Annotated in this window: 46 protein-coding genes and 1 pseudogene (1 of these 47 running past the window's edge); 12 read left to right on the top strand and 35 right to left on the bottom strand. The window is 38.3% G+C overall.

What is annotated here, in order from left to right:
• Together ADH31_RS07880 and ADH31_RS07875 are read left to right on the top strand one after the other, a co-directional pair.
• Positions 1 to 559, top strand: partial view of a DUF4097 family beta strand repeat-containing protein gene (locus ADH31_RS07880; RefSeq protein WP_049509998.1) — the 3' portion only. Its footprint begins 350 nt before the window's first position; only the last 559 of its 909 coding nucleotides appear in the window; its start codon lies off the left edge, out of view; its stop codon occupies positions 557 to 559.
• Between the two features lie 88 nt (positions 560 to 647).
• Positions 648 to 1,604 (top strand): DUF6574 domain-containing protein, encoded by a 957-nt coding sequence (locus ADH31_RS07875; protein ID WP_049509997.1) that lies wholly within the window; start codon positions 648 to 650, stop codon positions 1,602 to 1,604.
• 157 nt (positions 1,605 to 1,761) lie between these two features.
• Here ADH31_RS07875 and ADH31_RS07870 read toward each other — a convergent pair whose 3' ends face one another.
• The 10 genes and pseudogenes from ADH31_RS07870 to ADH31_RS07825 form a co-directional block, all read right to left on the bottom strand.
• Positions 1,762 to 2,619, bottom strand: coding sequence for a DUF4299 family protein (locus ADH31_RS07870; protein WP_049509995.1), 858 nt, complete (start codon positions 2,617 to 2,619; stop codon positions 1,762 to 1,764).
• Between the two features lie 123 nt (positions 2,620 to 2,742).
• Positions 2,743 to 3,729, bottom strand: a complete 987-nt coding sequence (locus ADH31_RS07865; RefSeq protein WP_049510078.1) for a rhodanese-related sulfurtransferase — start codon at positions 3,727 to 3,729, stop codon at positions 2,743 to 2,745.
• Positions 3,730 to 3,862: 133 nt separating this feature from the next.
• A pseudogene (locus ADH31_RS07860) lies at positions 3,863 to 4,552 on the bottom strand (CPBP family intramembrane glutamic endopeptidase).
• 163 nt (positions 4,553 to 4,715) lie between these two features.
• Positions 4,716 to 6,197: an ABC transporter substrate-binding protein gene (locus ADH31_RS07855; RefSeq protein WP_049509993.1), complete on the bottom strand. Its 1,482-nt coding sequence runs from the start codon at positions 6,195 to 6,197 to the stop codon at positions 4,716 to 4,718.
• Positions 6,198 to 6,306: 109 nt separating this feature from the next.
• A complete protein-coding gene (locus ADH31_RS07850) occupies positions 6,307 to 7,227 on the bottom strand; it encodes a carbohydrate ABC transporter permease (RefSeq protein WP_006149055.1) in 921 nt (306 codons plus the stop codon).
• 13 nt (positions 7,228 to 7,240) lie between these two features.
• Complete coding sequence (locus ADH31_RS07845) at positions 7,241 to 8,170, bottom strand: ABC transporter permease (RefSeq protein WP_001032156.1); 930 nt, start codon at positions 8,168 to 8,170, stop codon at positions 7,241 to 7,243.
• Positions 8,171 to 8,377: 207 nt separating this feature from the next.
• Entirely contained in the window at positions 8,378 to 10,258 is a 1,881-nt protein-coding gene (locus tag ADH31_RS07840) for a beta-N-acetylhexosaminidase (protein WP_049509992.1), read from the bottom strand.
• On the bottom strand, positions 10,252 to 11,121 hold the full coding sequence (locus ADH31_RS07835) for an ROK family protein (RefSeq protein ID WP_049509991.1): 870 nt from the start codon (positions 11,119 to 11,121) through the stop codon (positions 10,252 to 10,254). Before ADH31_RS07835 ends, ADH31_RS07840 begins: the two co-directional genes overlap by 7 nt.
• Before the next feature lie 84 nt (positions 11,122 to 11,205).
• Positions 11,206 to 13,851: an alpha-mannosidase gene (locus tag ADH31_RS07830; RefSeq protein ID WP_049509988.1), complete on the bottom strand. Its 2,646-nt coding sequence runs from the start codon at positions 13,849 to 13,851 to the stop codon at positions 11,206 to 11,208.
• Positions 13,852 to 13,927: 76 nt separating this feature from the next.
• Positions 13,928 to 15,208: a glycoside hydrolase family 125 protein gene (locus ADH31_RS07825; protein ID WP_049509986.1), complete on the bottom strand. Its 1,281-nt coding sequence runs from the start codon at positions 15,206 to 15,208 to the stop codon at positions 13,928 to 13,930.
• A gap of 171 nt (positions 15,209 to 15,379) precedes the next feature.
• On the opposite strand from ADH31_RS07825, the gene ADH31_RS07820 reads away from it, so the two are divergent.
• Both ADH31_RS07820 and ADH31_RS07815 read left to right on the top strand, forming a co-directional pair.
• On the top strand, positions 15,380 to 17,464 hold the full coding sequence (locus tag ADH31_RS07820; protein ID WP_049510077.1) for a GH92 family glycosyl hydrolase: 2,085 nt from the start codon (positions 15,380 to 15,382) through the stop codon (positions 17,462 to 17,464).
• 425 nt (positions 17,465 to 17,889) lie between these two features.
• Positions 17,890 to 19,338 carry an APC family permease gene (locus tag ADH31_RS07815; RefSeq protein WP_049509984.1) on the top strand — a complete coding sequence of 483 codons (1,449 nt, stop codon included), beginning with the start codon at positions 17,890 to 17,892 and terminating at the stop codon, positions 19,336 to 19,338.
• 105 nt (positions 19,339 to 19,443) lie between these two features.
• Here ADH31_RS07815 and polA read toward each other — a convergent pair whose 3' ends face one another.
• The 9 genes from polA to ADH31_RS07770 all read right to left on the bottom strand — a co-directional run bounded on the left by polA (position 19,444) and on the right by ADH31_RS07770 (position 30,191).
• Positions 19,444 to 22,077 carry a DNA polymerase I gene (gene polA, locus ADH31_RS07810; RefSeq protein WP_049509982.1) on the bottom strand — a complete coding sequence of 878 codons (2,634 nt, stop codon included), beginning with the start codon at positions 22,075 to 22,077 and terminating at the stop codon, positions 19,444 to 19,446.
• Between the two features lie 64 nt (positions 22,078 to 22,141).
• Positions 22,142 to 23,275, bottom strand: a complete 1,134-nt coding sequence (locus ADH31_RS07805; protein ID WP_049509979.1) for an N-acetylmuramoyl-L-alanine amidase family protein — start codon at positions 23,273 to 23,275, stop codon at positions 22,142 to 22,144.
• Positions 23,276 to 23,376: 101 nt separating this feature from the next.
• Positions 23,377 to 23,643: a Veg family protein gene (locus ADH31_RS07800; protein ID WP_000128621.1), complete on the bottom strand. Its 267-nt coding sequence runs from the start codon at positions 23,641 to 23,643 to the stop codon at positions 23,377 to 23,379.
• Positions 23,640 to 24,998 carry a replicative DNA helicase gene (gene dnaB, locus ADH31_RS07795; RefSeq protein ID WP_000852500.1) on the bottom strand — a complete coding sequence of 453 codons (1,359 nt, stop codon included), beginning with the start codon at positions 24,996 to 24,998 and terminating at the stop codon, positions 23,640 to 23,642. Before dnaB ends, ADH31_RS07800 begins: the two co-directional genes overlap by 4 nt.
• A 42-nt stretch (positions 24,999 to 25,040) precedes the next feature.
• A complete protein-coding gene (gene rplI, locus ADH31_RS07790; RefSeq protein ID WP_000864204.1) occupies positions 25,041 to 25,493 on the bottom strand; it encodes a 50S ribosomal protein L9 in 453 nt (150 codons plus the stop codon).
• Entirely contained in the window at positions 25,490 to 27,463 is a 1,974-nt protein-coding gene (locus ADH31_RS07785) for a DHH family phosphoesterase (protein WP_000739181.1), read from the bottom strand. The genes rplI and ADH31_RS07785 overlap by 4 nt, the downstream gene beginning before the upstream one ends.
• 148 nt (positions 27,464 to 27,611) lie before the next feature.
• Positions 27,612 to 28,154: a ribosome hibernation-promoting factor, HPF/YfiA family gene (gene hpf / locus ADH31_RS07780; protein WP_049509978.1), complete on the bottom strand. Its 543-nt coding sequence runs from the start codon at positions 28,152 to 28,154 to the stop codon at positions 27,612 to 27,614.
• Between the two features lie 79 nt (positions 28,155 to 28,233).
• Positions 28,234 to 28,896, bottom strand: coding sequence for a ComF family protein (locus ADH31_RS07775; RefSeq protein WP_000649950.1), 663 nt, complete (start codon positions 28,894 to 28,896; stop codon positions 28,234 to 28,236).
• Positions 28,893 to 30,191 carry a DEAD/DEAH box helicase gene (locus ADH31_RS07770; RefSeq protein ID WP_000867727.1) on the bottom strand — a complete coding sequence of 433 codons (1,299 nt, stop codon included), beginning with the start codon at positions 30,189 to 30,191 and terminating at the stop codon, positions 28,893 to 28,895. The genes ADH31_RS07775 and ADH31_RS07770 overlap by 4 nt, the downstream gene beginning before the upstream one ends.
• A gap of 55 nt (positions 30,192 to 30,246) precedes the next feature.
• Between ADH31_RS07770 and ADH31_RS07765 the strand changes: the two genes are divergently transcribed.
• From ADH31_RS07765 to cysK, 3 genes are all read left to right on the top strand, one after another.
• Complete coding sequence (locus ADH31_RS07765; RefSeq protein WP_000456747.1) at positions 30,247 to 30,882, top strand: YigZ family protein; 636 nt, start codon at positions 30,247 to 30,249, stop codon at positions 30,880 to 30,882.
• Positions 30,883 to 30,898: 16 nt separating this feature from the next.
• Positions 30,899 to 31,342 carry a PH domain-containing protein gene (locus ADH31_RS07760; RefSeq protein ID WP_049509977.1) on the top strand — a complete coding sequence of 148 codons (444 nt, stop codon included), beginning with the start codon at positions 30,899 to 30,901 and terminating at the stop codon, positions 31,340 to 31,342.
• A 96-nt stretch (positions 31,343 to 31,438) separates the two neighbouring features.
• Positions 31,439 to 32,365 carry a cysteine synthase A gene (cysK, locus tag ADH31_RS07755; RefSeq protein ID WP_049509975.1) on the top strand — a complete coding sequence of 309 codons (927 nt, stop codon included), beginning with the start codon at positions 31,439 to 31,441 and terminating at the stop codon, positions 32,363 to 32,365.
• Positions 32,366 to 32,486: 121 nt separating this feature from the next.
• On the opposite strand, the gene tsf is transcribed toward cysK, so the two are convergent.
• The 13 genes from tsf to yfmF form a co-directional block, all read right to left on the bottom strand.
• Entirely contained in the window at positions 32,487 to 33,527 is a 1,041-nt protein-coding gene (tsf, locus tag ADH31_RS07750) for a translation elongation factor Ts (protein ID WP_000808094.1), read from the bottom strand.
• A gap of 78 nt (positions 33,528 to 33,605) precedes the next feature.
• Positions 33,606 to 34,388 carry a 30S ribosomal protein S2 gene (rpsB, locus tag ADH31_RS07745; RefSeq protein ID WP_000268462.1) on the bottom strand — a complete coding sequence of 261 codons (783 nt, stop codon included), beginning with the start codon at positions 34,386 to 34,388 and terminating at the stop codon, positions 33,606 to 33,608.
• A gap of 435 nt (positions 34,389 to 34,823) precedes the next feature.
• On the bottom strand, positions 34,824 to 36,038 hold the full coding sequence (locus ADH31_RS07740; protein ID WP_049509974.1) for an aminoacyltransferase: 1,215 nt from the start codon (positions 36,036 to 36,038) through the stop codon (positions 34,824 to 34,826).
• Between the two features lie 198 nt (positions 36,039 to 36,236).
• The gene (gene pcsB / locus ADH31_RS07735) at positions 36,237 to 37,454 is read right to left on the bottom strand and encodes a peptidoglycan hydrolase PcsB (protein WP_049509971.1); all 1,218 of its coding nucleotides are present in this window, start codon (positions 37,452 to 37,454) and stop codon (positions 36,237 to 36,239) included.
• A 91-nt stretch (positions 37,455 to 37,545) separates the two neighbouring features.
• On the bottom strand, positions 37,546 to 38,040 hold the full coding sequence (gene mreD / locus ADH31_RS07730) for a rod shape-determining protein MreD (RefSeq protein WP_049509969.1): 495 nt from the start codon (positions 38,038 to 38,040) through the stop codon (positions 37,546 to 37,548).
• Positions 38,037 to 38,858 (bottom strand): rod shape-determining protein MreC, encoded by an 822-nt coding sequence (mreC, locus tag ADH31_RS07725; RefSeq protein WP_049509967.1) that lies wholly within the window; start codon positions 38,856 to 38,858, stop codon positions 38,037 to 38,039. The genes mreD and mreC overlap by 4 nt, the downstream gene beginning before the upstream one ends.
• Positions 38,859 to 38,879: 21 nt before the next feature.
• Complete coding sequence (locus ADH31_RS07720; protein WP_000369587.1) at positions 38,880 to 39,674, bottom strand: energy-coupling factor transporter transmembrane component T family protein; 795 nt, start codon at positions 39,672 to 39,674, stop codon at positions 38,880 to 38,882.
• Positions 39,667 to 40,506: an energy-coupling factor transporter ATPase gene (locus ADH31_RS07715; protein WP_049509965.1), complete on the bottom strand. Its 840-nt coding sequence runs from the start codon at positions 40,504 to 40,506 to the stop codon at positions 39,667 to 39,669. The genes ADH31_RS07720 and ADH31_RS07715 overlap by 8 nt, the downstream gene beginning before the upstream one ends.
• Positions 40,491 to 41,318, bottom strand: coding sequence for an energy-coupling factor ABC transporter ATP-binding protein (locus tag ADH31_RS07710; protein ID WP_049509963.1), 828 nt, complete (start codon positions 41,316 to 41,318; stop codon positions 40,491 to 40,493). The genes ADH31_RS07715 and ADH31_RS07710 overlap by 16 nt, the downstream gene beginning before the upstream one ends.
• Before the next feature lie 2 nt (positions 41,319 to 41,320).
• Positions 41,321 to 41,860 (bottom strand): CDP-diacylglycerol--glycerol-3-phosphate 3-phosphatidyltransferase, encoded by a 540-nt coding sequence (gene pgsA / locus ADH31_RS07705; RefSeq protein WP_049509960.1) that lies wholly within the window; start codon positions 41,858 to 41,860, stop codon positions 41,321 to 41,323.
• 12 nt (positions 41,861 to 41,872) lie between these two features.
• Positions 41,873 to 42,697 (bottom strand): cytoskeleton protein RodZ, encoded by an 825-nt coding sequence (rodZ, locus tag ADH31_RS07700; protein WP_075226780.1) that lies wholly within the window; start codon positions 42,695 to 42,697, stop codon positions 41,873 to 41,875.
• Positions 42,698 to 42,734: 37 nt separating this feature from the next.
• Positions 42,735 to 44,018: an EF-P 5-aminopentanol modification-associated protein YfmH gene (gene yfmH, locus ADH31_RS07695; protein ID WP_049509956.1), complete on the bottom strand. Its 1,284-nt coding sequence runs from the start codon at positions 44,016 to 44,018 to the stop codon at positions 42,735 to 42,737.
• Entirely contained in the window at positions 44,015 to 45,265 is a 1,251-nt protein-coding gene (yfmF, locus tag ADH31_RS07690) for an EF-P 5-aminopentanol modification-associated protein YfmF (RefSeq protein WP_049509954.1), read from the bottom strand. The genes yfmH and yfmF overlap by 4 nt, the downstream gene beginning before the upstream one ends.
• Positions 45,266 to 45,426: 161 nt before the next feature.
• Between yfmF and yaaA the strand changes: the two genes are divergently transcribed.
• Together yaaA and recF are read left to right on the top strand one after the other, a co-directional pair.
• Positions 45,427 to 45,795, top strand: a complete 369-nt coding sequence (gene yaaA, locus ADH31_RS07685; RefSeq protein ID WP_049509952.1) for a S4 domain-containing protein YaaA — start codon at positions 45,427 to 45,429, stop codon at positions 45,793 to 45,795.
• Between the two features lie 2 nt (positions 45,796 to 45,797).
• Positions 45,798 to 46,889: a DNA replication/repair protein RecF gene (gene recF, locus ADH31_RS07680; RefSeq protein ID WP_049509950.1), complete on the top strand. Its 1,092-nt coding sequence runs from the start codon at positions 45,798 to 45,800 to the stop codon at positions 46,887 to 46,889.
• Positions 46,890 to 46,943: 54 nt separating this feature from the next.
• On the opposite strand, the gene guaB is transcribed toward recF, so the two are convergent.
• Together guaB and trpS are read right to left on the bottom strand one after the other, a co-directional pair.
• Positions 46,944 to 48,422, bottom strand: a complete 1,479-nt coding sequence (gene guaB / locus ADH31_RS07675) for an IMP dehydrogenase (protein ID WP_049509948.1) — start codon at positions 48,420 to 48,422, stop codon at positions 46,944 to 46,946.
• 162 nt (positions 48,423 to 48,584) lie between these two features.
• The gene (gene trpS, locus ADH31_RS07670) at positions 48,585 to 49,610 is read right to left on the bottom strand and encodes a tryptophan--tRNA ligase (protein WP_049509946.1); all 1,026 of its coding nucleotides are present in this window, start codon (positions 49,608 to 49,610) and stop codon (positions 48,585 to 48,587) included.
• A gap of 206 nt (positions 49,611 to 49,816) precedes the next feature.
• Between trpS and ADH31_RS07665 the strand changes: the two genes are divergently transcribed.
• Both ADH31_RS07665 and ADH31_RS07660 read left to right on the top strand, forming a co-directional pair.
• Positions 49,817 to 51,439 carry an ATP-binding cassette domain-containing protein gene (locus ADH31_RS07665; protein ID WP_000958799.1) on the top strand — a complete coding sequence of 541 codons (1,623 nt, stop codon included), beginning with the start codon at positions 49,817 to 49,819 and terminating at the stop codon, positions 51,437 to 51,439.
• Between the two features lie 61 nt (positions 51,440 to 51,500).
• Positions 51,501 to 54,050: a YfhO family protein gene (locus tag ADH31_RS07660; protein ID WP_049509944.1), complete on the top strand. Its 2,550-nt coding sequence runs from the start codon at positions 51,501 to 51,503 to the stop codon at positions 54,048 to 54,050.
• A 31-nt stretch (positions 54,051 to 54,081) separates the two neighbouring features.
• Here ADH31_RS07660 and ADH31_RS07655 read toward each other — a convergent pair whose 3' ends face one another.
• Complete coding sequence (locus tag ADH31_RS07655; RefSeq protein WP_049509942.1) at positions 54,082 to 56,745, bottom strand: YhgE/Pip domain-containing protein; 2,664 nt, start codon at positions 56,743 to 56,745, stop codon at positions 54,082 to 54,084.
• 128 nt (positions 56,746 to 56,873) lie between these two features.
• Between ADH31_RS07655 and ADH31_RS07650 the strand changes: the two genes are divergently transcribed.
• Complete coding sequence (locus tag ADH31_RS07650) at positions 56,874 to 57,416, top strand: TetR/AcrR family transcriptional regulator (RefSeq protein WP_049509941.1); 543 nt, start codon at positions 56,874 to 56,876, stop codon at positions 57,414 to 57,416.
• The last annotated feature ends 255 nt before the right edge of the window (positions 57,417 to 57,671 follow it).

Genomic DNA, 57,671 nt, shown 5'->3' with positions numbered 1-57,671 from the left:
TAGTATCGAGGGTATTCTCTATATCGCAAGCGGAATTTCTAGTCGCAATGATGAAGTTGTTCTCTCATTACCAAGAGGAAAAGACTTAAAAAATCTAACTGCCCAGGTAAACCATCGTATCCTTTCAATTGCTAATGCAAAACTCAGCAATGCCAAGATTCTGTCAAATGGATATCTCCTTCGTATCACTGATAGCGAGATTAAAAATAGCCAACTAACCACAGTTGGAATTGTCAATGTATTTGAAACCAGTCTAACAGATAGCCGCATCCAAGCAGATCATGAACATATCAAGGCAGACGATATCCAAGTGCATGGTCGAGTGGAATTAGAGGCAAGAAAAGATATCTCTCTCGAGTTATCTCAAAAGGAACTTGATCGAATCAATCTTGAATTTTCTGCTGAACATGGTGATATCTATCGTTGGCATCGAGACAGACGTGACATACCTACGGGAGATAGTAAAGGTGAAGCATTAGCGAACCCTTACAAAACAGAAAAAAAAGATACGCAAGATCTCCTCGTCGCAAAATCGAATCAAAGTATCTATTTCCCATAATAAGATCGCTTGCTTTCTTATAGAAATCATGAATAAAGACAACTAGTAGTTACTACTCAAAAATTAATCAAAAAAAGGGAGGTCTATTATGACTCAAGAATGGTTTGAAAGTGCTGATTTCGAAAAAACAGCCAACAATGATAAAAAAGATAGCCCATCCGACTCAGTTCTCCTTGAAGAAGATTCAGAGACAAGAGACGAGGCGCCAGTAGTTGAGGAAAATCCTCAAGTCAATCCAGAAGATAAGGAAACTAGTGAGGAAACTGTAGAGACTGAAGAGCTCGCTGAAAAATCAGAAAAGATAGACGAGTCAGAAAAACCTGTTAAAGAAGCTTCTCAGAAAAGTCAATCTTTGGAAAGCCCGTTTTTACCAGATTCTGTATCTGCCAAAACAGCACTATTCACAGTATTCAAAGAAGAACTGGCTGATCTTTGGTTTTGGCTACAAGGTGCCCTTAAAGAACCGACAACAAGCATTGATACAGATAAAAAACATAGTTATAATGCCTTTGCCCTGCTGACTATCTTTTCTGCTCTTAGTTTCTTCTGTGCGATTTATCATATCAAGCATAACTACTACGGCCATATGGCGGCTATCAACTCTCATGTCAGCGAGCAGTTCCCTTCACTGAATCTCTTTTCTATCTTCTCCATCTTGGTAGCGACAAGCTTATTCTTCTTTTCTATCCTTATGGGTGGATTCGTGGTTAAACGTTTTGTCAATCAAGACAATGACTGGACACTGGAAAAAGCCTTGCAAGAGTACAGCAGACTCTTCGCCCTTCCTATCCTGCTCACGGGTATTGCCAGTTTCTTTGCCTTCTTTAATAGTCTACGTTTTGCGGCTCTTCTTTGCCTCATTAGCATTGGTCTGGTACTTCTTGCCAACCTCTATACCATCTCAAGACCAAGTAAAGATAGCCAAACTGACTCCTTCTATCGCCTTCTCTTAGCTTTCTTGGTCAACGGTGGTATCCTATTTCTCTTCTTCCTAGCAGAAATGACTCTAGTTTTTGAATATCTACGAATCCTAGCTTTTATGTAAGATAAAGGTAGCGAGATAGAAAGATATTAGCTTTAGAGGATCATTACTATAAAATTTTAGAAACAAAAAAGCGAACAAGACAGAATTCTGATAATCAGAAAACTAATCTTGTCTGCTTTTTTACTTTATATTTGGACTTTTACCCCAAATTTCTTTTTTATCTATTTGCTAAGACTTCAAAATCCTCTCCTGAAACTGGTCCTACCACTATTTGGTTGGCGTCCAAATCCTGACAAAGTTCCTTTGGAAGAGCTTCTAAAAAGGCTTGGTAATCCAGTCTAGCTACTGCTTCGTAGTCTTCAGGCTTAGAACCATCTCCAGAGATTTTTACCAAGTCAATCTCCCAGATAAGTTCCTTGCCAGCCAACTGCTCAACATAAGGCACAGGAACAACAGGACCTTTCGGCAAAATTGTCTTAACTCCCTGAGCCAGGTGATAGATGCCGTGGATCTTACCTTCACTATCTGGGTAGAATTTCGCACTTGCAGGGTAGGCATCTGATTCTTGAACCTTTTTGACTAATGCTTCAAAACGTGCCACTCCATCTTCTTCTAAGAAACTTTCCAAATCTTTCTTATCAAAGTAGACAGGTGATAGAATACCCTGGCAGAAATCTAAATGAGCAGCTTTATCAGCTAGATAGTTCTTAACAGTTTCTTGGAAATAGTTTTCCAAATCAAAGTCTGCCAAGCCTTCAACTGCTTCACCAACCTTACTAGACAAGGCTTGCAAGAGAGTTTCTACAATCTCCCAGTCAGCTCTTGTAATCAAGTCAGGAATGATTACTTGATAGCCTTTTTGAGTATCTAGATATCGAACTTTAAAGAGAAATTGAGACTTGCCTACGATTCCACACTCGATATACTCAAGGCGATTGAGAGGTTGACGCAGGTAAACAGCATCATAACTATGGGACTCTAAGCCTTCTACCAAACTTAAAATTGATTTAGCTGTAAGAATCTCCTGTTGTCCTAAAATACTTTGTTTATTTGGAATAAAAAATGTTTTAACCATAATGGTCTCCTTTGAAATCGTTTACATATAGTATACACCATTTTCCTGAAAGATGCAGAAACAAATTTAAGATTTTTTAGTCAAAAGCATAGAAAAACAGCCTTTTAGGGCTGTTAATGTTTATTATACAACTTCAGAATGATCCAGGCTCTCACCAATTTTTGCTAAACGTTCGATAACTTGATCTTGTGTCAATTCATGCTCTAAAACATAGCGATTACGTGGGTGAACACGACACTCGTGTGAGCAACCACGAAGATATTTGTCTTCATTGTCTTCTGATGTCAAGATACGGCGGTTACAGAAAGGATTTCCACAGTTGACATAGCGTTCGCAAGGTGTACCATCGAACCAGTCTTTCCCGACGATAGTTGGATTGACATGGTTGACATCGACTGCTATACGTTCGTCAAATACGTACATTTTCCCATCCCAAAGTTCTCCTTGAATCTCTGGATCTTTACCATAAGTCGCAATTCCTCCATGCAATTGACCGACATCTTTGTAGCCTTCACGGACCATCCAGCCAGAGAATTTCTCACAGCGGACTCCACCTGTACAGTAAACTACGACGCGCTTGTCCATGAACTTTTCCTTGTTATCACGGACCCATTGTGGTAACTCACGGAAGTTACGAATGTCTGGACGGATAGCCCCACGGAAGTGTCCAAGGTCGTACTCATAGTCATTACGAGTATCAAGGACAACTGTATCTTCGTCAAGAAGGGCTTCTTTAAATTCTTTTGGAGACAAGTAAGCACCTGTTGTTTCAAGTGGGTCGATGTCGTTGTCAAAGTTATCATCCTCTAAACCAAGGTGGACAATCTCTTTCTTGTAGCGAACAAACATCTTCTTGAAGGCTTGCTCACTTTCTTCGTCAATCTTGAACCAGAGGTCTTCCATACCTGGAAGGCTATGAACGTAGTCCATGTATTTTTGCGTTGTTTCGTAGTCACCAGAAACGGTTCCGTTGATTCCTTCGTCTGCCACTAGGATACGGCCCTTGAGCCCGATAGACTTACAGAAAGCCAAATGGTCTGCAGCAAATTGTTCCGCGTTTTTGATTGGAACATATTTATAGTAAAGTAAAACTCGAATATCTTTTGTCATAAGATTGATTCTCTTTTCTAAGATTAAATTATCAGAATTTTTCATTCAACTATACCAGTATACTCTCCCAAGAAAGCGAATGCAATTTATTTGACCGAAAAATGAAAAACAAGACCCATTTTCAGATTTTGTTTCAACTAAATATTCGATGAAGAAAAGTTAACAAAAATGGCAAAGTTGCTACAATATTATTAATCACATGGACTGCATAGCTAGGATAGATACTCTTGGTATAACGAGTTAATCCAGCACAACATAATCCAAATGTCGAAAAAACAAGAATATCTAAGAAATTGGGAAAGCTAGAAAAATGAGGAAGAGCAAACAAAACCGAAGGAAGAATCAGGTCAAGTCCAAGCTTCGAATCTTTAAAGAAGGCGTGTTGGAACAAACCCCTATAAATCAACTCTTCCATCAGAGGACCTAGGAAAAATAAGGTCAGGTAGAGACCCAATTCGGCAAAATTTGTCTCACTATAGCCGATTAGTACAGCCCAGCCTTCAGAGGTTGACTGTACCTGTCTTGCCGTTTGGAAATTAAAAGATATACAAAGTACAGTTACGAGAACCGTCAAAACTGTATATCATAGCCATTTTTTCTTTGGAATAACAAAAAGATAGCCATGTCCTGTCTTGACTAAAATCCAAATCATGAGGCCAATAAAGACAAGACTGATAAGATTTTTAATCCAGAAAAAATTGCCAATCTGAGAAGAAAACTGCCAGTAATTTTGAACCACCAGTGTTAGCTGAGAGAGTCCATATACGAAAAATAAGTAGGATAAGATTGCACTGATTTTAAAGAGTAGATGGTATTTTTTCATATGTCTGTGTCCAATGTTATATGTAAGAGCAAATATCTAGATAGAAATACAGATAATTATATGCACTTACCCTAAAAAGAATCACCACCCCGTCTGGAAAAACCAGATAAGGCAGTGATTGCTCTTTTTAGGAATGAATACACGAAATCAATTGTTCTTGCGATTATTTGCTTTTCAAGAATTCGTCGTATTGTTTTTGCATTTCATCCAATACTTTTTGGTAAGCACCTTCAGATTTAAGTTTTTCCATCAATTCTGGAATAGCTTTTTCTGGGTCTACAGTACCAGTGTTGATAGCTGTATCGAATTGTTGCATAGTGTTAGTGATAGCTGAGATTTCAGATTTCACGTTGTCAGTGTTAAAGATGAATCCAAGCGCTGGAGATTCTTTTGCAGTTTCCAAGTCTTTCTTAGATTGTGCAATTTGTTCATCTGTAACGTTTTCGTTGATGTAAAGGATCCAGTTGTTACCAGTGTTCCATCCTGACATGTGAGTGTTTCCTTTGTAACCGTCAAGGACTTTAACACGGTTTTCTTTACCTGCAACTTTTTCCCAGTTCTTGCCTTCTGGTCCATAAACAAGTCCGTTCAAGAGTTCTGGGTTAGTGTTCAAGAGGTTCAATACTTCCATTGCTTTTTCTTTGTTCTTAGAGTTGTTTGAGATTACAAAGTTAGCAACTTGAGTTGTTTGGTTTTTCTTGATGAAGTTAGTAAATGGTTTAATTTGGATGTCTCTGTTAGCAACACGAGAAAGCAAGCTGCTACCGTAGTCAGCTGGTCCTACTGTTTCTTCGCGAGCAAACCAAGTATCTTGAGTAAGGTCATATGAAGTTTCGCTTGTTGCTACGTCTTTTGGAATGTATCCTGCTTCATAGAATTTGTGAAGAGTCTTCAAGTGTTCTACGAAACGAGGAACTTCGTAACGGTTTACGATCTTAGTAGTGTCACCTTCAAGGTCGATGACAAATGGAAGTCCGTTTGCAACTGGGTAGTCAAAGTTTTCTGATGGGATAAAGTTTTTACCAACAGCAAATGGCATTACATCTGGAGCTTTTTCTTTGATTTGTTTCAATACTGGTTCAAGTGTTTCGTATGAAGTTACACCTGAGATATCAATTCCATATTTTTCAAGAAGTGGGCCGTTGAAGGCAAAGTTTTGTGAAGATGCAACGTTGGCTGCAACTGGAACAGAATAGATCTTACCGTTTACAGTGTTACCTTTGATGTAAGCTGGGTCAAGTGCTTTGTAAAGTTCAGCTCCTTCTTTCTTGTACAATTCTGTCAAGTCAGCATAAGCACCTTTTTGAGCGTTTACGACATAGTTATCTGCAAAGGCGATATCATAGTTTTCACCTGATGAAGTGATAACTGACATTTTCTTGCTGTAGTCACCCCAACCAAGGTATTGGATATCCAATTTAGCGCCAACTTTTTCTCCGATGATTTTGTTTGCATTTTCTAGCAATTCGTCCAAGTTATCTGGTTTGTCACCGATTTGATACATTTTGATAACAGTCTTATCACCTGAAGATGATGATTCAGCAGCTTTTTGGTTGTTTCCTTTAAGGTTTCCACAAGCTGCAAGGCTAGCAGCTAAAGCGACAAGGCTAGCAGATGCAAAAGCATATTTTTTCCAGTTTTTCATTATAAAAACTCCTTTTTTTATTTTTAAAGTTATTAACAAAATTAGATTATTGATTTTCCTTTGCCAGAAAAATCAGAGTTAGAAAAGAAACATTGTTTCTTAAATATCCTTACTCTTTAACACCACCGATAGTCAAACCTTTTACAAAGTAGCGTTGGAAGAATGGGTAGAGGATCGCAATCGGAACAGTCGCAACTACGACCATAGCCATACGACCTGTTTCTTTTGGTAGGGCAACCGCAAGTTGTCCTGACATACCAACTGACTTAGCAATGTAATCCATGTTGTTTTGAATTTGCATAAGCAAATATTGCAACGGATACAAGTTATCACTCTTGATGTAAAGAAGGGCGTTAAACCAGTCATTCCAGAAGCCAAGCGCTGTCAATAGTGTGATCGTTGCGATACCTGGTAATGACAGTGGCAAACAGATTTGGAAGAAGATACGAGCTTCACTAGCTCCATCGATACGAGCTGATTCGAGGATTGCTTCTGGGATGGTTTTCTTGAAGAAAGAACGCATCAACATGATGTTGAATGGTGATAGAAGCATTGGAACAATCAAGGCCCAAATGGTATCACCAAGGTGAAGCAATTGTGTCACCACAATATAGCCTGGTACCAAACCAGCGTTGAACAACATACTAAGAAGAGCGAAGATTGTAAAGAATTTACGATACTTAAATGTCGAACGCGAGATGGCATAGGCATAAGTTGTCGTGATAAAGACGTTTGTCAATGTACCGACAACTGTCACAAACACTGAGATAAAGAGTGCTTGTAAAATCTTATCTTTGAACTGAGCCAAAAACTCAAAACCATCTAATCCAAACTGTGATGGGAAGAAGCTATATCCATATTGAACGATACTCTTCTCATCTGTAACTGAGATAATGATTACAAAGATGAAAGGCAAGATACAAGAGAAGGCCAGCAAACCAGAAATGATACTAAAGAAGATATCTGCTTTCTTGCTGAAGGAGTGTATGCCAACATTATCAATTTTTTCTTTTTGAATTTTTTTTGCCATGTGCTCCTCCTTTCTAGAATAGTGCTGAGTTAGGATCAACACGTCTTGCAAGTAAGTTTGATAGAATAACCAGAATCAAACCAACGACTGACTGATAGAGACCGGCTGCTGATGCCATACCGATATCTGCTGTCTGAGTCAAACCATTAAAGACATAGACGTCCAATACGTTTGTTACGCTATAGAGCTGACCAGCGTTGTGAGGGATTTGGTAGAAGAGACCGAAGTCTGCACGGAAGATGTTTCCGACTGCAAGGATGGTCAATACTGTCACAAGTGGTGTCAACTGAGGGATGGTTACGTTGCGAATACGTTGCCATTTGCTAGCACCGTCCACTGTCGCTGCTTCGTAGTAAGTTGGGTCAATACCCATGATTGTAGCGTAGTACATAACACTACTGTATCCGAAGCCTTTCCAGATACCTAGGAAAAGGAGGAGGTAAGGCCAGATACTGATATCTGCGTAGAAGTTAATCCCTTTCATTCCGAGAGCTTCTAAGGTGTGATTGATAAGCCCTTTATCGATATTTAGGAAAGCATCTGTAAAGAAACTGATGATAACCCAAGATAGGAAGTACGGGAATAACATAGAAGTTTGGTAGATTTTAACCATTTGCTTAGAGCGAAGTTCACTAAGGATAATGGCAATCCCAACTGACACGATCAAACCGATAAAGATGAATCCAAGGTTGTAAAGGACAGTGTTTCGAGTGATGACAAAGGCATCTTTTGAACTAAATAAGAATCTGAAGTTATCTAGTCCAACCCATTTACTATTTATAATACTGTGGACGAATCCTTCACCAGTCATATGGTAGTCTTTGAAGGCAACCACATTTCCAAATACTGGGATGTAGAAGAATAAGATCAACCAAAGTGTCCCTGGTAAAACCATTAAGAGAAATATCCAATTATCTCTCAAAGTTTTTGAAAACTTGTTCATAATTTCCTCCCTTTTTATTTTTCTAAAACTTGATAATCTCACAATTTTTAGACTTGATAACGTTTACAAAAATAGTATACTCCTATTTTAAGGATAGTTTAAACTACTAATTATAGAAAAAACTCCACAAATTATTTTATGTGGAGAACTTTTTTTTATAATAAGAAGTGTGTTTCACGAGAAACTTTCTTCCTGAATAGAGTTTTTCTAGGTCGTATAAATAGTTGAAGCTGTCGCAATGGTATGCCATTGGTTGGCTGTTGTTGCTACGAAGTCCTTGTCTCCATAGAAATCATTAAATGGCAAGATCTCTACGTCTAGTTCGTCAATACGAGAGATTTCGCCTGCTAGGTAGTTTTCAATGCGGCTTTCTGCGCGCTTGATCCGTTGCAAGAGTCCACCCATACGGATGTCCACTGTATCCAAGCCAAAGACCTTGTTCTCTTTTAGCCATTGTTGGCTAAAGAACTTGTGGAAGTTTTCAATCTCGCTTCGGAGTTTTGGTAATTCTTCTCTAGCAATTTGTTGTAAGCTCTCTTTATCGCCTGCTTGATAGGCTTGACGGATGCGTCGTCCCACATCAACCTTGCTACTTAAAATGGTATTCAATTGGGCCTGAGTCTCAAAGAGGTAGGCATAGTTCCCAGCTTTCTCTTTAATGTCAGAAAGGGTTTCAGCTGCCTGGGCAAAGTGAGGTTTGTCCTGTTCAGGAGTCATGTGCTTGTCAAGGATTGGACAGAGGACATCCTGATAAAAGACATAGCGGTTGGGGTTGATACCATGTATATTACCTGGTAGGTCTGGCAAGAGGTTGGCTAGATCCAGCTGCATGAAGTCCTCAACTGACAGACCTGTATTGGTCTTGAAGTGGGCAGATAGACGCTCTAAATCATTGCGGTAGCTGAGTTCTGCCCAAATTTGTAAGCTTGGTAGGATCGAGAACTGGGCTGTTTCACCACCATTATCTCCCCAACCAGTCACAATGACTTCTTTAATCTGATTGGCACGGCAGGCTGTGTTTGCTTCAAGAGCAATGAGACGACTGAAATGGTTATGAGGTGTAAAGCCAATCCATTTCCAAGCACCACCTGCAAAGGCGATATCCTGGCTAATCTTGTGGTGGTTACTGAAGTTACGATTGTATTTTTCTTCGCTATCCTGATAATAATCCCAGTAAACCAAGGTCACACGGTCTTTGAGACGGTCTAGATAAACTCGTGTTTCCTCTGGAATTTCCACATCACGGTCGTACTGGCCATCTGCTGACATGAGCTTGAAGAACATATCGCTCCACATCTGGCAGTGGAAACCGTACTTGTCTGCAATATCCAGCACGCGCTCCAAGTGTTGACACATAAGGAGACTACGGTCCACAATACCGTTCAAGATAAGGTAGCGTCCCAAACCAACCAAGTGGGCTTCATCCATCCCGATGTTGACCTTGCGAGTTTGTAGTTTAGATAACGTCGCAAACATACCGTCAATCAGGTCGTAGACTTTTTCTTCACCGATGAGGAGGATATCTTCTACATCGCGGAGTTGCTGCACTTCCTTGACACCCCATTTGACAAAGGCTGATAAGTGAGCCAAGGTTTGGATGCAGGGGACAAAAGTCATGTCAAACTGCTGGGCGTAGGCTTCAATTTCCTGTAACTCTTCAGCTGAGTATGCCCCACGGAAATAGCCAAAGTAAGGTTGTCCCTCGATTTGATAAGTGTCTTCCATGTAGAGCTCAAAAGTTGAATAACCCATGAGAGCCAAGACTTCAATCATCTGCTTGGCAGATGCGACATTGAGCACGGCATTGCGCGAACAGTCCGCCATGTAGGCCAAATCTTCATAAGCCGCCTGCTCCTCAATCTCTACCTTGTCACCTTCAGCTAAAGCTGTTGCCAGCACAGACAAGGCACGGTAGAGTTGATGAGGTTTACGGTAGGTCAGTTGATACTGCCCGTTCTCACCCTTGATAGAGATGGAGGCTTGGTCAGACTGAGCGACTGCCACCTCTACATCTGGTAGGGAAATGTGATTTTTTAATGCTTCAACAGCTTGGGCTTGTTTGAGACTAAGTCCTGTAAATCTTACCATTGGTTTTCCTCCTGTAACCAGTTGACAAGGGCACCGTAGAGATTAGCATCTGCGTGATAAGTGCAAGCTTGAATGACTGGAGCGATGGTATATTCTTCATATCTTTCCACAAAGGAGTCTACTGCTTTGTGCACACCCTTGATAAAATCAGGGTTCTGACTGATAGAGCCACCTAGGCTAATCACATCTGGATCGATGAGATACTGGATATTGAGAAGCCCTTGAGCTAGGTTGCGATTCATGCGTTCAATGGCTTCTTGGCAAAGGGCATTTCCTGCCGCAGCCTCTTGGTAAACCTTGCGTCCGTCCCAGTCTGATTGACCTGATTTTTCAATCACATAACGAACCATATTTCCTGTTGATGCTAGTTGCGACCAGTTGTTGAGGCTTTCTGCTGGTTCGATGGTTGTCATGTAGCCAAACTCACCACCCAAACCATGGCGACCACGGTGAAGCTTCCCATTGATAATCATAGCCCCACCGATCCCTGTACCAATGACGACACAGGCTGCATTTTCAATCTCAGGATGAGCTAGTAGTTCACTAAGTCCAACACAGTTGGCATCATTTTCTAGATGGACAGGTAGCTGGTGATGAGCAAGGGCCTCATACCATGAAAATCCATGGATATAAGGAATGGCACTAATCCCCTCAATTACACCTGTTTCTTGATTGACCGCTCCTGGAACACTCATAGCAATCCCACGATAGTCCTGTTCTGACAAGCGTTGGGCCAACCAAGCCAATAAATCTTCTAGAGTTTCTGGAGTTGGGGTGCTAGTCTTATCTAAAATCTTTCCATCAGGAGTTAGACTAGCAAACTTAATGCCAGTCCCTCCGATATCAATTGTTGCAATGGTCATTGCTTTCACCTGGAAAAAGGAGCGAGTCAGTAGTTGGTTCTTACTTTTTCGCTCTTCCTTTCTGTTTATGTTTTCTTTTTGAAATTAAATTTCTTCTTTTTTGATCAATTCTGTACGAATTTCTTGTGGTGCCAATAATCCCGAATGGACTGGGTATGGGCGTTCCAACAAGTCAAGAATAGTTTGTTGTTTTTCAGACACACGGATATTTTCTTGACTCATGTTATAGTAACGAAGGACATAACCTTCTTCATTCTCAGCCACCTTAAAGGCTGTTGGGCATACTTGTGGCAAGTTCAGTGCCGGATGGTTAAAGAGGCTACCCGTTGCTGCAACGCTACCCTCTTGTTTTGCAACTTGAAGAGCTGTAAATGGCACCTGGAAGGCTTTGGCACGACGGAAAGCTGAGAAGCGTTCCCCTGCTTGGTGACATTCTACTGCAAATTCAACTTCGATAGCTCGCAAGCACTGAGCTTCTGGCGTTGGGAAGTAGCCCCAGTCACCTAGCTCACCTGAAGCACGAAGAAGGGTTACAGCCATGGTGTCGTCTCCAAGAATTTCATACTCGTGCAATCCTTTATTGGATACGGTCACTCCTTTTACATCATCATACAAGCTGACAAAGGCTTGTTGGTGTTGTGGATTTTCAGGATTTTCCCAAGAAGCTGCTGGTTTATTTGGTCTTGTCACAACTTCATAGATGCTTTCAGAAGCATTGCTTGGACGAGTGTTATGAGTTTTCACCAAGAGACGAATGCGGTGATCCTTGGCTGTGTTGGTAAAGCGAGTCTTGAAGCGAATCTGTGGATTGTCCACAAAGACAGTCATTTCTGTTTCAAGAGGAATGGTTGTCAACTCTTCAGAACGACCTGCATCTCGTTTCATGAACTCAATGATACCTCTTTGTTCAGCATCCAATTTTTCATCTGCGCTAACTGGGATAGTCAAGTCATGCTTGAGCAAGACCTTAGCATAGCGAGCATTGTTTTCTAGAACTTCATAACCTTTCAGTTGAGCGTAGATTGGCTCAGTTCCTTTCGGCTGGAAGTAAATGTACTCGTTACCAATATCTCCACGGTCCTCGAATTGGATGAAATCTTCGTAAGCTTCGTTAGTAGTCTTGTCGTAGACTGTAATTCCTTGGTCTACACTAACAGTCACAAATGGTGTATCAATGACTCCATTTTGGTAAATACCATCACGGTGATTTACTTGACCTTCAACCAATTGGAAGCTTGCCCAAGAAAGCGGAGCAAGGTGAACTGGGATTGTCACGCGCACTTGACGTGCAATATATGGTTGGCGGAATTTATCCTTAGGTAAAGTATAACCAAAACTTGCTCCCAAGTCTTCAATCTTGGCTTCAAGGACATGGCCATCCAAATCTTCAACATGGTAGTCTGGCAAGGTCACAGCTGCCATCTTCTTATAGCCTTCTGTTGGATGCAATTCTTTGAAATCACAAGTCACAACATCCACTACAACACTGACTGTATCAACCTTGTCATGTAAAGCTGTATTGACAACCGTAAAGAGGTGGTCACTTTGCGCTTCTTGAGTTGCTATTTTATGTTTCCACTCATTGAGAAGGTTGGTCTTGACAAAGTTTCCAACTTGGTTGACCTTGGCAAAACGAGTTTCCATTTCACGGTGAACTTCGTCAATACTGCATCCACAGATGCTATCGTGTGGTGCATTTTGCAAGAGTACTTTCCAAGCATAAGTTAATTGATCCTTGTGGTTATGTCCACCGGTGATGATGGTCAAAGGTTCTACTACTTGCTCCAGCAAGTTGCTATTTTCTTGGAAGGCTTGTTTGAGGTAAACGCGTGAAGAAGAAGTATTGGCAAGAGTATACCAACCATCCGTTTCCTGACTAGTCAACTCACCTGTAACCGTTGATAGGTGTTCAGGAAGTGCGCTTTCCACTGCTTGCACATATTCATCAAAGGAGCTGTGAACAAAGGTCACGTCTGGGAAAAGTTCGTTGGCTACTCGAATAGCTTCACTCAAGTTTCGTTGAACTGGCTGGTGGTCACATCCGTTCATCATCAACCATTGGTTAGTAGAAGCATAGTCACGAACATCTGCCAATTTTTGTTTCCAGAAAGCTAAAGCTTCGTCTTTATCTACTGGAATTTCGTTCCCGTTACTGTACCAATTAGCAAATAGAATGCCGAGGACACGGCTACCATCCGCACCTTGCCAGTACATTTCAGAAAATTGAGAGGTAAACTGCTCATCTTCGAGGACTTGGTTGTCAAATCCGATTGGTTTAACACCGCGACCAAAGGCTGCTACGTGGATACCTGATTTTTGAAGGATTTGAGGTGCTTGCCCCATATTTCCAAAGGTATCAGGGAAGTAACCAATCTGAGTAGATTTGCCCCATTTGGCACATTCAGCTTGACCAATCAAGGTATTGCGGACATTGGCTTCACTGGAGATCAGGTAATCATCCTGTAAGATGTAGAATGGTCCAATCTTGAGCTTGCCTTCGTCGATATAGCGCTGAACCTTGTCACGGTTTTCAGGGCGAATTTCTAAATAGTCATCAAGGACAATGGTTTGTCCATCCAAATGGAAACTCTTGAACTCAGGGTCATTTTCAAAAAGATCAAAAAGATTGTCAAAAAGTTCCACCAATTGCATACGATGACTTTCAAAAGGTAAGTACCACTCACGATCCCAGTGGCTGTGAGAGATAATATGTACAACAACATTTTCCATGAGTAAAACCTCATTCTAACTTAAATTTAAAAATATATTTGTGATTCTGTACAAGAATCTATTGAGCTAAGGCTCATTAGCGAATATCTAGGTAATCCAAGACTAATTCGCAGAACATCATGTTGGCCCATGAGAACCACTCACGAGAGTAGAGAGTCGGATCATCTACGTGGAAGCTTTCGTGCATAACGCCTGTACCTCCATCGCAGACAACTAACTGATCTAGCAAGAATTTCTTCTCTGCCTTATCCGTCGTTGTCAATCCTTGGATAGATAGAGCAATCGGCCAGATATAGCGGTAGAAGGTATGAGAACTTCCTAGTCCACTAGCGTATTCTCCTTGGTAGAAGTATGGATTTTCAGGACTGAGAATAGTGCGACGAGTGGCTTGATACACTTCGTCATTGACATCACAGTAACCAAGATATGGAGCAGCTAACAAACTTGGTACGTTAGGGTCGTCCATGATGCTAGCATTTCCCAAACCATCTACCTCAAAGGCATAGATTTTCTCGCCCTTGCTGTTAGTGGTGTAGGCGTAATTTTCGATACCTTCTTGAATCTCAGCTTGCAGGCGTTTTGTATCTGCAATTATACTCTCACTATCGGCTAGATTCAATGATGCAAAGATTTCCTGGACATAACCCAAAACAACTACTGCAAACATATTGGAAGGAATCAAGTAGCTATACTGACAGCAGTCATCACTTGGACGAAAGGCTGACCAGGTCATCCCTGTCACAGCAAAGTCTGGCCCAAAGCCGTCATTTACCAAGGTATCTTCCTTACGATCAGTATCACGGACGAAGCGATAAGGCGAGTTCTTATGATCTTGTTCCACCGTCCAGAGATGAAGGATTTCCTTAGTCGCTGTAACAAAGGTTTCATCAAATTGGCTCGTTTCTCCAGTTTCTTTCCAGAGAAGATAAGCCAACTGCAAAGGGTAGCAGAGTGAGTCTACTTCATACTTGCGCTCCCAAATCCAACCATTGAGGTCGGTATGATCTGTTTCATGGTGACCTTTCCAGTTCTCTTCAATATTAAAAGAGTTGGCATAGGGATCCTTGAGAATCAAGGTCATCTGACGTTTAACCAAGCCAGCAATGGTTTGGCGCAAACGTGGGTCTCTTTTTGCCACATGAAGGTATGGTCTCAGCTGAGCAGTTGAGTCACGAAGCCACATAGCCGGGATATCTCCCGTCAGTACAAAGGTTGAGCCGTCTTCTAAGATTTCAACTGTATTGTCTAAAGTGTCTGTGTAGCAACGTTCAAAGACATCTACCCATTCAGGATGATCTTTAGCACGCTCTGCCACCTCATCTAGCCACTCTCTGACAATTTCTTTTGAATATACCATAAACTATTTTGCCTCTTTCAAACAAATTTTCATTTTCAGTATATAGCTTTTAGTCCAGAAAATATATACACAAATGTTAGTCATTATTCTACAAAATTGTTATATTTTGAAGTCGCTTTCTAAAAGTCTCCTTTTTCTGATATAATGTATAAAACTACTGAAGGAACTGCTATGAAACCTATACTTGAAACTATCGACACCCGATTTGGAACAGCAAGTAAACATGCTTTTTCACGAGGAAACACCCTACCTTACACAGGGGTTCCTTTTGGCATGAATTACTTTGTTCCACAAACTAGCGACCAGGAAGGTTCTTGGTTCTTTGATCCCCATCTTCCTATCTTTCAGGGTATTCGACTAACCCACCAACCTAGCCCTTGGATTGGCGATTACTCCTGGCTATTGCTGACACCAATTACAGGAGAAATCAGCGGCGATACTCTCTTTCATCGTCAATCTTCTTATAATCTTGAACGTGCTATTTTTAATCCTCATTTTTTAAAGATTTTTTCTGAGCGTTATCAGATTGAAACGCAACTAAGTCCTACTTGCTATGGAGCTTCTATTCAACTAAGACAGATACAAGGAAAAGCCCTCTCCCTCTATCTTCACGCAGCAGATGAACTGACAGTTGAACAAGTCGATAACCGAACTATGACCCTGAGACAAGAAGGTGAAACCGAAACCAATAAAAGTCCTCTCGTCATGTATGCTGCACTCGCATTTTCTGTAGAAATCCTTTCTATTACGCAAGAGGGACAGGACTGGCGAATTGACTTGGCTGGAGCAGAAGCCCTCATTCAACTGGCAACTTCTTTTATTTCCAAAGAACAGGCCCTCTTTAATCTTCCTAAACAGGATTTTGAAGAAACAAAACAAGACGCCAAGACAAGTTGGGAAAATCTTCTAGGTCGCTTTGATGTCGTAGAGACTGGGTCAGTAGACCGAACATTTTTTGACCACTGTCTTTATAGACTCTTTCTCTTCCCGCAAACATTTTATGAGGTAAATGAACAGGGTGAAAACATCCATATGGACCTTGCTTCGAGAACTATCAAGCCTGGTCTACTCTTCACCAACAATGGTTTTTGGGATACTTTCCGCACTTCATTCCCACTCTTCGCCTTGATTATTCCAGAGTACTATCGTCAGTTTCTCGAAGGCTTCCTCAATAGCTACCGTGACACCGGATACCTCCCTAAGTGGCTGGCTCCTGACGAACGAGGCATGATGCCTGGTACTTTGATCGATGGTCTTATTGCAGATAGCGCCTGCAAAAACATGGCACCTGAACTTGAGGAGGAATTTCTCAAAGCTATGCTTGAAACTGCGACCAAGGCAGATCCAAAAGCTATCAACGGACGACACGGCCTTGCTCAATACCAAGAACTGGGCTATCTATCTACAAACTTCCATGAAAGTGTCAGTCATACACTGGACTATGCTTACAGTGATTTTTGTATCTCTACTTGCGCAGCAAAATTAGGTCAAAAAGAGCTGGCACAAACCTATGCCCACTATTCTAAAAACTATCAGAATCTATTTGATCCTGAGACAGGATATATGAGGACGCGTGATATAGATGGCAACTTCCGTCCTGACTTTTCTCCTTATAGTTGGGGCCGTGATTATGCTGAGTGTTCAGCCATCCAAGCCAGTCTCGGTGTCTTACACGATATTTCTGGACTTAGCCAACTAATGGGTGGGAAAGAAGCCTTTAGCAACTATCTCTTAAAAGTTTGTCAAAGTTTACCGCTCTTTGAAACGACGGGTTATGGATATGAAATTCACGAGATGAGCGAAATGGCAACCGCGCCATTTGGTCAACTAGCCATTTCAAACCAACCAAGTTTCCATATCCCTTATCTGTTCCGTTACAGTAATTATCCCCAATATACCAGTCTCTTAATCAAGACGCTCCGTCAAAAAGCCTTTCGAGCTGGCTGGGATGCTTATCCAGGCGATGAGGATAACGGTAGTCTCTCCGCCTGGTATGTCTGGTCTGCTCTTGGACTTTATCCAACCTGTCCAGGAAAAGCGTCTTACGACCTTGGGATTCCACTCTTTGACCACCTTCGTGTCTATCTAGCAGAAAAAAAACAGTGGTTGGATATTCGCACGCAACAAAATCATGAACACTTCCACTTTGTACAAGACTGTCATCTTGACGGAAAAGAAGTTCAGAGTATTGGTCACCAGGATTTGCTAAACGCCCAAAATCTCAACTTTACCCTCAACTGGTTACCAATTCACTAATAAGCCAAATCTCTTTGTCATGTACAAGGGGATTTTCTGATTTATACCAAATCCTCCACAAAGTTATCCACAGATTGTGTATAACTTTCAATCAACTTTCAAATCAATTTCATGTACTTCCAAACGATTTCTCTCAACCATTTTTTTGACATTCTAAAGTAAAACACCCTGAATAGCCTGTTCTATCCGTCTTTATAACCGACTAGCTTAGTACTCAACTCACACATTCTATCTCTTTTTTCTAAACTAACATTTGGAAAACAATTGTTTATTTCACAAAGTTATCCACAGATTATGTATAACTTTTACTCAAGTACAAACTCCAGCTGATAAATTCCCCCTACATTTTTTATAGGAAATTTCGGATTTTGTTAGGCGCTTTCAAAAAAACATGATATACTGAAATTAATAGAAAAGGAGACATTATGAAAAAAGATCAACACCAACTTAATTGGCTGATGGTTTCTCTGATTGCCTTCAACATGGTTTGGGGGCTAGGAAACGTCGTCAACAACTATTCTCAACAGGGAATTTCAGTCGTCGTATCTTGGATTTTGATCCTCGCACTCTACTTTATCCCCTATTCCCTCATCGTTGGACAACTAGGTTCTACCTTTAAGGAAAGCGGAAGCGGTGTTAGTGACTGGGTTGAAAAAACATCAACCAAACGTTTAGCCTACTTTGCTGCTTGGACCTACTGGGTTGTGCATATCCCTTATCTCGCACAAAAACCTCAAGGAATTCTAATTCCGCTTGGTTGGGCCTTGCAAGGTAACGGACAATTCCTTAAACAAATCGACATCCACTGGATCGTTATTCTCTGCTTGCTAATCTTTGGACTTTTCCTCTACCTTTCTACAAAGGGATTGGCAACTCTAAAAGTCATTGGTAGCTTAGCGGGAAGTGCTATGTTGATTATGTCTTTACTCTTTGTGCTTTTGGCTGTCGGTCTGCCTTTCATTAAACCAGACATCCAATTTGCGACACCGCACATGGATCAACTGAGCACCTACATTCCAAACTTTGATTTTTCTTATTTTACAACGATTTCACTACTAGTCTTTGCAGTTGGTGGTTGTGAAAAAATTTCCCCTTATGTTAATCAAACCCGCAACCCTGCAAAAGAATTTCCAAAAGGTATGATTGTCATGGCCATCATGGTAGGACTGTCTGCTATTCTCGGATCAGTTGCCATGGGAATGCTATTTGATGGCAATAACATCCCTGAAGACCTCATGCGTAATGGCGCTTATCAAGCCTTCCAAATGTTAGGAAATTCTTGGGGAGTTGGAAACCTCTTTGTCGTGATCTACGCTCTTACAAACATGGTCGGACAAATCGCTGCGCTTGCCTTCTCTATTGACGCACCATTGCAAATCCTTCTCAATAACGCTGATGAAGACTACATCCCAAGCTGGCTTCGTAAACGTACTGAGAAAGGTGTCCTCATTAACGGCTACCTTCTTACAGGTGTCCTCGTTAGCCTTATCATCATCCTTCCAATTTTTGGTATTCAGGAAATTGACGGACTTGTAAAATGGATGACCAACCTCAATTCTATCGTAATGCCAATGCGTTATCTCTGGGTATTCCTTGCCTATATGATGCTCAACCGTGCTTGGAAAACATACAAAAATGCCGAATACAAGTTTGTGAATAATCCTAAGCTTGGCTTTGTTATCGGTACTTGGTGCTTCCTCTTTACTGCCTTCGCTTGTATCCTTGGTATGGTTCCAAAAATTAACTATGCTGAGAATCCAACTGCTTGGCAATTCTCTCTTCTTACAAACATCTTAACCCCAATTATTCTGATTGGATTAGGTGTGATTCTACCAGTACTTGCCAAAAAAGAACAAAAGAAACAAATCAAATAAATTCTACTATTAGCTAGATAGTTTCACTTTTGTCTTTTCCTGAAAGAAAAATCCCTTTGAACAGTAGCGTTCAAGGGGATTTCTTTTTGTCTAATAGTCTATTTTTTATTTGGCCTCATACCAAGTCACGCCTTCATTTTCATCAGCAATCAGGGGTACACTGAGTTGAATGGCTTCTTCCATGGTTTGTTTGACAAGTTTTTTAATAGCTACCAATTCTGACTTAGGCACTTCAAGAACAATTTCATCGTGCACTTGTAACAGCATCTTAGTTTGATAACCACCTGCAACCAAGGCCTTATCTAGCTGAATCATGGCAATTTTGAGAATATCTGCAGCCGATCCTTGGATTGGTGAGTTGATAGCTGTACGTTCCGCAAAACCACGAATGTTAAAGTTACGCGAATTAATATCTGGCAACTCACGACGACGTTTGAAGAGAGTCTCCACATAACCCTTATCACGCGCTTCACGAACCACTTCATCCATGTAATTTTTAATTCCTGGGAAACGTTCAAAGTAGGTATCGATGTATGCTTTAGCCTCTTTACGACTGATACCTAGGTTATTGGATAAACCAAAGTCTGAAATTCCGTAAACCACTCCAAAGTTGACAGCCTTGGCATTGCGACGGTCGTTTGGAGTCACATCCTCAGGACGTTCAATTCCAAAGACACGCATGGCTGTCGAGGTATGGATATCCGCTCCCTCTTGGAAAGCCTTGATTAAATGCTCATCTTTAGAGATATGCGCCAAAACTCGCAACTCAATCTGTGAATAGTCAGAGCTGAGGAGGACACTGTCCTCCCATTCTGGTACAAAAGCCTTACGGATAAGGCGACCTTGTTCCAAACGAACAGGGATATTTTGCAAGTTTGGATCCACACTAGACAGACGCCCTGTCTGAGTTAAATCTTGCACATAGCGCGTGTGAATCTTGCCGTCAGATAAAATCCAGTCCTGCAAACCAATCACATAAGTCGATTGAATCTTAGCAATTTGACGATAATCTAAAATTTTCTTGACGATTGGGGCAATAGGAGCTAGGCGCTCTAACACATCCACTGCTGTTGAGTAACCGGTCTTGGTTTTCTTGGTGTACTCTATAGGGAGGTCTAGCTTTTCAAAAAGTAGTTCGCCCAACTGTTTAGGTGAGTTGATATTAAACTCCTCACCAGCCAATTCATAAATCTCTTGAGTCAGCTTTTCAATGACAAGCTCATTTTCAGCTTGCATCTCGAGTAGAGTTTCTTTTTTAACCTTAATCCCAGCGATTTCCATCTTAGCAAGAACAAAGGCCAGAGGCTGCTCCATATCATAGAGAAGGTTTAACTGTCCGTTTTCACTTAATTTTTCAAGTAAAACAGGCCCTGTCTCAACCAGCACAGCAACCTTGCGAGCCAAGTGCTCCAAGAAGGTCTCTCTCTCAGGGATAGCTTTCTTGACCCCCTTACCATAGAAGGTTTCATCATCGACTAGGTAAGTTTGGCCATAGAGACTAGCGATGGTTGAAATTTCATTATTCTCGACAGTAGAGAGAAGGTATTTGGCCAAGCGACTGTCAAAAGCAGGAGCCTGCAAGTCCAAACCAAAACGATTTAAGAGAACTTTAGCTTTCTTAAAGTCATATACTTTCAGAGGTGTTTTTTCTAGAAAATCCTTAAGAATCGGATCCTGCAGAAGTTCCAGCTTATCTGTAGCGTAGAGCTTGTCTCCACAAGACCAAGCAAAACCAACCAAATCATCTGTATGGTAGTTTTCACCAAAAAGTTCAAAGTGAAAGATAGAGTCGGCACTCAGCATGTCTTCACTCACTTTGTCCACCACGGTGAAATTCAAAGTCTCAGCTTGATTAACCTGAGAAGCATTCAAGGCTTGCTTGAGCTGCTTAAAGCCCATCTCATCGTAGAATTTTCCTAAGCTTTCCACATCTGGACCGCTATAAACCAAATCATCTAGGCCAATCTCAATCGGTGCCTTAGTATCGATAGTTGCCAGTGTTTTAGACAGAAAGGCTTGTTCCTTGTCATTGACAAGATTTTCCTTCATCCTGGAAGCCTTCATGCCATCGATATTTTCATAAATACCTTCCAGCGATCCGTGTTCTAGCAAGAGCTTGATCCCAGTCTTTTCACCAATCTTGGTCACCCCAGGGATATTATCAGACTTATCCCCCATAAGGGCCTTAAGATCAATAAACTGAGCTGGTGTGATTCCCATCTTTTCCATAAGATATTCTGGAGTAAAGGCCTCAAACTCAGCTACACCTTTCTTAGAAATCTCAACCACTGTATGTTCATCTGTCAACTGGATCAAGTCCTTGTCTCCACTGACGATAGTTACATCAAATGAATCTTTTTCAGCCAAACGACCCAAGGTACCAATGATATCATCCGCCTCATACTGTGCCAACTCATAGTGGCGAATCCCAAGATGGTCTAGCAACTCACGAATAAAAGGAAATTGCTCACGAAACTCATCTGGAGTCTTGGCACGACCACCCTTATAGTCTGCATACATCTCTGTACGGAAAGTCGTCTTCCCCGCATCAAAAGCAACCAAGATATGACTCGGTTGAACACGCTCCAGTAGGTGATTTAACATCAGATGAAATCCGTAGATTGCATTGGTATGTAGTCCATTGTCATTTTTAAAACGATCTAGTTGCTGGTAAAGTGCAAAAAATGCTCGGAAAGCAACTGAAGAACCGTCAATTAGTAGTAATTTTTTCTTGTCCATACACCCATTATAAAGGAAAGCAGGGAAAAATACCATTAGGAAGAGCCCAAATGCTGAATAACACTTATGAGACTGGTTTTTCTACTCGAACTCCATCGCCATCAACTTGAAATCCATCGATAGTAGTATTTACTGCCAATTCTCCAGATGCATTTACATAGTAATGTTTTCCTGAAACCTGGAACCACTGGCTGGTTTTCATAGCTCCAGAACTTTCCAGATAATACCAAATACCTTTATCCTTCAACCAACCTGTCTGCATTTCACCAGATGACTTCAAGTAATACCAATTCGAACCATCTTTTAACCAACCTGTCGTCATTCTACCATCAGCTTGCAAATGATACCAGTTCCCATTAATCTTCTTCCAACCGACGGCTATCTGACCATTTTCATAGTAGTACCAACTTGTTCCCTCTTTTGCCCAACCATTTTTAGAGCTACCTGTTTTAGTTAAGGGGATATAACGTCTGTTTCCACTTCGTGAAATATAACTAATCCATTTATAGCCTTCTTTTTCAAAGGTTTGATCATAATGAACACTCATTCCAGCTTCGTAGTAATCGATAACAGTAGATGTCAATGATGGCTGATCCATAATAGCAGATTTTTCTGTGAAGTGATGAGTTCCACTGAAAGCTAGTAGAGACTGATGATGCCCTACACTAGCATTCCCTACATCTTTAAAGTGAATGAAACCAGTCATAGAACTCGCCTTTACAATTCTACTATGATATGTTTCTGTATAATCATAATTGTACTCCTCGATTTCAATCATGTCTCCAATCACATTAGATACCCAGGCTACGTGACCGTACTGCCCTCTTGTACTCCAAGCAATCGCACCAATTGCTGGTTGCTGGTCCACCCGATAGCCTTCTTTTTGGGCTCGATAACCCCATTGATTAGCGTTCCCATAAGCAGCTGGTAGTTCAAAACCATTGACACTACTTAAACGAAAAGCAGCAAAAGAGGTGCATTGTCCCGAGTACATACGCCACTTATCAATTTTTTGACTTCCATTTTTATAATAATAGGGATAATCATCTCCACGTGCCTGTGATCCATTGTTTGTCTGGTTGGCATGAACAGTTCCTCCACCAAACAAAAAAGCTCCTGCTAGTAATAGTGAAGCTGATCCTACAGCTGTCTTTCTGAGAAAAGTTCCCTTTTTATGTCCTGCTTTAGTAAATGTCATTCATTCTCCTTCAAATAATTAGATTTTTGAGGTTGACCTCATCTATATCATTCGAAAGAAAATAAAAAAAGTGAGAAATCTTCTCACTTTCATGATTATCCTTAATCCAAATAATGAATTAAGTTCTTTTCTGTCAAAATATCTGAATAGGTGAAAGATTCAACATAGACATTAGCCTGTTTGTCTCCTTCAACATTTCCAAACTCAACTATGAAGAGCGATGGGTAAACCTCAATTAGTTTTCCCAAACGATTCTTTTGGCGTTTACGACCATTTTCTAAGGTCATTTCTACCACTTGTCCCTCATGCGCCTTAATTTCTTCTTTGATTTTTTTCATTTTAGCCACATCTGTAAATGCGTCTGTCATCTTGGTTCCTCCATCTTCGAAATACTTGAAAATTTATTATATTCTTTTTGGAAAATCAATTCTACCGTTCCGCGAGCACCGCTACGGTTTTTCTCGATAATCACTTCTACTTTATTATTTGGAATTCCTTCCTCCTCTTCACCACCGCGCTCATAATAGTCATCACGATAAAGAAAGGCTACAATATCAGCATCCTGCTCAATAGATCCAGATTCACGAATATCAGACAAAACTGGTCTCTTATCTTGACGTTGCTCTACACCACGAGAAAGCTGACTGAGAGCTATAACTGGAACTTTGAGTTCTTTTGCTAGGATTTTCAACTGACGGGAAATCTCAGATACTTCTTGTTGACGATTTTCTCGACCAGTCCCTGTGATCAGCTGAAGATAGTCAATCAAAATCAAGCCTAGATTACCTGTTTCTTGAGCTAGTTTACGGGAACGAGAGCGAATTTCTGTGATCCGAATCCCTGGTGTATCATCAATGTAGATACTTGCATTAGCCAGATTACCCTGAGCAATCGTATACTTGCGCCATTCTTCCTCAGTCAATTGACCTGTACGGATAGAATGCGACTCTACCAACCCTTCCGCAGCCAGCATACGATCGACCAAACTTTCAGCACCCATTTCCAGAGAGAAAATAGCAACTGTCTTGTCTAGTTTGGTTCCGATATTTTGCGCAATATTCAAAGCAAAGGCTGTCTTACCAACCGCAGGACGAGCTGCCAAAATAATCAATTCTTCCTCATGCAGACCTGTCGTCATGTGATCTAAATCTCGATAACCTGTCGCAATACCCGTGATATCTGAAGTCTGTTGCGAACGAGCTTCTAAATTCCCAAAGTTGATATTCAATACATCGCGAATATTTTTAAAGCCATTTCGATTGGCATTCTCACTAACGTCAATCAAGCCTTTTTCTGCACGAGCAATAATTTCGTCAGCAGGTTGAGAAGCTTCATAGGCTAGGTTTACAGACTCTGTCAACTTAGCAATTAGACGTCTAAGCATAGCCTTTTCTGCTACAATTTTAGCATAGTATTCCGCATTGGCAGAGGTTGGCACCGAATTGACAATCTCAACCAGATAAGACAAGCCTCCGATAGTTTGTAAATCACCCTGGCTATCTAGTATCGTCCGAACTGTGGTTGCGTCAATAGCATCTCCACGATCAGACAAATCAACCATAGCTTGAAAAATCAAACGGTGAGCATACTTAAAGAAGTCCTGTGAATCGATATATTCTCGGACAAAAACGAGTTTAGTCTCATCAATAAAAATGGCTCCTAAAACAGATTGTTCTGCCAGGATATCTTGAGGCTGAACACGCAGTTCTTCAACTTCTGCCATCAGACTTTCCTTCCTTTTACAATATTGTCAACCAATCGTAAATTAAGCTTCCTTGACACGAAGATTGATTACACTTGTTACATCTTGATAAATCTTAACCGGAACATCAATCAAACCAACTGCTCGGATTGGTGATTGAACTTGAATGTGGCGTTTATCAATTTTAATACCAAATTGTTTTTGCAATTCTTCTGCAATCTTCTTGTTAGTAATTGACCCAAAAGTTCGTCCGTCTGGACCAACTTTTTCGACAAACTCAACGATTGTTTCTTCTGCTTCCAGTTTTGCTTTAATTTCCTTCGCTTCTGCAAGCATCTCTGCATGTGCTTTTTCTTCTGATTTTTGCTTACCACGCAACTCACCAATGGCTTGAGCTGTAGCTTCCTTAGCAAGGTTTTTCTTAATTAAAAAGTTTTGTGCATATCCAGTTGGCACTTCCTTAATTTCACCTTTTTTCCCTTTACCTTTAACATCTGCTAAAAAGATTACTTTCATTCTTCTGACTCCTTTTCTTTTGTTTCATTAAAAATAACTGTTTTCAGTTTATCTCCTGCTTCTTGCAGGCTCATATCTGTCAAACGTGCCGCAGCTAAGTTAAAGTGACCACCGCCACCTAACTCTTCCATAATTCGCTGGACATTGATCTTACTTCTGCTTCGCGCAGAAATGGAGATTGCTCCTTGACTATTCTTAGCAACTACAAAGCTGGCCTCTATACCAGACATGGCAAGCATAGCATCAGCAGCCTTACTAATAACAACCGTATCGTACTCTTTATCCTCCAAAGCTTGAGCAACCAGGATTGATGGCTGTACCATTTGCCCCTGCAAAATGAGTTCATTTACCAATCGATATTCTTCAAAATCAGTGGCCGAAATTTCCTGAATGACAATGCTATCACTCCCTCTCGTTCTGAGATAACTTGCAACATCAAAAGTTCGACTAGTTACCCGAGAGGTGAAATTTTTAGTATCCAACATCATTCCCCCCATAAGAACACTAGCCTGAATGCGACTCAAACGTTTCTTATTAGAGTTTTGAAATTGAATCAACTCCGTAACCAGCTCGCTGGCACTGCTAGCACCGCTCTCAATATAGGTAATGACCGCATTATCTGGAAAATCTTGGTCCCGACGGTGATGGTCAATAACAATCGTCTGGGTAAACAAGTCATAAAACTCTTTGGATAGGGTTAAAGCTGTCTTGGAATGGTCAACCATCACAAGCAAAGAACGTTTGGTAACCATTGTCATAGCCTGTCCTAAAGGAAGAAGTTTTGAAACACCCTCCTCTTCCAAATAGTTGATAGCTCGAGCAATGTCTGGAGACATCTGTGTAGGATCATAAACCACATAACTATCTTCTAGAACATTACTCGAAAACAACTGCATCCCAACCGCTGAGCCAAGAGCATCCATATCCAGATTCTTATGACCAACAACAAAAACTCGATCAACACTTTTAAGTTTGTCTGAGATAGCTGTCATCATGGCACGAGTTCGTGTCCGAGTTCGTTTAACAGATGCTGCTGAACCGCCTCCAAAGTAGATTGGATTTTTGGTTTCATCATTCTCTTTTACAACTACTTGGTCACCACCACGAACTTCGGCTAAGTTGAGATTGAGGAGAGCAACCTTCCCAATCTGGTCATGATTCCCATCACCATAGGAAACTCCTATACTCATCGTTAGTGGTAAATTCCGTTGCTTAGCTTCCTCACGAAAGGTATCAATTACAGAAAACTTATCCTGCATCAAGTGATCAAGTACAGTGTAGTCAGTAAATAGATAAAACCGATCCATACTCACTCTACGAGAAAACATGGCATGTTTCCCAGCAAATTCTGAAACAAAATTTGCAACAAAGCTATTAATATGACTAATGTCTGATTCAGACGTTTCATTTTCCAAATCATCATAGTTATCAACTGAGATAATCCCGATTACCGGTCTACTTGTCACAAGCTCAGCAGTCGCCTCATACTCACCAGAAACATCAAAAAAGTATAAGACACCTGAATTTCTATCTAAATGCACTGCATAACGTTTCTCCCCAATAATGGCATAAGCCCCTGGAGTAGAAATCGAACTCTTTAAAATCTTTTGAAATTGAGGAAAATCAATTTCTCCATCCTCAGTTGTTAAAATTAATTCCGCATAGGGATTGAACCATTCAATCTCACTGCTGTTCATGTTTAATTTAACAACTCCGACAGGCATTTGCTCTAGGAGGGCACTCAAACTGTCCGTAGCCTGATGATTGACATACTGGATTTGCTCGATATCCGTTTTTTTGTAATATTTTTTCTGGAAATTAAATAGCAGAACATAGAATACGATAAATAAAAATAGACTTGCTATAGTGATCAGATTATCCTTTACTAACACAATCAAAATGGTCATAATCGTAAAGGTTACTATAGCAATCAGATACATAAAAAAGGGATTTATTTCATTTTTTTTCATTACAAACCTCTTGCGCATTATTATACCATAAATGTAGCCAAAATGCGACTTTTAAAGAGGAAACACTATTTTCAAATAATAGTAAAACATCCAAACTAAAAAGTGGTTTACACTAGTGTAAACCACTTTCAAAGACTAATTTTTTTGATTATTTAACTTCTAGAAGACCAATATCTCCATCTTCACGACGATAAATAACATTTGTTGTTTCATCTTCAACATCTACATAGATAAAGAAATCATGTCCCAATAAATCCATCTGTAAGATAGCTTCTTCCAAATCCATTGGTTTCAAATCAATTTGTTTTGAACGAACAACTTTTGGTTGTGCTACATCTAAGTCCTCAACTAAAACATCTGTAAAGAGTTGACTTGTAGATACTTTATTTCTGTTCTTACGTTCAATTTTAGTTTTGTTTTTACGAATCTGACGCTCAATCTTATCTGTCACCAAATCAATAGAGCCGTACATATCTTGAGAAATATCTTCTGCACGAAGAGTAATAGATCCAAGCGGAATAGTTACTTCTACTTTAGCAGTCTTTTCACGGTAAACTTTCAAGTTAACACGTGCATCCAATTCTTGGTCTGCTTGGAAGTATTTTTCGATCTTTTCGAGTTTAGAAACTACATAATCACGAATTGCTTCTGTTACTTCTAGGTTTTCACCACGGATACTATATTTAATCATATAAGTACCTTCTTTCTAAACATATTTGTTTTTCTAACTATATTATAACGCTTTCATATTTTTTTTGCAAACTTTTTCCTTATCTTGCGAGGGAAAAAGTTTTAATATTCTGACAACCAGCCTCTAATAGCATACTTTTAAGACGATTCAAGGTAGTTCCAGTTGTATAAATATCATCAAAGAGTAAGATATTTTCTGGGGGCTTCACGCCATCTTTCAATAAAAATGGAAACTCTGTAAGTAAACGATCAGATCGATTTTTTGAAGAACTAGCCTCCACTTCTTTTTTAACCAAAATATCCAGATATGTTAACCCTGTCTCCTTTATCAAACCTTCAACTTGATTAAATCCTCTGCTTTTTAAACGCTGGTAACTCAGAGGAACAATCACAATATGATAGTCCTTATACTTCTTTAACTCTTTTTGCAATATCTCAGAAAATATCTTTCTAAGAAGATAATCACCATCAAATTTATAGCGACTAAAATATTCTTTCATAGCCTGATTATAGGAATAAAGAGCCACATGATCAACCTTTACACCTTTTTTACACCAAAATTGACAATCTTGACAGATGATTGACATTCCTTTTTTAAAACAAGTAGGACAATGATTACCACCAATGCTCTCGAAAGACGAAATACAGGATTCACAAACTAGTTCCTCCTCCTTTTTAAAACAGAGCAGGTTAGTAAAAGTTATCTCTGTTTGCAAGCTTTTACCACACAATAAACACTTCATACTCCTGCCTCCTGATTCATTTGCTTAATCTCCTTTATGGCTTTCTTAATGGACAGATTGAATCCGTCATGGAAAAATATCAGTTCTCCAGTAGGACGATCCATGCTTCTTCCAACTCGCCCACCAATTTGTACTAAACTTGACTTGGTAAAGAGTTGATGATTGGCTTCCACCACAAAAACATCTACACGAGGGAAGGTAACTCCACGCTCTAATATAGTTGTGCTTATTAATATCGTTAACTCTCCATCTCGAAAGGCCTGTACCTGCTCTAATCGGTCTTCCGTAATTGAGGATACAAAGCCTATTTTCTCATTCGGAAACTTCTCCTGCAAAATTTCTTTTAACTTTTCTCCCTTTTTAATCTCAGAGGCAAAGATTAGTAAGGGATAGGCCGTCTTTCTCTGTTTCTCAATGTAAAGTTTTAATTTTGGAGGTAAGTCATTTTTTTCTAAATATCTATTAAAATGCGATAACCAGATTGGCTTGGGAACAATGAGAGGATTTCCATGAAAACGACGAGGTAAACTAAGACGCTTTAACTCCCCTTGTTTAACTTTTCTATCTAACTCGTCAGTTGACGTTGCTGTTAAAAATATTCTCAATCCATTTTCCTTTACACAATTGTTGACAGCATGGTAAAGTACTGGGTTATCAACATAAGGAAAGGCGTCCACTTCATCCACAATCAATAAATCAAAAGCTTGATAAAATTTTAATAGTTGGTGAGTGGTTGCTACAACTAAAGGTGTACGAAAATAGGGATCTGACTCCCCATGTAGTAGCGCAATCTCACATGCAAAATCATTTTGTAATCGTTTATGGAGCTCTAGGCAAACATCAATTCGTGGACTGGCCAAACAAACAGCTCCACCTTGATCAATCACCTTGGCAACAACTTGGTAGATCATCTCAGTCTTACCAGCTCCTGTCACTGCATGTACCAAGGTAGCCTCCCTCTTATCTACCGCCTGAAGGAGTCCTTGTGATACCCGCTCTTGAAATGGAGTCAGTTGACCTGACCATTTTAGTACATCTTGCTGTGGAAACCTTTCTTGCGGAAAATAATAGAGATTTTGATCACTTCTTATTCGCTTCATAATCAAGCATTCTCGGCAATAAAAAGCACCAATAGGCAAATGCCATTCTTCTTCTATCTGACTACCACAACGCTGACAATATTGTTGACCCTTTTCTTTTTTCATGGATGGAATTTGTTTTGCTTGTTGTCTCTCCTCATGACTTAATTCTTGCTCGGTAAAAAGGCGACCGAGATAATTTGGATTTACTTTCATATTTCTTTATTCGTAAAATGTAGAACTTTACGCTATTTTTTAGTACAATAAAAATATGGAATACAGAACTATAAAAGAGGACGGACAAGTCCAAGAAGAAATCAAAAAATCACGCTTTATCTGTCATGCCAAACGTGTCTATAGTGAGGAAGAGGCTCGTGATTTTATCACAACTATTAAAAAAGAACACTATAAAGCTACCCACAACTGCTCTGCTTTTATTGTCGGTGAGCGTAGTGAAATCAAGCGAACTAGTGATGATGGAGAACCTAGTGGGACTGCTGGCGTTCCTATGCTAGGAGTTCTGGAGAATCACAACCTTACTAATGTCTGTGTTGTAGTTACTCGTTATTTTGGTGGTATCAAACTAGGGGCTGGTGGTTTGATTCGCGCTTATGCTGGTAGTGTTGCCCTAGCAGTTAAGGAAATTGGCATTATTGAAATCAAAGAGCAAGCAGGGATACAGATTCACATGACCTATGCCCAGTATCAAGAATATGGGAATTTTCTTAAAGAGCATAATCTCATAGAATTAGAGACAAACTTTACAGATCAAGTTGATACTATGATTTTCATTGACAAAGAAAAGAAAGACGGTATAAAGGCTGATCTCATCGAATTTTTCAATGGAAAAGTTACTCTAACTGACAAAGGTTTACGTGAAGTTGAAGCACCTGTAAACCTATCGTAAAGAAAGGAAATATCAAATGGCTTTTGGAAGATTAATTCAGGGACTGGCTGGAAACTTCAGTGAACAAAATAAAGAGGCTCTTACAAAGGAGTTTGGACAATATTTATTAGAGAACGAAGAAATTCAAAGCGGATATAAACTCATTCGTGACTCAATTATCTTTACAAACATCCGTATCATCTTTACAGATAAACAAGGGGCAACCGGACGTAAGATGTCTATCAAATCAATTTTCCTCATGAACATTGTCAATGTTGAGATGGAGACCGCTGGTCTTGGGATTGATGATAGTGAGATTACGATTACTTACTTAGAAAATGCCTTTTTAAAAGCTCATAACGAACACTTTAACTCTCACAAATTTGAATTTCCAAAGAAAACAGATATCGTACCTCTTTACACTTATCTATTTGAATTAGCTTATCACAATCGTTTAAATATTAATGATTTAAATCACTGATATAAAAAAATCCTATCACTCCGATAGGATTTCTATATTTTACAAAAATTAAAGTTAGCGTTATACTAGTAGCATCTTATACAAAGAGGTGCTAATATGGCTATTTATAACAATATCACAGAACTCATCGGTAGAACACCGATTGTTAAATTAAACAACATTGTACCCGAAGGTGCAGCAGATGTTTATGTAAAACTTGAAGCTTTTAACCCAGGATCATCCGTTAAAGACCGCATCGCCCTAAGTATGATTGAAAATGCAGAACAAGAAGGTAAACTTAAACCTGGTTCTACTATTGTAGAAGCAACTAGTGGGAACACTGGTATTGGTCTCTCATGGGTTGGTGCCGCTAAAGGTTACAAAGTTGTTATCGTTATGCCTGAAACAATGAGCGTGGAACGTCGTAAAATTATCCAAGCTTATGGAGCTGAACTAGTCCTCACTCCTGGTAGCGAAGGAATGAAAGGTGCAATTGCAAAAGCGCAGGAAATTGCTGCTGAGCGTGATGGTTTCCTACCATTACAGTTTAATAACCAAGCTAACCCAGAGGTTCACGAAAGAACAACAGGAGCTGAAATTCTAGCTGATTTCGGAGCTGATGGTTTAGACGCATTTGTTGCTGGTGTTGGTACTGGAGGAACTATTTCTGGTGTTTCTCATGCTCTTAAAACTGCTAACTCAAACATTCAAGTTTTTGCTGTTGAGGCAGACGAGTCAGCTATCTTGTCTGGTGAAAAGCCAGGTCCTCACAAAATTCAAGGTATCTCTGCTGGATTCATTCCAGATACACTTGATACAAAAGCTTACGATGGTGTCGTTCGTGTAACATCAGATAATGCTCTTGCACTTGGCCGTGAAATCGGTGGAAAAGAAGGATTCTTAGTCGGTATTTCTTCTGCAGCAGCTATCTATGCAGCAATTGAAGTCGCTAAAAAACTTGGAGCAGGTAAAAAAGTCCTTGCGCTTGCACCAGATAACGGAGAACGTTACCTATCTACAGCACTCTATGAATTCGAAGTATAGTCTCCTAAATACACTAAGCCCTTGTATAGGGCTTTTTGTTTATCTTTTAAAATAAAAAAGGATTCCTATGAATCCCCTCTAACAAAAGAAAAGGAAGCAAATTAGCTTCCTTACTTTTTTATTAGTTATTCAAGGCTGCTGCCATTGTAGCTGCAACTTCTGCTTCAAAGTCGTTTGCAGCTTTTTCGATACCTTCACCAACTTCAAAGCGAGCGAACTCAACTACTGAAGCGTTAACTGATTCAAGGTAAGCTTCAACTGTCTTGCTGTCATCCATGATGTAAACTTGTGCAAGAAGTGTGTATGCTTGGTCAACTTTAGTGTTGTCAAGCAAGAAACGATCCATTTTACCTGGGATGATTTTATCCCAGATTTTTTCTGGTTTGCCTTCTGCAGCCAACTCAGCTTTAATATCAGCTTCAGCTTGAGCAATCACTTCATCAGTCAATTGAGCTTTTGATCCATATTTCAAGTGTGGAAGAGCTGGTTTACCAACCATAGCACGGCTTTCATTATCTTGGTCGATAACGTGGTTCAATTGTGCCAACTCATCTTTAACAAATTGCTCATCCAATTCTTTGTATGAAAGAACTGTTGGTTTCATAGCAGCGATGTGCATTGAAATTTGTTTAGCAAGTGCTTCGTCTCCACCTTCGATTACAGAGATAACACCGATACGTCCACCGTTGTGTTGGTATGCTCCGAAGTGTTGTGCATCTGTTTTTTCAATCAAAGCAAAGCGACGGAATGAGATTTTTTCTCCGATAGTTGCTGTTGCAGACACATAAGCCGCTTCAAGAGTTTCACCTGAAGGCATTGTCAAAGCAAGAGCTTCTTCGTTGTTAGCTGGTTTTCCTTCTGCAATCGCTTTAGCTGTTGCGTTTACCAACTCAACAAATTGAGCGTTTTTAGCAACGAAGTCAGTTTCAGCATTTACTTCAACAACTGCTGCAACGTTACCATCAACATAAACACCAGTCAAACCTTCTGCAGCAACACGGTCAGCTTTCTTAGCTGCTTTTGCCATACCTTTTTCGCGAAGCAATTCGATCGCTTTTTCGATATCGCCTTCAACTTCAACCAATGCTTTTTTAGCGTCCATAACACCAGCACCAGATTTTTCACGCAACTCTTTAACAAGTTTAGCTGTAATTTCTGCCATTTTGATTCTCCTATATTTTTTAAAAATAGGAGAGCCGGGCTAAGCCCCGCCCTCCTAGGTAATTACTATTTATATGAATTAAGCGTTGTCGCCTTCTACAACTTCAACGATTTCTTCGATTGAGTCTGCTTGAGCTTCTGAAGCTGCAAATTCTGCTTCAACTGCTGCAACAGCATCTTCACCTTGGCGACCTTCGATGATAGCATCTGCCAATTTAGCTGTAATCAACTTAACTGCGCGGATAGCGTCATCGTTAGCTGGGATGATTACATCGATATCGTCTGGATCTGTGTTTGTGTCAACCATCGCTACAACTGGGATTCCCAATTTTTTAGCTTCTTTAACAGCGATTTGCTCTTTATGTGGGTCAACTACGTACATTACATCTGGAATACGAGGCATATCTTCGATACCACCCAAGAATTTTTCAAGACGTGCACGTTGTTTGTTAAGAAGTGCAACTTCTTTCTTAGGAAGAACTTCAAAAGTTCCATCTTCTTCCATACGTTTGATTTCTTTCAAACGAGCGATACGTTTTTGGATTGTTCCCCAGTTTGTAAGAGTTCCACCCAACCAACGGTGGTTGATGAAGTATTGACCTGAACGTACTGCTTCTTCAGCAACTGCGTCAGCTGCTTGTTTCTTAGTACCAACAAACAATACAACTGCATCATTAGCTGCAGCATCACGCATGAAGTCGTATGCTTGGTCAGCGTATTTTACAGTTTGTTGCAAGTCGATAACGTGGATTCCGTTACGCTCAGTGAAGATGTACTTAGCCATCTTAGGGTTCCAGCGACGAGTTTGGTGACCAAAGTGTACACCAGCCTCAAGAAGTTGTTTCATTGAAATTACTGCCATGAGTATTTCTCCTTTTTGTTTTTTTCCTCTTCTTGATTTCAGCTTGCAAAACGACCCGAAGGCAACAGCTTCACAATTCATCAAGAATGAGTATTATCGTTTACACGACAAGTTACATTGTATCATAGTTAAGCTTTTTTTTCAAGTAATTTTGCTAGTTTTTCCTTCATAACCTAACTTCCCAACTGAAATTTTAAAAAAATTTATTCACTTTAAATAAAAAATATCCCAACATAAATTGTTACTGCTAAATGTGCAATAACCGCTTATGTTGAGATTCAGATAAATACAAAATATTTCGAGTTGATAGCTTAAATGTTTTGATATGAAAGAATCTACTTTATATTTTTTTATAGCAAGTGTCATATCTTCATACTCTATGTTATCAAAAAAACAATTACTAAAGATTAAACTTGACAATAAGTTTTTGACTTTCTACTTGCTACTTCGAAGTTTCTTACGAATTTTATAGGCTATATTAAACAAGAAATACAATGAGCTAGTTGGGAAATTAAACTCACCAGCAAATTCCTCGATAGTGGGATTAAACTTAGATTTAAAATTAAATAACCCACCCTCTAAATTATTTTCAATTCCTCCCATATTATGAGTTTCTGCCCCACGTTCAAATGAATGTTGAGCAGTCTCAAACCATGTAGGAATAGCAGGTTGATAATGTCTAAATTCCTCATTCATTCCAGCATATAAGTTTTCAGAAGTTTTCCCAAATTCAATGGTTAAAGTTCCAGACAATGGAACAACACTGTCTCCTCTATCAATATGGCTCTTAAGAAAAGAAATTTCTTCCTCTAATCGTTTTCTCTCTTGCTGATTCTCTTTTATTTTGCCTTCTTTCGTTTTATCAGTAAATTTCTGCGCTATTTTAAGATTCTTTTCGAGTTGCTGCTCAACTTCTTTCAGTCTATTAGGTAAATCTAAATAGCTCAGTGTGATAAAAGAGTGATCAGGATAAGTAGTCAGTAACTTCTGATAATAATCTTTGCCTCGTAAACTGATATTCTTACGAGACTCTGTTTTCTTCATTAAAAATGAAAATTCATCTAATAAGTCGAGTCCACCGAATTTTACTTCCAATCCTTTATTTCTTGCAGTTCGGATTGCCTGTCTAGTAGACTTGGATAGTTGATCCAACGAGAAGTTTTCTTTATGAATATTAGCTTGAAAACGAGGTTGTATGTTTTCTGCCATATCCTTTGTCAAACCTGTCCAATGAACTTTGTTTTTTTGCAATTCCTCAACAATTTCAAAAGTTTTAGAATTTTGAATAGTTTCTTGGTCGATAAGACTTCGACTGATAAACAAACTTGGATCAAATTTAACCATTATTGCATGGCTTTTTTTAGCAAGTTTTTTCAATGTTAAAAGCACAAATTTCAGAAGTTCTTTATCTTCATAATTAATAACTGGGCCTCTTGGAATATAGAACATGGAAAATCCTAATGGAAGAGGCTGAATTAAGATGTTCGCTACTCCAACTAGTTGATTCTCTTTATAAAATCCAACTCTCTCATTCCCCCAAGTATCCTTTATCTTGGCCCAATCACTACTCTGCAATAAATTCCCTTGAGGATGATTTTTCAAAAATAAATCCCACTCTTGAACATCAACATTCATTTTATAAGTAAACATAATTCCAGTACCAACTCTCTTAAACTCTAGTTTTTATTTCGTTTGATAAACATATTTATTCTAGCTACATATCTGATAATTTTTATCCCATCTTTCATTCTATAATGACAAAAACATTCTGATGAAAATTTCTTATCAATACTATACAAAGGGTGAGATTAATAAAACCTCACCCTAAATTTAATAATAATTAATATGTTAGTTTGGATAAATGTATCTTACTGTACCACGTGATGCTGTAGGATTAAACCATCCACGATAATTTCCGATTGGTTGAGTTCCGCTACCATCATAGTTACATTCTGAAACTTGAATACGCGTTGTTGATTCAACAGCTGTAACAACCGCTACGTGTCCATATCCACCATCATCCCAACAAGCAATCGCACCAACTTGTGGTGTAGAACCTGTACGGAAACCTGCTGCTGCTGCACTAGTAGCCCACTGACCACCATTACCCCAATAATCACCAGCCCATGGAGCCAAAGTCTTAGCACCCCATGTACATTGACCTGTAGGGTAACTTGAAGCATTTGAACTATAAGTTGGTCGTTGACTTACAGTAGTTACTGCAGGTGTGTAGCTTGAATCATCATCTGACGATGAAGCTGATGAAGAACTCGAAGTTGCTTGTACTTGGGCAGCAAAAGTTGTGTTAGCTGAAGCAGCAACTGTTTGTTGTTGACTTGCTTGTTTAGCTTTATATGCTGCTTCTGCCTCCGCTGCTGCTTTAGCTTCTGCCTCTGCTGCTGCTTTTTTCTCTAGCAAGCTAGCTTTTTCGTTTTCTGCTGTAGCTTTTTCAGCTGCAAGATTTAACTCAGCTACTTTCAATTCTGCTTGTTTTGTTGTCAAAGCTTGAGCATCGTCAGCAAGCGTTTGTTGGTTAGCAATGACTGTATTGATTGCTTCGTTGTTTGCAACTTGTTTTTCAGAGATAGCTTTCTTATCTTCTTTTTGTTGCTGCAACATTTTATTGTTTGCTGATACGATTTCACTCATAGCTGCTACACGAGAAATAGCTTCTGTGATTGAGTCAGAGTTAATAATCGTATTAATGTAACTTGTAGCAGTTCCGTTCGTTTGTGCGCTACGAGCTTGGTTTTCAAGCGATTCGTTACGTGCTACGATGTTTTTTGAAAGCTCTGCGATTTCACCTTCAAGTTTTTTAGATTCTTCTTGAAGTTTTTCGTTTTCAGATTGTAATTTTTCTTGCTCTGATTGAATAGCTGAAACTTTAGTTTGAATTTCGTCTACTTGTTTTTGAGCTTCTTTCTGTTGAGCTGTCAAGTTACTAATTTTACTATCTTGAGCAGCAATCTTTTCATCTGTTGTATTTGCTTTAACACTTGAAAGAACAGCTCCTTGTGAGACCAATACTGTACTTAACAAAAGTGATGCTAGGATTTTTTTCTTCATAAGTGTAAATACTCCTTCTTTTAAGACAATACTAGTATATCAAAAAAAGGCTTAATAAATATTACGCCTTTATTACAGTTTTGTTTCTTTCTTATAGATATATTTTTTCAAAAATAAACTGGAAAACTAACATCCAGAGACAGTTTAATATCATTGACGGAACTAGACCATAAACGATAAAAACTGTTATACTTTCAGCAGTTAAACCAATCATTTGCGCTAGAAGAAAACTACCAAATTCAAAAGAGAAAGTCATCATTAAAATAGCTAATAGTCTAGTCCATCTATTTGAGAAAATGATCGCATTATTTTTATAAATGATTGCACCAATAATCACAAAAAGAAGACTAGCAATCCCTACTAAATGGAAAAAATAAATATCGTATATAAGACCAATAAATAAGCAATAAACTAAAAATAGATACTCAGATACTTCTATTGTTTCAAACAACAAGAAGATGAAGATAAAGTGGCTCACAATTTGAAAATGTGGAAAAAAACTATTTACAAATTGCCCTAAATGACTGTCTATTAAGACAACTATAGGCAAGAGTAAAAACATCCCTATCTGCTTCAACAGTCTCATGATGGATTCCCCACTAACTCTACGACTTTTAGATTCATTGGATCAGCATGGAGTTTAACCATAACTTCTCTTGTTAGATAGTCACTACTATGGGTAACTGATACAACCTCCCCTACGGGAATATCTGTAGTTTTAAAGTTGCCCAGACCTCCTGTAACTACCTTGTCTCCTTGGCTGATATCACTACTACTATTTAACTGGCTTATTTTAAGCAAGTCTTTTTCTTTGTCGTACCCAATGATAATGCCATATATACTAGTAGAACCGTGTTGGATTTTAACAGAGATTTTCTCCGTATTTTCCGCGTTGGTCAATAAGTTGACCACAGTAGAGTTATCTTCAACCTTTCCCACGCTTCCAATCAGTCCCCCACCAGCAATCACAAGCATATTACTGGTCACACCTTGTTGAGAACCTGCATCAATTGTCAACTCTTGTTTCCAAGTTGCAGGAGTTCTCATGATGACGTCAGAAGCAATCAACTTGGTTGCATTCAATTTTGACTTCATATCTAATAACTGACGCAGTTGCTCATTCTCTTCCTTCAGACTGTCTGCTTCATTCGTTTCCTTCTTCATCTGATAGAGTTCTTTTTTGAGAGTTTCATTCTCGTTATAAGTTCTGGTCAAACGACCTAAATCAGATTTTACGGAAGATAGCCATTGAAAAGGCTTTTGCACTATTCTATCGACTAATGAAATGCCATCTCCAGCTTTTGTCACAACTGCACTTGATTGTGTTGTTACTAAAAAAACGGATACTACTAATACAACGACAAATAGAACAATGATATATTTTGATTTTTTAAAACGGTTCATACCTCTACCTTATATTACATTCTAAGATTTTAGCAAAAATAGAATTGCACCCAATACACAAACAAATAATAGCGCTATACTGTCTCTGTTCATCCAATTTAACTGTCGATACTGGCTACGTCCATTACCACCTTGATAGCCTCTAGCTTCCATGGCTGTAGCAAGAGAATCCGCTCGTTTCAAACTGGTAGCGAACAAAGGAATCAAAATAGGAATCATAGCCTTAACTTTTTGGATTACATTTCCTTCTCCAAAATCAACACCACGCGCCTTTTGAGCATTCATAATGCGAATCGTATCATCCATTAAGGTTGGTACAAAGCGTAAACTCATAGACAACATGAGCCCAATCTCATGAACAGGCACTTTAAATCTTTTTAAAGGTCCAAGTAAGGATTCAACTGCTGTTGCCAAACTTAGTGGCATAGTCGTCAAGGTTAGCAAGGTTGAGAAAAAGATAATCAACACAAAACGACAAAAAATAATTCCTGCCTGCTCAATACCATAGCTTGTGATTTTTATAAATCCCATCTCGAACAAGACGTGACCACCAGAGATAAAGAACAGTTGAAAAAGGGTTGTAAAAGCAATCAGAAAAAACATAGACCGCAAACCTTTTATAAAAAAAGATAAGGGAACTTCTGATAAAACGACAAATATGCCTGTTGCAATGAAGAGTATGAGATTTGTAATTGGATTATTGGCCCAAAAAGCGATGATGATCAATAAAATCATTGCTACTAACTTACTACGAGGATCTAGACGATGAATAATCGAATTTCCTGGTATGTATCGACCTAAAATCATATTATCCATTGATAAACTCCTTAAACTCCTCTATCGTTATCGGCAATTGTTCGAAAGAAATTCCTCTGTCAACTAGCCTTTGAGCAAATCGTGTGATTTTAGGAACACCCAATTGGATTTTTTCCATAAATTCGACATTTTGAAAGACAAGACTTGGCTTCCCACACTTAACTAGTTTCCCTTTTTCCATCACATAAACTTGGTCAGCAAATTCGGCCACGTCATCCATAAGGTGGGTTACTAAAACAATTGTTATGCCATCTTGATGAAGCTTTTTAAACAAGGCCATCAACTCTTTTCGACCAATTGGATCCAAACCAGCTGTTGGTTCGTCTAAGACCAAAATGCTAGGCTCCATTGCCAAAATCCCAGCAATAGCAACCCTTCTCATTTGTCCACCTGAGAGTTCAAATGGACTTCGTTCAAAGAGTGATTCATCGATTCCTACTAAAGCTAGTTTTTCACGCGCAATAGCTTCTGCCTCTTCTACAGAAACTCCAAAATTTTGAGGGCCAAAAGCCACATCTTTTAGGACAGTTTCCTCAAAAATTTGATTCTCTGCAAACTGAAACACCAACCCAACTTGTTTACGAATTTGACGAATTTGCTTATTGACCGATGTTGGTGTGATCAATGTATCAAAGACACGAACACTTCCCTCTGTGGGAACTAGCAAACCATTTAAAAGCTGCAAAATTGTGGATTTCCCACTTCCTGTATGCCCAATAATAGCAGTATAGGAACCATCTTCTATGGTCAAACTGACATCTGACAAGGCAGCTGAGGCAAAGGGTGTTCCTTCCTGATAAGTATAACTAACATTGTCTAGAATAATTCCCATAAAGCCTCCTCGAGCTCCTCCTCGGTCAGGTAGTGCTCTGGTAATTTTAAGCCATTATCACGCAGTGATTGTTTTAATTGGTTGACAAAGGGTTGATCTAAGCCAATTTGATCTAAATCCGATCTAGAAAATAACTCTCTAGGAGTGCTAGTTGACTCGACTTCTCCTTTTTTCATCACCAAAACTCTGTCACTCATGGCCACCTCATCCAAATCATGCGTAATGGAGATGACTGTCATCTGATGGTCTTTGCGAATCTTCTGAACTATCTTAATCAACTCTAATCGTCCCTCAGGGTCCAACATACTTGTAGCCTCATCCAAGATTAAAATATCTGGTCGCAGAGCAACAACACCTGCAATAGCTACTCTCTGTTTCTGACCTCCTGACAAGCGGGCTGGTTCCTTTTTAGCAAATTCAGCCATTCCAACCAATGATAAAGCCTCAGAAACGCGTTTCTTCATTTCTTCAAGTGGGATTCCTTGATTTTCCAATCCAAAAGCAACGTCGTCTTCAACAGTTGCTCCTACGAATTGGTTATCAGGATTTTGAAAGACCATACCAATCTTACGTCTTTTTTCCCAGACATTTTCTGGAGTTAGGCAATCACCGTCTATCCAAATTTCTCCAGATTCAGCCTCGAGCAAACCATCAATCAAGCGAACTGTCGTTGATTTTCCACTACCATTATGACCAACGATAGACAACCATTCTCCACGTTTCACGTGAAACGAAATGTTACGAACATCATAATGTTCTTGATCTGCCTGATATCGAAAAGACAGGTCTTTTATCTCAATAATCGATTCCATATCTAACGAAAGGTTCCTTTAAACAAATATGTGCTTCCCTTGAAATAATCATAACCAGAATAAACTGTGAAGAACAAGGCAATATAAAGAGTTATCTGACCAAGAACAGTCCAGTGAAGTAGCAAGAATATAATCGCAAACATCTGACTAAATGTCTTGATTTTTCCAGGCATGGCAGCAGCTAGAACGGTACCTCCTGTTTCAACTAAGAGCAAGCGCAAACCAGTGACTGCAAGTTCACGGCAGATAATAACTGCTACCACCCAAGCTGGTGCCATCTTTAGACCGACCAACATGATAAAGGCTGACATGACCAATAATTTATCAGCCATTGGATCTGCAAATTTACCAAAATTACTAACCACTTGCCATTTTCTAGCTAAATAACCATCTAGATAATCAGTGATACTGGCAATAGCAAAAATAACTGCTGCTATTTTATGTAACACAGGAGATGGTCCAACTGATAGAAGGAGAATAAAAATCGGAATAAATAAAATTCTACCAAGCGTAAGCGTATTAGGAATATTCTCTTTTTTCATGTTATCCTTCCTTTAGTTTGAACTTAATGTTAGAGTAATCCAACCAGTTTGACCAGTTAATTTTGAAGTGTCAATTTCCTTATTATCAATTTTCACCGACACTCCTTTAACAACACCCAATGTTATGGTTACTGGAGAACCTTTAGAAATGGTTGTTTTAGCTGTTTTATTATTAGGTTCAAGAGTCACTCCTCCTGCTAAATCAGTATCCGAAACACTAATCCAGCTTGTTGCATCCGTTACAGACAACTGAAGCTCCGCAGAATCTTTAGATGTCTTATATTCCACTGATAAAGCATCTCCCTGACCTGAAACAGTCAAAGTAGTTGCCTCACTCGAACTTGATGAACTAGTAGCTTGACTACTACTTGATGCTACACTACTAGAGCTACTTGTTGAACTCACAACACTATAAGTTGCCGCAGAAGACGCAGTTGGTTGGGTTTGAATATAATTCCACACATAGTAAGTTACAAAAATTAAAATTGATAAAGAAAAAAGAACAAAGTAAAATAGCGGTAGAAATGAATTTTTCTTTCGATTAGACCGTCTACGTCCTGAAAGTTCAATCTCATCTACATCAACTTCTTCATAAGTAATCATACTTCCCGAATCATAGGCATCTAGAACGATATTTTCATCTAATTCAACAGCCCAAGCATACTTTCTCAAAAATGAACGAGCATAAAAAGTACTCGGTAGTTTGTCAAAATCATCTGACTCCATTGCCTCCAACAAATCCAGCTGAATATCTGTCTTTCTGTGCAATTCCTCTAAGCTCAGTCCTTGGTTAATTCTTGCAAGACGTAAGACCTCACCAATTGTTTTTTTTCTCATACTTAACATTCCTTCTTTCTAGTGTATTTTCTAGCGATTATATCGGGAAAATTGTACAATCAACCATATCGCTATTATCTATCAAATCATGTCCAGCCTCTAGAACATCTTCTAAAGTAATTTCCTGCAAAAGTTTAGGAAGATCAAACAGGGTAGAACCTGTATCGGTTGGATGATACTGAGTAGCAATGTATTCAAGGGAATCCATACTATGAAGAAATTCTCCATACATCTCAGTTTTTACAATATCCAAATGATCCTCAGTTACATCCTCATCTTTAACAAAATTGCGAATAGCTTTACGAAATTGATGAGAAAGTGCCACAGGTTCCTTTGTATCCATTGTTAATATCACAAAATGGAAACGAGGATCTACTTCTATTTCTAGAGACAGGGAAGCATCCAGTTTACCTGTCTCATATAATTTTTGAAATCTTTGTGAAGTCCAACCAAACATCATTGTAAACAACAATTTCAATAAAAGATGATAACGATACTGATCTCGATTTCCTATGTCTTTATTTCCTCTAATACCAATCGCTAATTTGGGAGATGCTACATCCATTCGAAAACTTTCAGTAGTCTTTACAGGATGTAAAGGTATTTTTTCTCTCTTAAACTCATGTTTTTTTTCTTGAGGATGAGATTTCTTAGCAAAATAATCTTCAAGCAGTTCAAAATCAAAATTCCCCACTAAAAAGATATTACTATTGACAGGTCTGTAAAACTCTTTAAAGTTCTCTTTTAAATCCTCCAAACAAATAGCATCAATAGAGTTTTCACTACCAACAATATCTGAAGCTAAAGGACTTTCTGGATAGAGATTTGCCAAAGTCTTGAAAAATAGACATGAATCCGGATCATCCTGATACATCTCTCTTTCCTGCTGAATGATATCCTTTTCGCGCTCCACAGATTCTTCAGTCATATTGAAAGTAGTGACAAGTTCGTCTAGTAAATCTAAACACTCTAGAACATTTTCAGAAGTCGAGAAAAGATAGCTAGTGTTCGTAAAGCTCGTAAAGGCATTACTTTCAGCACCCAACTCTGTAAAAGCTGCCATAACATCTCCAGAATCTTCTCTTTCAAAAAGCTTATGTTCTAAGAAATGAGCGATTCCTTGTGGATATTGTTGTAAGTCCTTATCATCCACTGTAAACCTTGTGTCAACAGAACCAACTTGGACACTTACAACGCCATAAACCTCGTTAAAGTCCTTTTTAGGTAGTAAAGTAACCGTCAAACCATTTTCTAAGCTAGTTTGATACAAAGTTTCTTTTACAGCAGGATAATATTTCTTTTGAAAAGTAGGTCTGGTCATTCTGCTCCTTCCATAAAATAAATAGCCTGCAACTTAAAACTGTTTGCTGCTTCACAAATTGCTTCTCTATCAACTTGTTCAAGTTTATCGATTAAAGTTTTTGTGTCAAGATTCGCCTTCCCAAAAAAAGTTGACAAATAATATTTATCGACGATAGAATCTTGATTATCCTGAGCAAGTAGTATGGATCGACGAATCATTTGTTTAGTCTGATCAATCTCCTTATCTGTAAACTTTCCATTTTTTATGTCAAGCAACTGATGATTCATCAATTTTCTTACTTTGTTTCGATTTTGCCGATCAATTCCAGCAAACAATCGTAAAAATCCACTAAAGAGATCCAAATGACTTGATACCGTATAGGCCAGGCCTTCTTTTTCTCGCACTTGGGTAAATAGTTTCGAATGAGGAAAGGCTCCTAAAAGACCATTTACAAGAAGCACTGCCATCTGTTCTTCATCACCATATGCCACTGAACTATGGTAGCCCATCTCTAAAACAGACTGTCCTAATCTCTTTCTAACAATACCTTCTCTAAGAATATTAGAATAGGGTTGCTGATATTGAATGTTTACAACTGATTTACGACCTGTTAAAGGAAATTTATGTAAAAACTCTAAAACTTCAATTTCATTAAAATCGCCTAAGAAGAAAATATCTATTTGGTCTTCTTTTAGCATTTTTTGATAGCTTGAAAAACATGTTTTTGAAGTCTCTTCTGAAATTCTAGAAATCAAATCTTTTGGAACTAGCTGCATTGATTCTTCTTGGAAAAACAATTGATCTAACTCTTTATGTGCAAAGAAGAATGGGTCTTCCAATTCTGATTCTAGCCTTGATAAGATCTGTTTTTTCTCGATGTCAAAAGCATTTTTCTCAAATCCATCCTCATCCGACAATGGTGTAAACAGAACCTGGTGCAGTAATTCTAAAATTTGAGAAGTTAATACGTTTTTCTTACTTAAAAATTCATCACGCACATAGGAAATACTCAAATCCACAAGATGACTTTGTCCTCTTCGATAGGCGTGCGCTGACAAATCAGTTCCATACAAGGTTGCTAAACGTTTTCTAAACAGTTGAGCAGTTGGATAACTTTGGTTGGCAGTTTCAAGCATACTGGCACTTAACATGCGACTTGAAATTGAATCCAAAGACAATGGAGCTGTGAAACGCACAGTAATTTTATTAGTTTTAAATTTTTTTGATTGGATAAAATGCACTGTAATTCCAGGTACTAACTCCATCTCTTACCTCCTTCTACATAGAGTTCTATTATACCATGAAAAGAGAAAATTTTCTTGTTCTCTTTACCCCTTTTAGAATTAAAATCGCTTTCATTTCTAACAAATTTACCTCTGCCATTTCAAGGTAAAATATGGTATAATACCAAAGATTGAGGTGAACTATGGAATACAAATTATTTGAAGAATTTATCACTCTCCAAGCTCTCTTGAAAGAACTTGGTATTATACACAGTGGCGGAGCTATTAAATCCTTTTTAGCTGATCATCTTGTCTATTTTAACGGTGAATTAGAAAATCGTCGTGGAAAAAAAGTAAGAATCGGAGACTCTATCGACATTCCTGACATGAAAATCCACATCATTCTGACGCAACCGAGCTTAGAAGAACAGGAAGAATATCTCCAAGAAAAACTTGAGAAAGAACGTGTGGCTAAACTTGTCAAAGAAATGAATAAGACGGTCAAAAAAAAGCCAACAAAAAAGACCCCGAAAGCTAAAACAAAAACTGCACCACGTTTCCCAGGTAGATAAGTATGTGGCTAAAAAACTTATCCATCAAGCAATTTAGAAACTATCAGGATACCGAAATTGAATTTAATCCTAAATTAAATGTATTTGTGGGGCGAAATGCTCAAGGAAAAACCAATCTCCTGGAAAGTATTTACTTTTTAGCTTTAACTAGAAGCCATCGGACAAAGACAGACAAAAATTTAATTCAATTTGAAGAAGAACAGCTTCAAGTTTCTGGAATTCTTCAAAAACGAACGGCTACTGTACCACTTGAGATTGATTTGACTCCAAAAGGTCGGATTACTAAAATAAATTACTTAAAGCAAGCTCGGCTATCTGACTATATTGGACACATGAATGTTGTTCTATTTGCACCCGAAGATTTACAACTTGTCAAAGGAGCACCAGCTATCCGACGTAAGTTTATAGATATGGAGTTAGGGCAAATCAAACCCATATACTTGTCAGATTTGTCAAGCTACAACCATGTGCTCAAACAAAGAAATACCTACTTAAAGTCAGCGAATCAGATTGACGAAACATTTTTATCTGTTCTGGATGACCAGCTAGTAGACTACGGTTGTCGGGTGATGGTCCACAGAGAAGAATTTATCAAAAAAATGGAATCTTTTGGTCGTAAAAAACACTTTGATATTTCGGACCAATTAGAAGAGTTGTCAATTCGTTATCAACCATCTGTAAACTTCACTGACAAGGAAAAACTAGCTGAATCTTTCTATGCAGCACTTCAAAAAAGTAGATCAAGAGATTTATTTAAGAAGAATACTGGAGTTGGTCCTCATCGGGACGATATAATTTTCTTAATCAATGGAATGGACGCAAACTTTGGAAGTCAAGGGCAACATCGTAGTCTGGTTTTATCTATAAAACTTGCAGAAATAGAACTGATGGAGAGTATCACTAAGGAATCTCCCATTCTTTTGCTTGACGATGTTATGAGTGAACTTGACAATACTCGTCAACTTAAATTATTAGAAATTATATCTCAAAATATTCAAACCTTTATTACAACAACTAGTTTAGAGCATCTTCAAAACTTACCAGATAATCTCAGTATATTTACTGTAAAGAATGGCCAATTATCTGTAAACTGATATTTACATTAGTGTAAAAAATAAAAAATCTCCTGTTTTACAGGAGATTTTTTACTACATTGAGTAGTTTGGTGCTTCATTTGTGATTTGCACATCGTGTGGATGGCTTTCTTTTAGACCGGCACCTGACATTTCGATAAATTGAGCATTGTCATGCAATTCTTTAAGGTTAGCTGCACCACAGTAACCCATACCAGATCGGATACCACCAATCATTTGGAATACGATATCAGCTGCTGCTCCTTTATATGCAACACGTCCTTCAATTCCTTCTGGAACGAGTTTATTTGCTTCATTGACAGAGCCTTGGAAGTAACGGTCGCTTGAACCTTTCTTCATTGCAGCGATTGAACCCATACCACGGTATGTCTTGAACTTACGTCCTTGGAAGATTTCAGTTTCTCCTGGAGCTTCATCTGTTCCTGCAAACATTGATCCAAGCATTACTGCATTTCCACCAGCAGCAAGGGCTTTAACAATATCTCCAGAATACTTGATTCCACCATCAGCAATGATTGTTTTGCCATATTCACGTGCAACGGCTGCTGCATCATAGATAGCTGTAACTTGTGGAACTCCCACACCTGCGATAACACGAGTTGTACAGATTGAACCTGGCCCAATACCAACTTTAACAACGTCAACTCCTGCATCATAAAGGGCACGGGCTCCTTCAGCAGTAGCGATATTTCCAGCAATCAGTGTACGGTCTGGGAAATGGGCACGGATTTCAGCGATTTTACGAAGAACCCCTGCAGAGTGTCCGTGTGCTGTATCGATGACAATTGCATCTGCTCCTGCTTCAAAGAGGGCTTCAGCACGTTCAAAAGTATCAGAAGTTACACCTACCGCACCAGCAACTAGAAGACGACCAAACTCATCTTTAGCTGCATTTGGAAACTCAATCACTTTTTCAATATCTTTAATCGTGATCAAGCCAGAAAGACGACCTTCTTCATCAACCAAAGGAAGTTTTTCAATACGGTGTTCTTGAAGAATGCTCTCAGCTGTTTCAAGATCTGTTCCAACAGGAGCAGTAACAAGATTCTCACTGGTCATATGATTTGAAATTGGTTGATTGTAATTTGAAATAAAACGAAGGTCTCGGTTTGTTAAAATACCAACCAATTTACGATTTTCAAGAGTTTCAACCACTGGAACACCACTGATACGGTAACGTCCCATGAGTTCATCTGCCTCTGCAATTGTATGCTCTGGAGTCAAGAAGAATGGATCAATGATAACACCATTTTCAGAACGTTTTACCTTACGAACTTCATCTGCCTGCTGTTCAATAGACATGTTTTTATGGATAACACCTAGACCACCTGCACGCGCAATTGCAATGGCCATTTGGCTTTCTGTTACAGTATCCATGGCTGCTGTAATAATTGGGATATTTAAAGTCAGATTATCTGCCAATTTTGTAGTTAAATCCGCATCATTAGGCAACACATGACTCTCTGCCGGAATAAGCAATACATCATCAAAGGTAAAACCTTTTTTCAAAAATTTAGTGTCCCAATTAGACATTGAAGTTTCCTCTTTTCTTTCTTTTGGAGCTTAACGCTTTTTGTATTGTATCTATCATACCATTCTATGAAAATTTGTCAATTATATTGATAATAGATAATGTAAAAAAACTATCCCTTTAATTTTAAAGAAGAGATAGTTTTAGAGTTCGTATTTTATCGATTAATGAAAGTAATTTAGACCCATTGCTGATTTTACTTCTGATAGCGTTTGACCAGCAACTTCTCGAGCTTTTTCACTACCTTTTTGAAGCATATTATACACTTCACCCATATCTTTAGCATATTCTAGGCGACGTTCACGGATTGGACCAAGTTCACGGTCTAGGATTTCAAGTAGATACCGTTTTGTCTTAACATCACCTAAACCTCCACGTTGATAATGCTCTTTCATGACAGCAATTTCTTGAGCATCTTCAGGACGTCCGAAAACATCTAAGTAATGGAAGACCATATTTCCTTCAATCTTACCTGGATCCTCAACACGAATGTGATCTGGATCTGTATACATACTCATTACTTTCTTACGCAAGGTATCTTCATCATCTGACAAGTAGATACCATTATTAAGCGATTTAGACATTTTGGCATTTCCATCAAGACCAGGTAAGCGACCTGCTCCTTCATTTTCAGGATAAATTCCTTCCGGTTCTACTAAAACATCACAATTATAGGCATGGTTGAATGAACGTACAATCTCACGCGTTTGTTCAATCATCGGTTTTTGGTCTGTACCTACAGGAACATAGTTAGCCTTAAAAGCTGTGATATCTGCTGCTTGAGCAATTGGATAAACTAAAAATCCAGTTGGAATACTTTCTCCAAATCCTTTCTGAGCAATTTCTGTCTTTACAGTAGGATTACGCTCCAGACGAGCCAAAGACACTAGATTCATGTAATACATAGACAACTCTGCCAATTCTGGAATTTGACTTTGAATGAAAATCGTTGATTTGTTAGGATCCAATCCCACTGCAAGATAGTCCAAAGCAACATTCCCAATAGACTCTACAATAGTTTGTGGATCTTTTGCATGGTCAGTTAAAGCTTGCTGGTCAGCCAAAAAAACAAACATGTCATATTTATCTTCTTGCTGTAATAAGACACGATTTTTTAAGCTACCAACGTAGTGCCCAATATGTAATTTCCCCGTTGGACGATCTCCTGTTAAAATAATGGGTTTATTCATCTTATTCTCCTTTGATATAGTCCTTTCAATTATAGCATTTTTTTGATAAAAAGACAGGTAATTTTTTTTATCAAATAATTACGATTTCAACTCCTTGACTGTAAACTATCTGTAAACATTCTTTACAAATAATTGACAGATAAAAATTTGAATATTTGCTGATTTTCTAGTAGAATTAGAGTATTACATATAATAGGAGAAAAAAATTGCTAACAGTATCTGATGTTTCACTACGTTTTAGTGATCGCAAACTTTTTGATGAGGTCAACATCAAATTTACAGAAGGAAACACCTATGGTTTAATTGGTGCTAATGGTGCAGGTAAATCAACATTTTTAAAAATCTTAGCTGGTGATATCGAACCTACAACTGGTCATGTTTCTCTTGGACCTGATGAACGTCTTTCTGTGCTTCGTCAAAATCACTTTGACTACGAGGATGAACGTGTTATTGATGTTGTTATCATGGGTAATGAAAAACTATACAATATCATGAAAGAAAAAGATGCTATCTATATGAAAGCAGACTTTACTGATGAAGATGGAGTTCGTGCAGCTGAGCTTGAAGGTGAATTTGCTGAACTAGGTGGTTGGGAAGCTGAGAGTGAAGCTTCACAACTCTTGCAAAACTTGAATATACCTGAAGATCTTCATTACCAAAATATGAGTGAACTTGCAAATGGAGACAAAGTGAAAGTACTCCTTGCTAAAGCTCTATTTGGTAAACCAGATGTCCTTCTTTTGGATGAGCCGACCAACGGTCTTGATATCCAATCTATTACTTGGTTAGAAGATTTCTTGATTGATTTTGATAACACCGTTATTGTCGTATCCCATGACCGTCACTTCTTGAACAAAGTATGTACTCACATGGCCGACCTTGACTTTGGAAAAATCAAACTCTATGTCGGAAACTACGACTTCTGGAAAGAATCTTCTGAGCTTGCTGCTAAATTGCTAGCAGACCGTAATGCTAAAGCAGAAGAAAAAATTAAGCAATTACAAGAATTCGTTGCTCGTTTCTCTGCTAATGCTTCTAAATCAAGACAAGCAACATCACGTAAGAAAATGCTTGATAAGATTGAACTTGAAGAAATTGTGCCATCTAGTCGTAAATATCCATTTATCAACTTTAAAGCTGAACGTGAAATCGGAAACGATCTCTTGACAGTAGAAAATCTATCTGTCAAGATTGATGGTGAAACTATTCTTGACAACATCAGCTTTATCTTGCGTCCAGGTGACAAGACAGCTCTTATCGGTCAAAACGACATTCAAACAACTGCATTGATTCGTGCGATCATGGGTGATATCGACTATGAAGGAACTGTCAAGTGGGGGGTTACAACTAGTCGCTCTTACTTACCAAAAGACAATTCAGCTGATTTTGCTGGGAGTGAATCTATCCTTGACTGGCTCCGTCAATTTGCAAGTAAAGAAGAAGATGACAATACCTTCTTGCGTGGTTTCCTTGGTCGTATGCTCTTCTCTGGAGATGAGGTTAACAAACCTGTAAACGTCTTGTCAGGAGGAGAAAAGGTGCGCGTGATGCTATCGAAACTCATGCTTTTGAAATCAAATGTTCTAGTACTTGACGATCCTACTAATCACTTAGATTTGGAATCTATTTCAAGTTTGAACGATGGATTGAAAAACTTCAAAGAATCAATCATCTTCGCCAGTCATGACCATGAATTCATTCAAACATTGGCTAACCACATTATTGTCCTATCTAAAAACGGTGTAATCGACCGTATCGATGAAACCTATGATGAATTCTTAGAAAATGCTGAAGTACAAGCAAAAGTCAAAGAACTTTGGAAAGACTAAATAATACTTTAAAACTCAGTTGGATTAACCAACTGAGTTTTCTATCATTCTATGAGGTAACATGAAAACATTTTTTAAAAACTATTGGACCTATTTTATTTCTTTCATCATTCCCCTAGTAATTATGTCAGGAGTCTATCTTTCTCAAGGTATCTACTGGAACAGTGATACTTCACCTTTATTAGGGGATGGATTTCATCAATATGTTATTTTTGATCTAAATCTTCGTAATATTTTACATGGGAGTGATAGTCTATTTTATACTTTTACCAGTGGTCTAGGTCTCAATTTTTATGCCTTGTCCAGTTATTACCTTGGTAGTTTTCTATCTCCTCTTGTTTATTTTTTTGATGTATCAAGCATGCCAGATGCAGTCTATCTGTCAACCTTGTTGAAATTTGGCTTGATAGGTCTGTCAACCTTTTTTAGCTTGAGTAAAATATTCAAAAATATACCTGCCCTACTTCGATTAGCTCTATCTACCTCATATGCATTAATGAGCTTTACAGTTAGTCAACTTGAGATTAAAACCTGGTTAGATGTTTTTATTTTAATCCCCTTAATTTTAAGTGGTTTACATCTACTCATAACGGAAAAAAAACGTATTCTATACTTTACAAGTTTGTCAATATTATTTATCCAAAACTACTATTTTGGATATATGACTGCCCTGTTTTTGGTAGTTTGGTATTTTTGCCAACTTTCCTGTGATTTTAAAAGTCGCAAGTTCTCTTTCCTTGATTTTTTCCTAACATCCTTACTCGCTGGTTTAACAAGTTTCATCATGACACTCCCAACCTTGTTTGACTTAAGAACTCATGGTGAAAAACTAACCGCTATTACAAAAATAAAAACAGATGCCAGTTGGTATCTAGATCTATTTGCTAAACAATTTATTGGTGCTTTCGATACAACTAAATATGGTTCTATCCCAATGATTTTTGTTGGCCTCCTTCCTTTCATCTTAACAATTGTATTCTTTACATTAAAATCAATTAAGTTTCACGTGAAACTATGCTATGCAACTCTACTCATTATCATCATTGCTAGTTTTTATCTAGAAGCCTTAGATTTATTTTGGCAAGGAATGCACGCACCAAATATGTTTCTTCATCGCTATGCTTGGATTTTCTCTACTCTCTTGATTTATATTTCAGCAGAAGTTTTAAATAGATTTAAGGATATTAAGTTATGGAATATTTTATTCTCAATGACCTTCCTTTTATTTGGCTATCTGGCAACCATTTATTTTAAAAATCATTATTCATTTTTAACTAAATTAAATATACTCTTAACGCTTGAATTCTTAGTGGTATACTTGCTATTGTTACTGGCATTTATCCGAAAGATGATTTCACCAAAAATCTTTTCAATCCTTATTTTGATCTTTACAATAAGTGAAATTAGTTTTAATGCTTCATCTCAACTAAATGGAATTACGAAAGAATGGGGATTTGCTTCTCGTAGTACCTATGATAAAGATATTCCAAGTATGGAAGCTATTTTGGAGTATACCAAACAGCAACCAGATACATTTACACGAACTGAAAAGTTACAAACTCAAACTGGAAACGATAGCATGAAATTTAACTACAATGGCATCTCACAATTTTCATCTGTTCGTAATCGTTCTGCAAGTACAACGTTAGATAAGTTGGGTTTTAAATCTTCAGGTACCAACCTTAATCTTCGTTATGCAAATAATACTATCATTGCAGATAGTTTATTTGGAATCAGCTACAATATTTCTGAAACCTATCCAGATAAATATGGTTTTCATCCAAGCTATCAAAAAGATAATCTAACCCTTTATAAAAATCAATTCGCTCTCCCAATTGCTTTTGCTACACAGTCTCTTTACAAAGATGTCACTTTTAATGACCATACTCTTGATAACCAAACTCAATTTTTAAATCAAATTGCTGGCTTAAATGAAGAGTACTTTTATCCGATAAATCATTATACAGACTCTGATGACAATGTTGTCAATCTAAACGGAACTGATACTGAAGATGCAACTATCAGCTACAGCATTGAAGTACCTGATAATAGTCAGGTTTACCTTTCCATGACCAAGCTAAATTTTTCAAACGATAAGAAAAAGCAAGTTGACATCATTGTCAATGGTGAAAAAAAATCCTTTACCACAGATAATGTTTTTACATTTTTTAATCTTGGATATGCAGAACATAAACAAACTTTTGATATCCAGGTTAAGTTCCCAGGAAATGCTCAAGTATCATTTGAATCTCCAACTTTCTATCGCTTAGATACTAAGAAATATACGGAGGCAATACGCAAAATAAAAGAAAATCCAGTAGAAGTGAGCTCTTATAAAAATAAAGTCACTGTAAATTATAAGGTAAAGAATGAGACATCGATCTTTTTCACAATTCCTTACGACCGAGGATGGTCTGCTTACCAAAATGGTAAAAAATTACAAATTCAACAGGCACAAACTGGATTTATGAAAATTGATGTTCCTGAAGGTGAAGGAACTATTACCCTTTCCTTTATTCCAAAAGGATTTGTTGCTGGTGCAAGTTGTTCTCTTATAGCCATTATTGTCTTTATTTTTTATGATATTCAAAGAAAAAAATATTCTAGATAAAAAAACAATCGACCGAATTGGTCGATTGTTTTTAGTCTTCTTCAGCTTTTTTAGGTTGATAGGCTAGCATTCCTAAAGCAACAAAAATCATTATTGTAAAGATAAGGAAAATAATCTGACTATGAATATTACCTGTCATAGAAATGGTTTGTCGAAGACCTGAAACTGAATAACTCATAGGTAACCATGGATTAATAGTTTTAAAGAATTGATTCGTCAAAGCTAAAGGATAAGTTCCTGCACTTGATGCTAATTGAAGGAGTAATAAAATTAAGGAGAAGAAAGCGCCTAGGCGAGAATTCCAGGTTGTCAATGCTGTTACCATCGCCATAAAAGCAAGACTGGTTAAAATGATCAAAGCTAAAGTTTTGAATTCATGAACTGCAGTCAGTCCGATTAAATGTACCCCACCATAAACTAATACTCCTGCCAAACCAGCAATGATACCGTTAATTTCAAAGCGAGACTTAAACCAAGCCCAGCGACTTTCTGGATGGCGCCCAGAAGGCAATTTAGCAAAAATCATATTAGTTGAAATAGCAGCAACAAAAAGAGCAACTGATATCATATATGGAGCCATGGCAATTCCATTAACTGCTACTTGATCCTTATCAGTTTTTGAAAGACTTAGAGGATCAGCTAGTAAATCTGCATTTGTTGGTTCAGTTGAAGCCTGTTTCAATTGTCCCTCAGCCTCTGTCAAACCTTGATTTAATTGACTTGAACCATCACTTAATTTTCCAAGTCCTGATTGTAGAATTTCTGATCCTTGAGCAAGTTGATCTGCTCCACTAGCTATTTTTTCAGAACCATTAGATAGTTGATTTGCACCAGAAACTAGCTGGTCTGATTTATCAGCTAATTGTTGAGATCCCGCTTGTAATTGATTAAATCCAGCGGTTAAATCTGATGTTTTATTATTTACTTGGTTGACACCTGATGCAAGTTTATCAATTCCTGTTGCTAATTCTGGTGCATTCTCTGCTAACTTAGCAGTAGCACCTGTCAATGTTGAAGATTTTTCTGTCAACTGATTAGAACCTTGTAGCAACTTATTGAAACTTCCTGTCAAGTTCGAATTTTTCGAACTCAACTGACTTGCTCCTAAAGCTACTTGGTCTACAGATTTTGTATAGCTGTCAATGCCAGATTCAAGAGTTTGACTAGCTGGCAATAACTGACCATTAATTGCTGTTTGAACCTGTGTTAATCCACTTGACAAACTTGTCAATGTTGAAGAAGCAGTTGGTAATAATTGACTTGAGTGATTCTTTAATTGAGTTAGACTATCTGTTTGAGTGGTTACATTTTCTAAAGAAGATTGTAACGTTTGAACTGTAGTTAAAATTGTTCGTGCTGACTCACTAGTAGAAGATGATGGATTAGAAACCACAGAAGTTATCTCTGCCTGTTGGTCAGGAGTTAAGCTTTGATAAGCACTAGTAGATTGAATAGCTGATAAAGTAGTTTCTTTTTCAGATTGATTTGAAGTAATGATGCTTTGTGCTGAATTTGCAATCGTTGATAGACTACTAGAAAGCTGGTTTGTTACTTGTGTTATCTCTCCACTATCTGCTGTTTGAATATTTTGAATAGCTTGATTAAATTGCTCTAAACTAGTTGCTAATTGTTTAATCTGATCTTTTTGTTGGTTTGCCCCATCTAATTGAGTAGAAAGTTCTTGAATACCTTGATTAAGTTTTGTTAATCCTGTACGTAGAGTCTCTGATTTAGTAGAAATCTGATTTGCACCTGATGATAGACTTTGAACTCCATTTGTATAAGTATCAATACCAAGTGAAAATTGATTTAATCCTGAATTTAATTGAGAAACACCACCTGTATAGGCTTGTGTGCCTGAATCAAGTTGAGTCAATCCTGATACCAGTGCCGGTGTCTGTGAATTCAGTTGGTTTAATCCATTGTCGATTTGTGAAATAGCGCTGGTATATTGATTTAAACCAGTATTAAAATTACCAAGACCAAGATTTAACTGATTTACACCAGCTGTATAGGTTCCTAAACCTGTAGATAATTGATCAGCACCATTAGAAAATGTGAGACTTGATTGAGCTAAGGTTTGAAGATTGGTCGTTAAGGTTTGACTCCCATCCGAAAGCTGATTCGAACCATCAGCCAACTGTAAACTTGCATTTGCAGATTGAGATAAACCAATTTTTAAATCACCCATCTTTTTAAATAAAGCTTTAGTATAAGATTGAGTAACATTAGTAGCCACAGTCTGTTTGATTTGTGTCATGGCAGAATCACTCATCTTGCTTGCAATAAAACTATGACCACTTGATGTCTGATAGTCAATCGTCATCTGTTCAGGATGATTTGTAAGGATAGAAGAAGCTTTCTCAGAAAGATTACTTGGCAACGTTACGACCATGTAATAATCTCTATCCCGCAGGCCTCTTTCTCCCTCACCTTCATCTACAAAATGAAAATCAAGGCTATTACTATCTTTTAAATTAGACACCATGTCTTCACCAATAGTGAATTTTTCATCATTATAAGTAGCAGCTTGATCCTTATTAACAATTGCTACAGGTAACTCCGAAAGTTTACCATATGGATCCCACATTGATGATAAGAAAATGATATTGTAAAGAGCTGGAATTAAGGAAATTCCTATCATGACAATAATAAATGTCGGTTTTTTAAAGATTGCTTTCCATTCTTTAAACATATTGTCTCCTTTTTTAAACTACTTGTCTAAATTTTTGATATAATAGATTATACATAAAAAAATTAAAAAGACAAGATAAAAAAACTATTTTTGAACACATTGTCTAAAAATGTTCATCTGGAGGGAACATGCAAGAAAGTAATAAACGATTAAAAACCAAACGTATTATAGAAAATGCAATGGTAGATTTATTGATGGAACAACCATTCGATCAGATTACAACTGTTAAATTAGCACAAAAAGCTGGAATTAGCCGCTCCAGTTTCTATACTCATTACAAAGATAAATACGATATGATTGAACATTACCAAAGTAAACTATTTCATACCTTCGAATATATCTTTCAAAAACATGCTAATCACAAACGAAATGCTATTCTAGAAGTATTTGAATACTTAGAATCAGAGCCACTTCTAGCAGCTCTTTTATCCGAAAATGGAACCAAGGAAATTCAAAATTTCTTGAGAAATAAACTTCACATCCTACTGAGCACAGACCTTCAAAAACGTTTTATGCAACTCAAACTAAATGAAATAGAATTAGAATACAGTAGCGTCTACCTGACAAATGCTCTCTTTGGAGTCTGTCAAACCTGGATTGCCCACGGAAAAAAAGAAAGTCCACAAGAAATCACGGACTTTTTAATGAAAATGTTAAGGGATACAAATTAATAAAAAAGCTCTATAATATTTATAGGAAATCACCCCCCTATGAATATTATGGAGCCTATTTTGTTATTCTTATTAGGCTAAGGTAATACAATTTCCTTAGTTTTATTTTCGGACACAAATCATTATCTATCCGTATGTTAGGTATGCCTCCCCTCATTACATCGGACAAAGAATCAAAAAAGGAACACCAAATTAGTGTTCCTTTCATCTGACTCCGCCAGTAGGACTCGAACCTACGACATCATGATTAACAGT

It is taken from the genome of Streptococcus pseudopneumoniae (assembly GCF_001072375.1).
Classification (GTDB): domain Bacteria; phylum Bacillota; class Bacilli; order Lactobacillales; family Streptococcaceae; genus Streptococcus; species Streptococcus pseudopneumoniae_L.
Note: the sequence above shows the minus strand (reverse complement) of the source record. Positions and strands in the feature narration are given on the sequence as shown.

Coding starts and splice junctions, on each gene's coding strand:
- ADH31_RS07875 (WP_049509997.1), top strand. CDS start 648: ATGACTCAAGAATGGTTTGAAAGTGCTGATTTCGAAAAAACAGCCAAC.
- ADH31_RS07870 (WP_049509995.1), bottom strand. CDS start 2,619: ATGGTTAAAACATTTTTTATTCCAAATAAACAAAGTATTTTAGGACAA.
- ADH31_RS07865 (WP_049510078.1), bottom strand. CDS start 3,729: ATGACAAAAGATATTCGAGTTTTACTTTACTATAAATATGTTCCAATC.
- ADH31_RS07855 (WP_049509993.1), bottom strand. CDS start 6,197: ATGAAAAACTGGAAAAAATATGCTTTTGCATCTGCTAGCCTTGTCGCT.
- ADH31_RS07850 (WP_006149055.1), bottom strand. CDS start 7,227: ATGGCAAAAAAAATTCAAAAAGAAAAAATTGATAATGTTGGCATACAC.
- ADH31_RS07845 (WP_001032156.1), bottom strand. CDS start 8,170: ATGAACAAGTTTTCAAAAACTTTGAGAGATAATTGGATATTTCTCTTA.
- ADH31_RS07840 (WP_049509992.1), bottom strand. CDS start 10,258: ATGGTAAGATTTACAGGACTTAGTCTCAAACAAGCCCAAGCTGTTGAA.
- ADH31_RS07835 (WP_049509991.1), bottom strand. CDS start 11,121: ATGACCATTGCAACAATTGATATCGGAGGGACTGGCATTAAGTTTGCT.
- ADH31_RS07830 (WP_049509988.1), bottom strand. CDS start 13,851: ATGGAAAATGTTGTTGTACATATTATCTCTCACAGCCACTGGGATCGT.
- ADH31_RS07825 (WP_049509986.1), bottom strand. CDS start 15,208: ATGGTATATTCAAAAGAAATTGTCAGAGAGTGGCTAGATGAGGTGGCA.
- ADH31_RS07820 (WP_049510077.1), top strand. CDS start 15,380: ATGAAACCTATACTTGAAACTATCGACACCCGATTTGGAACAGCAAGT.
- ADH31_RS07815 (WP_049509984.1), top strand. CDS start 17,890: ATGAAAAAAGATCAACACCAACTTAATTGGCTGATGGTTTCTCTGATT.
- polA (WP_049509982.1), bottom strand. CDS start 22,077: ATGGACAAGAAAAAATTACTACTAATTGACGGTTCTTCAGTTGCTTTC.
- ADH31_RS07805 (WP_049509979.1), bottom strand. CDS start 23,275: ATGACATTTACTAAAGCAGGACATAAAAAGGGAACTTTTCTCAGAAAG.
- ADH31_RS07800 (WP_000128621.1), bottom strand. CDS start 23,643: ATGACAGACGCATTTACAGATGTGGCTAAAATGAAAAAAATCAAAGAA.
- dnaB (WP_000852500.1), bottom strand. CDS start 24,998: ATGGCAGAAGTTGAAGAACTGCGTGTTCAGCCTCAAGATATCCTGGCA.
- rplI (WP_000864204.1), bottom strand. CDS start 25,493: ATGAAAGTAATCTTTTTAGCAGATGTTAAAGGTAAAGGGAAAAAAGGT.
- ADH31_RS07785 (WP_000739181.1), bottom strand. CDS start 27,463: ATGAAAAAAAATGAAATAAATCCCTTTTTTATGTATCTGATTGCTATA.
- hpf (WP_049509978.1), bottom strand. CDS start 28,154: ATGATTAAATATAGTATCCGTGGTGAAAACCTAGAAGTAACAGAAGCA.
- ADH31_RS07775 (WP_000649950.1), bottom strand. CDS start 28,896: ATGAAGTGTTTATTGTGTGGTAAAAGCTTGCAAACAGAGATAACTTTT.
- ADH31_RS07770 (WP_000867727.1), bottom strand. CDS start 30,191: ATGAAAGTAAATCCAAATTATCTCGGTCGCCTTTTTACCGAGCAAGAA.
- ADH31_RS07765 (WP_000456747.1), top strand. CDS start 30,247: ATGGAATACAGAACTATAAAAGAGGACGGACAAGTCCAAGAAGAAATC.
- ADH31_RS07760 (WP_049509977.1), top strand. CDS start 30,899: ATGGCTTTTGGAAGATTAATTCAGGGACTGGCTGGAAACTTCAGTGAA.
- cysK (WP_049509975.1), top strand. CDS start 31,439: ATGGCTATTTATAACAATATCACAGAACTCATCGGTAGAACACCGATT.
- tsf (WP_000808094.1), bottom strand. CDS start 33,527: ATGGCAGAAATTACAGCTAAACTTGTTAAAGAGTTGCGTGAAAAATCT.
- rpsB (WP_000268462.1), bottom strand. CDS start 34,388: ATGGCAGTAATTTCAATGAAACAACTTCTTGAGGCTGGTGTACACTTT.
- ADH31_RS07740 (WP_049509974.1), bottom strand. CDS start 36,038: ATGTTTACTTATAAAATGAATGTTGATGTTCAAGAGTGGGATTTATTT.
- pcsB (WP_049509971.1), bottom strand. CDS start 37,454: ATGAAGAAAAAAATCCTAGCATCACTTTTGTTAAGTACAGTATTGGTC.
- mreD (WP_049509969.1), bottom strand. CDS start 38,040: ATGAGACTGTTGAAGCAGATAGGGATGTTTTTACTCTTGCCTATAGTT.
- mreC (WP_049509967.1), bottom strand. CDS start 38,858: ATGAACCGTTTTAAAAAATCAAAATATATCATTGTTCTATTTGTCGTT.
- ADH31_RS07720 (WP_000369587.1), bottom strand. CDS start 39,674: ATGGATAATATGATTTTAGGTCGATACATACCAGGAAATTCGATTATT.
- ADH31_RS07715 (WP_049509965.1), bottom strand. CDS start 40,506: ATGGGAATTATTCTAGACAATGTTAGTTATACTTATCAGGAAGGAACA.
- ADH31_RS07710 (WP_049509963.1), bottom strand. CDS start 41,318: ATGGAATCGATTATTGAGATAAAAGACCTGTCTTTTCGATATCAGGCA.
- pgsA (WP_049509960.1), bottom strand. CDS start 41,860: ATGAAAAAAGAGAATATTCCTAATACGCTTACGCTTGGTAGAATTTTA.
- rodZ (WP_075226780.1), bottom strand. CDS start 42,697: ATGAGAAAAAAAACAATTGGTGAGGTCTTACGTCTTGCAAGAATTAAC.
- yfmH (WP_049509956.1), bottom strand. CDS start 44,018: ATGACCAGACCTACTTTTCAAAAGAAATATTATCCTGCTGTAAAAGAA.
- yfmF (WP_049509954.1), bottom strand. CDS start 45,265: ATGGAGTTAGTACCTGGAATTACAGTGCATTTTATCCAATCAAAAAAA.
- yaaA (WP_049509952.1), top strand. CDS start 45,427: ATGGAATACAAATTATTTGAAGAATTTATCACTCTCCAAGCTCTCTTG.
- recF (WP_049509950.1), top strand. CDS start 45,798: ATGTGGCTAAAAAACTTATCCATCAAGCAATTTAGAAACTATCAGGAT.
- guaB (WP_049509948.1), bottom strand. CDS start 48,422: ATGTCTAATTGGGACACTAAATTTTTGAAAAAAGGTTTTACCTTTGAT.
- trpS (WP_049509946.1), bottom strand. CDS start 49,610: ATGAATAAACCCATTATTTTAACAGGAGATCGTCCAACGGGGAAATTA.
- ADH31_RS07660 (WP_049509944.1), top strand. CDS start 51,501: ATGAAAACATTTTTTAAAAACTATTGGACCTATTTTATTTCTTTCATC.
- ADH31_RS07655 (WP_049509942.1), bottom strand. CDS start 56,745: ATGTTTAAAGAATGGAAAGCAATCTTTAAAAAACCGACATTTATTATT.
- ADH31_RS07650 (WP_049509941.1), top strand. CDS start 56,874: ATGCAAGAAAGTAATAAACGATTAAAAACCAAACGTATTATAGAAAAT.